This is a genomic window from Tardiphaga robiniae (genome assembly GCF_013359755.1).
GTDB lineage: Bacteria > Pseudomonadota > Alphaproteobacteria > Rhizobiales > Xanthobacteraceae > Tardiphaga > Tardiphaga robiniae.
The window spans coordinates 1-57,671 of the sequence record NZ_JABMCJ010000076.1; the positions used below are offsets into that span (position 1 = coordinate 1).

Sequence of the window (57,671 nt, forward strand, 5' to 3'; positions counted from 1 at the left end):
AGGGAGCCTCAAGCGAGTAAGCCGAACGCGTTTTGACTTGGTCGTCCGTCACACTGTCCAGGGGTCTGTCGATCCCAAGGCCGGCCGTCTCCTTGCCAGTGGCAGTGCTGGCGCAGATCCGTCCTGCCCGAAGACAGACGTTCCCCCATGAACCGCGTGACGCCGCATCTCCGGCGTCCACCGCATCCAGCCCCGCGAACGTGACGATCGCGATCGCCCCTCTCGGTGGGGCAGGACGAAGGGGAATATAAACCTGAATGGGGATGTCGTCAACGAGAGATAGGAAAAAATGTTTAGGGCCCGTCTTAGCGCCCCACACTGTCATTCCGGGGCGCGGGCGCGCCTTCGCGCACGCGAACCCGGAATCCCGACCTGCTTTGCGCTGAACACTCTGAGATTCCGGGTTCGCGTCCGGCAAGTGCCGGCCGCGCCCCGGAATGACAGCGGGGAAGTCAGCCCCCCCGGAATGACGAGCGTGAGACGGCGACCCAACCTACTGCGGCTGCGGCCCCAGGCTCGCGGCAAGCTCGGCCCAGACCGGCGCCTCTTCCTTGTAGAGCGCCTGGCTCGCTTCCAGTGTCATCGGGCCCTCGTCGATACCCTGGCTCTTGAGGAGTTCACGCACGCGATCGCTCTTGCCGGCGCCAACGAACAGCGCGGACAGTTTTGCGACCACCTCCGGCGGCGTCTTCGCCGGAGCCACACATCCCTGAAAGGTCAGCAGGCTGTGCGCGCGTGAGGTTGCGCCCTGTTCGAGGAATGTGCCGACGTCGGGAAGATCCTTGATGCGGCGGCGCGACACCGCGACAGCGCGGGCCTTGCCGGTTTGCAGCACCGGCAGCGCCGCAGCGTAGCTGCCGATGCCGGCATCGATGGAGCCGCCGGCGAGATCCTGCCACATCGGCGCCTCGCCGCGATAATGCACCGCTTCCATCTTCAGCCCATACTGCTTGTTGAGCTCGACGATGACCATATGCGCGAAGGAGCCGGACGCATATGTGCCGACATTCACCTTCTCGGTCTTGCGCGCATAGTCGATGAAGTCCTTCAGCGTTTTTGCGCCGACCTTCTCGCTCACCATCAGCGGCAGGCTGCCGCCCGGCATCACCGCGACCCAGGCGAAGTCCTGCGGGACACTGTACTTGATGTCCTTGATGAGGACGGGATTGAGCATATAGGCGGTGGTGTTGCAGATCATCAGCGTGTGGCCGTCGGGATCGGAGCGCTTCAGCTCCATCGCTGCGACAGCGCCGCCGGCACCGGCCTTGTTCTCGACCACCACGGTCTGCCCGAGTTCACGCGACAGATACTCGCCATAGACGCGCGAGAATTGATCGGTCTGACCACCGGCCGCAGAGCCCGCGAGAATCTTGATCGGCTTGGTTGGCCAGCTATTGGCGCGGACGAGTGACGGCGCACTCAACAATGCAGCAGCGCCTGCGCCCGCGGTGACGAATTGGCGTCGATTGAGCAGACGCAAGTTGTTTCGCACAATCATTCTCCCGATTTGATCTTATCTCTGCGGATAAGTGTATCGAGTATGACCGGCTTCGCCTGCGAAGGCAAAGCAGAGTGACACGCACAGGCGTTCGGAGAACACATGCGGTAACGCCGCCTCTGGCCTGCATGCCATCAGCCGGAATATTGCCCGGCCGTCAGCGGCGCGTCATGGCTTCGGCGGAAAATGCGTTCGCCAATGCTGCGCGACATCGATGCCGCGGCAGAACCATACGCCATCATGCGCGCTCATGTGTTCGAGCATCCTGATGAGCCCGCCAACACGGCCAGGACGGCCGATCAAACGGTCATGCAGACCGATGGACAGCAGTTTCGGCGCGCCGGCGACGCCTTCCGCGTAGAGCACGTCGAAGGCATCGCGCATGTATGTGAAGAACTGCTCGCCGGTCGAGAAACCGGAATTCTCGTTAAAGCGATTGTCGTTGGATTCATAAGAGTACGGCACGACGAGAAACGGGCCGTGCTCGGTCTTCACCCAGTAGGGCAACTCATCGGCGAGCGAGTCGCGGTCGTAGAGAAAGCCGCCCTCCTCCGCGAGCAGCCGCCGCGTGTTGGGACCGGGACGTCCGGTCATCCAGCCGAGCGGGCGGCTACCGGTCAGCTCGGTGAGTATCTCGATCGCCTTGACGATATGCGCACGCTCGATCGCTTCATCCACATCGCAATAATCAATCCAGCGATAGCCGTGGCTGACCATCTCATGACCGCGCGCAACGCAGGCTTTCGCCAGTTCCGGATTTTGCTCCATCGCCCGCGCGACGCCGAGAATACTGACAGGCACCTTGAAGCGGTCAAGCACGTCGAGGATACGCCAGGCGCCGCGGCGACTGCCATATTCGAACACGGACTCCACCAACGGAACGCGAACGCCCTCTTTGGTCGGCACGCCGATGTCATTCAGCATGCCTTCGGAGACTGCATCGCCATTCGCCAGCGTGGACTCGCCGCCACCTTCGATATTCAGGCTGATGCTGACCGCGATCTTCGCGCCGTTCGGCCAGCTCGGATCGGGTGACGTGGCGCCGTAACCGACAAGATCGCGCGCCTGCATCGGTTCAGGACGGATGTCGCCGGGCTTCATCGCTGCAAATTCGGACATAGGGCCTCCGGAATGGCTCGGTCGAGCGGCACGGTGCAGGCATCATAACCGAAGAACCAGTCGGTCTTCGTCGGGCCATGCATCCACGAATTGGCGATGGAAATCTGCTGGATGTCGGCGACGCGCGGGATGCGGATCATCGTGTAATGCGCGAAGGCCGTGGCGGGGTCGCCGAACTCGGCGATGCAGCGGCCGAGGATCGCGGCGTCCTCGATGGCCGCCGAGCCACCAGCCGCCATGAACGGACGCACCGCATGGCAGGCATCGCCCATCAGCACCACGCGACCCTTGTGCCAGGTGTCGTTGCGCGGCCGATCGAAGATCGGCCACACGGTGACATCTTCCGCCGCTTCCGCCGCGCGCCTGAGATCGGGATGCGCGCTGTCGAAGGCGGCAATGAATTCGTCGCGGTCGCCCTTCACCGGCGAACCGTCGCCGTCCCAGCGCGCCATCGGCAGCGCCGCCATGACATAGACCTCGTTGCGGTCGGGCGTCATGTAGTAAGCCAGCGTATGCCGGTCCGGCGCCCACCACTTGGTACAGTCGTCGATGGGGTCACCCGTGATGCGGCTCGCCGGAAACACCGCGCGCGGTGCAGAACGCCCGATGAAGCGTGGCTCTTCCGCGCCAAGGATGAGTTCGCGGGTGATGGAGCGAATGCCGTCAGCGCCGATGGCGATATCGGCTTCCGCGCTTGTGCCGTTCTCGAAGCGCAAGGTGAGCGCGTCGCCGCGCTCCTCGATGCCGGTGAGCTTGTGGCCGAAACGGATGGTGTCGGGCGCGAGCGGTCGCTGCAGCAACTGATGCAGATCGGCGCGGTGGATGTTGACAAAGGGGCCGCCGAAACGCGCTTCGCATTCCGCGTCGAAATCGAGCCTGTAGAGCTGCTCGCCCGTATCCCATGCACGGCTGAGAAACGCATCGGGGCGAATGCCGGTGGCGGCGAAGGCGTCTTCGAGATCGAGCCGTCGCAGCACCTTGGAAACGTTGGCGCCGAGAATGATGCCGGCGCCGATGCGCGAAAAACTCGGCGACTGCTCATAGACCGCGACCGGGAAGCCGGCGCGCTGCAGCAGCCCCGCCACCGTCAATCCGGCGAGACCCGCGCCGAGAACGGCGATCCGTGTTCCGCGATCCATCTCTCACCTCGTTCCAGCGGCGCCACAGCGTCCGGGCCGCAGATCATTCGATATCTAATGATTTCGCATAGAACGGGCCGATCACGGCTGTCAAGCAACGGCATAGGCCGCCTCAGAAACGAGCCATATGCGCGGATTTTACGCGGAATTTCGTTTATCTCGATGAGTTTTTGGGCAGCGTCTCCGTTGATCTTCATCAAAGCCGCCCTTAACATTTATTCGATTGCGAACGAATTTGGATGCGCCGCTTGCGCACCGAAAGCCGGCCTCCTCCTCACCCGTCACTGAAGGTCAGACCATGAAATTCCGCGCTCGCCTCACCGCCGCCCTGCTCGCGACCCTGGCTGCGGCCGGCGTCTCCAGCGCGCAGGCTGCCGAGATCAATTTCATCACCGATTTCGGCTTCAACGGCCGCCACGCTTATTTCTACGTTGCCCGCGAGAAGGGCTACTACAAGGCCGAGGGCTTCGACGTGAACTTCGTGCGTGGCCAGGGCTCGGCCGACGCCATCAAGAAGGTGGCTGCCGGCGTCGCCACCTTCGGCTTCGCCGATGCCGGCTCGCTGGTGCTGGCGCGCGGCAATGACGGCGTGCCGGTGAAGCTGGTCTCGGTGGTCTATGCGAAGCCGCCGCAGGCAATCTTCGCCATCAAGGGCAGCGGCATCAATTCGCCGAAGGATCTCGAAGGCAAGACCGTCGCCGACACCGCATCAAGCTCGGTGCGCCTGCTGTTCCCGGCTTTCGCCAAGGCCGCCGGCATCGACGCCAGCAAGGTGAAGTGGGTGGTCGCCGAAGGCTCGGCGCTGCCGTCGCTGCTCGCCAATGGCCGCGCGGATGCGATCTGCCAGTTCTCGGTCGGCGAGCCGCTGATTGCAGCAGCCGTAGCGCCGAAGGAAGTCACCCGCATCAACTACGCCGACTCCAACCTCGATTATTACGGCAACGGCCTGATCGCTTCCGAGGAGATGATCGCGAAGAGCCCGGATCAGGTGAAGGCCTTCGTCCGCGCCACCATCAAGGGCATGAAGGACGCCTTCGCCAATCCGGCGGAAGCCGCCACCATCATGGCGAAGTATCAGAAGGAATTGCAGCCGGCGGTGATCGAAGGTGAGACCAGGCTCGTGAAGGAACTCGCAGAGGTGAAGGGATCGCTCGGCCATATCGACCCGAAGAGCATCGCCAGCACCGTCGATGTGATGTCGGCCAACTTCACGCTGAAGAATCCCGTGAAACCGGAAGACCTGTTCGCGCCGGGCTTCATCGACTGATGACGGCGATCCCCGCACACAATGCTGCGCCGTCGCGGACTGCCGCGGCGGTGGTTCCTGCGATCGATCTCAAGGGCGTCACCAAGACCTATCCGGGCCGCGACGGCAAGGCCACGCATGCGCTGGGACCGGTCGATCTGCGCATCGATCCTGGCAGTTTCGTCTCGGTGGTCGGCCCGTCAGGCTGCGGCAAGTCCACGCTGCTGCGCCTCGTTGCCGGGCTGGAAATGCCCGACACCGGCACCATGCAGCGCTATGGCACGCCGCTCGACGGCCCATCGCATGAAGTGGGCATCGTGTTTCAGGAGCACGTGCTGTTTCCATGGACCAGCGTGCTCGACAACGTCTTGCTTCCCGCCGACGTGCTGGCGCTGCCGAAAGCCGCCGCGCGCGAGCGGGCGCTGAAGCTGCTCGAACTCACCGGCCTGAAGGACTTCGCCCATCAGCGTCCGCAGGCACTGTCCGGCGGCATGAAGCAGCGCGCCGCTTTCTGCCGCGCCATGATCTCCGATCCGCGCCTGCTCCTCCTCGACGAACCCTTTGGCGCGCTCGACGCGCTCACCCGCGAGGAATTGTCGCTCGAACTCTCGCGCCTCTGGCAGGAGCTGGGCCGCGCCGCGCTGCTCATCACCCATGACATCGAGGAGGCGATCCTGCTCGGTGACCGCGTGCTGATCATGTCCGAACGCCCCGGCACTATCCGTGCCGACATCACCATCGATCTGCCGCGTCCGCGCGATGCCGACACCGTGAAGCTGCCGCGCTTCCAGGAGATCAAGAACCAGATCCGCGACATCATCTTCAACCGGATGGGTGGCTGATCATGTCCTTCCCGCGCTTCATCGACCGCGCCGCCACGCCACTGATCTATCTGGCGCTATTGATCGGCTGGGAACTCATCTGCGACGCCCTGAAAATTCCGACATGGATCCTGCCGGCGCCCTTGGAGATCTATCATTCAGCCGTGAAGTGGGCGCCGGAGCTTGCCTCCAATACGCTAGTAACGCTCCGTGAAACGGTGCTCGGCTTCGTGCTGGCGATCGCGCTGTCGCTGCCGCTGGCGATCCTGATCAGCCTCAATCCACTGGCGCGCCGGATCATCTATCCGATCCTGCTCGGCCTGCAGTCGGTGCCGAAGGTCGCCGTGGCGCCGCTGATCATCCTGTGGTTCGGCCTCTCCGAATGGCCGAAGATCCTGGTCGTGGTGCTGGTCTGCTTCTTCCCGATCCTCGTCAACATGGTTGCCGGCTTCGAGGCCGCGCCAAAGACCATGCTCGACCTGATGCGCTCGCTCGGCGCCTCGCCGCATATGGTGTTCCGCCGGCTGCGCGTTCCCGTGGCGCTGCCGCACTTCTTCACCGGCTGCAAGGTGGCGGTAACCTTCGCCGTGATCGGCGCTGTGATCAGCGAATTCGTCGCCGCGCAGGACGGGCTCGGCTATCTGATCCTGACCTCCACCGCGCAGTCGCAGACGCCGCTCGCTTTCGCCGCCATCGCGCTGCTCACCGTGTTGAGTATTGCGCTGTTTCACGGCATCGAGTTTATCGAACGACGTGTGATCGACTGGACGCCGTGAGACCATGACTGACGAGACATCTGGATCGAAACCACCCTCGCGTCGCCCGACGCGCGCGCGCGCGGCAATGCGCGAACAGGTCGATGCCATTTTTACGCAGTGGCAGACGGAGCGGCCGGATATCGACCCAAGCCCGGTGCACATCTACGGCCTGATCGGCCGGATTCAAATGCAATGCACGGCCCTCATCGACGAGGCGCTCGCGCCCTTCGAACTGACGCGCGGCACCTATGACGTGCTGACCGCGCTGCGCCGCGCTGGCGCGCCCTACAGCCTGTCGCCGAAGCAGATCGCCCAATCGCTGCTGCTGTCAGGCGCCGGCCTGACCAGCCGGCTCAACAAGCTGGAAGCGCAGAACTACCTGGCGCGGCTGCCGGAGCCGAATGATCGCCGCACGCTGCGCGTCCAGCTTACGTCGGCGGGCGAAACCGTGATCAACGAAGCGATTCCGCGGGTGTTCGACGTGCAGCGGGAGTTGTTGGCACCGCTCGGCCCGGAGGGGCAGCAGCGGCTGATGCAGGAGCTGATGCGTTTTGCAGATGTGATCGACGGGCGGCAGAGCGAGATCAAGATAGACACGGTGCCGGTGGTGGAGTGATCCTTCCTTCTCCCCTTGTGGGAGAAGGTGGCACGGCCGAAGGCCGTGACGGATGAGGGGGCCGGCCGGGCTCGGAGCTTGTGGCTACCCCTCACCCGTCTCGCCGCTTCGCGGCGATCCACCCTCTCCCACAAGGGGAGAGGGAAGAGAGCCTGTGGCTTACGCCTTGCCGCCCGAGCCCTTGCGGGTGTCGTTGACCCAGCTCTTCGCGCCGGTGGCGAGAATGCCGCTGTCGTTGAGCAGCGTCACCAGCTTGAAGCCCATGCCAATGTTCTTGGCGGCGCCGGCCGGGCCGGAGCAGTGGATGCCCGGGTTGAGGCCGCGCTTGTCGCATTCCTTGATCAGTTTGTCGTAGATCTTGAGGATCTCCGGCTCCTCGCGGTCGAGCTTCGGCACCAGGCCGTAGGAAAAGCCGAGGTCGGACGGCCCGACATAGACACCATCGATGCCCTCGACATCGAGAATGGCTTCCATGTTGTCGACCGCGGTTTTGGTTTCCAGCATCGGCAGGCAGATGATGTCGGCGTTCGCCGTCTTCTGGTAGTCGCCGGCGCCGCCATACATGCCGGAGCGGATCGGACCGTTGCTGCGGGTGCCGCGCGGCGGATACTTGCAATACTGCACGAAGTTCTCGGCTTCTTCCTTGGTGTTGACCATCGGACAGATCACGCCATAGGCGCCGCCATCGAGCACCTTGCCGATGATGCCAGGTTCGTTCCATGGCACGCGGACCATCGGCGTCACCGGATGCGCACCCATCGCCTGGAAGCACTCCACCATCGACATGTAGTCCTGCACGCCGTGCTGGATATCGACGGTGACGCTGTCGAAGCCGCACTGCGCCATCACTTCGGCAGAGAAGCCCGACGGAATCGCGAGCCAGCCGTTGACGGCGACCTTGCCCGCCTTCCAGATTTCCTTGACCTTGTTTGCCATCGGTATTCCTCCGCTTTTCATGAGACGTCATGGCCGAGCTTGTCCCGGCCATCCACGCCTTTTCAGTGATTGATAGTAAAGACGTGGATGCCCGGGACATCAAGCGAAGTCCTCGCTTCGCGCTGGCCTGGCATGACGACGGTGAGTGTTGCGTGACGCATGACTACGACGTCGCCTTCTTCACGGCGTCTTCGCTGACGCCGACGTCGCGTGCGGTCTGCACGATGGCAGCCCAGGTCTCATCCGGCAATGGCACGCCATTGGCGGTGCGGTCGGCACGAGTCTTCGCCTCGTTGTCGCCGGGGATCAGAACCGCATCGACGCCGGCGGCCGGCTTGGCGCTCTTGAAGAAGTCGACATAACGCGCGACTTCGCCGTCGAAGAAGTTCGCGGGGTCGATCACCTTCGGATCGATATAGATCGAGAACATGCCATTGGCGAATGGCCGATCATACTTGGTGGCACCGTTGCCGGTGAGCGCACCGCCGAGCAATTCGCAGATCAATGCGAGGCCCGAGCCCTTGTGATCGCCGAAGGCGCGGATGGCGCCGGTGCCCTTGGAGTGATCGCGCGGACCTTGCATCTCATGCGGGCCGTAAAGCAGCGCCGGATCTTCGCTCAGCGACCCGTCAGGCGCAATCAGCGCACCCTTCGGCAGTTTCTTGCCGCCGCGCGAGGCGACCAGCACCTTGCCTTCGGCCACCACCGAGGTCGCGAAGTCGAGCACCACCGGCATCTGTCCGGGACGCGGAATGCCAACGCAATAAGGCGCGGTGGACAGACGACGCTCGACACCGCCATAGGGCGCGACCAGCACGGAGCCGGCGGCCGTGACAAAATGGATCGAGACCAAGCCTTCGGCCGCGGCCATCTCGGCCCAGTCGCCGATGCGGCCGATGTGACCGGAATTCTTGGTGGCGATGGCGGAGAGACCAGCCGCCTTGCACTTCTCGATGCCGAGCTTGACCGCCTGCGGGCCGACCGTCTGGCCATAGCCGAAGCGGCCATCGACCACGGCGAGCGACGGCGTATCGACGGGGATCTCGATGGTCTGGTTGGGGGTGATCATCCCGTTATTGCGCCAGCGGATATAGACCGGCACGCGGATCACGCCGTGGCTGTCATGGCCTGTGAGGTTCGCTGTCGTGAGATAGGTCGCGATGCGCTTCGCCTCTTCCGGGGAAGAGTCCGCATGGGCGAACACGTCGGCGACGAAATCGATGAGCTTATTGACTTGAACTGTAACCATGGCGGGACATTCGTCCTTGTTGATGGGCAGCGAGGCCGTCGGTGCAAGACCCTCAATGGGCCGCAAGACCCGCTGCAGGTTTGCCATGACCGCCGAGATAGGCGGCCGCGATGGCCTCGTTGGCCCAGAGATCCTCCGGCTTGCCGCCAAGCACGATACGGCCGGTTTCCAGCACGTAACCCTGATCGGCGACGGATAGTCCCATGCGCGCATTTTGCTCCACAAGCAAGACCGTGGTGGAGAGGCGGATTTCCGTGATGATGCGGAACACCGCCTGCACGATGACCGGCGCGAGGCCGAGCGACGGCTCGTCCAGGAGTAGCAACCGCGGCTTGGCCATCAACCCGCGCGCGACCGCCACCATTTGCAACTGGCCGCCCGAGAGCGTCCAGCCGAGCGCACCAGAGAATTTCCGTATGTCGGGAAACAGGTCGAACATCGCATCGGCTTCACCAGACAATTCGGCCTTGCTCGCTTTGCGATTGGAGCCCCCGAGCATGATGTTCTCTTTCACCGTCAGGCCGGGAAACACCCGCCTGCCCTCCGGCACATGGGAGATGCCCATCCGCACGATGGCTTCCGGCCCGAGACCTGCAATGGACTTGCCGTCGAACAGGATGTCGCCCGAGGCCGGCTTGGCGAGACCGGAGATCGCACGCAGCGTGGTCGACTTGCCGGCACCGTTGGCACCGAGCAGCGTGACCACCTGCCCTTCCTCGACATTGAACGACACACCGCGGAGCGCGACGATTTCGCCGTAGCGGACATTGAGATCGTTGATTTCAAGCAGCGGCATCAGTCTGTTCCGAGATAGGCCGAGACGACGTCGGGATGGCGGAGCACCGCCATCGACTCGCCGTCGGCAATACGCCGTCCGAAATTCAGCACGGTGATGTGCTGCGCTGCTTCCGACACCAGCGTCATGTCGTGATCGATGATCAGGATGGTCAGCCCCTGCGCCGCGATGCGCTTGAGCAGTTCGTGCAATTCGAGCTTCTCGGTCGAATTGAGGCCGGCAGCGGGCTCGTCGAGCAGCAGCAGCGTCGGGTTCGCCGCCAATGCGCGCGCGATCTCGATGAGGCGCTGATGGCCGTAGGAGAAGCTGGAGATCAGCTCCATGGCGCGCGGACCGAGGCCGACGAAAGTGAGTGCCGCCAGCGCCCGCTCGGTCAGCGCGGCTTCATCGCCCTTGCCGGTGAGCGTATTGCCCGGCCGCTCGGCGCCGATGATGACGTTTTCCAGCGCGGTCATCGAGCGGAACAGGCGGATGTTCTGGAAGGTGCGGCCGAGTCCCGCTGCCGCGCGCAGATGCGGCGGCATCGTGGTGACGTCGGTGCCGTCCAGCACCACCTTGCCTGAGGTCGCGTTGTAGAGACCCGACAGCACGTTGAGCGTCGTGGTCTTGCCGGAGCCGTTGGGGCCGATCAGCGCGTGCACGCCGCCGCGGCGCACGGATATGTCGACCTGATCGACAGCTTTCAAGCCGCCGAAATGTTTCGACAGGCCGGTGACTTCGAGCACCATGTCGCCGCCGGTCGCCGCCGGCTTGAGCTGCAGCGGCGCGCTGGTCACGGCCACCTTCTTGCTGCTGCGCATGCGATCATAGGCCGCGGTGACGAAGCCCCAGATGCCGTCGGGCATGAAGCGGATGATCAGGATCACCGACAGGCCGTAGATGGCGAGATAGAGGCCCGGCACGCTCTTGAGGAAACGCAACCATTCCGGAATGAGGATCAGAAGACCCGTGCCGATGGCGGAGCCGATCGGCGACGCCACGCCGCCGAGCAGCGACATCGTGAGAAACACGATGGATTCGGCGAAGGAGAACTGGTCCGGGCTGATATAAGCGAAGCCGCCCGCAAAGAGGCCGCCGCCGAGGCCGCCAAGCACGGCCGATATGGCGAAGGCATAGACCTTGGTGCGAAACACATCGATGCCGTTGACGCCGGCGGCGAGTTCATTGTCGCGCACGGCGCGCATGGCGCGGCCGAGCCGCGTCTCCGGCAGATGCCAGACGACGTAGCCGACCAGCGCCAGCATCGCGACGCAGAAAGCGAGATAGGACTGCGACGACAGGAACAGCGACGGGCGCCCGATCTTCGACACGCCGTCCGGTCCCTTGGTGAGCCAGATCGCGTTGATCATCACCAAAGTGACGATCTGCTGGAACGAGATCGTCACCATGGCCAGATAATGCCCGCCGAGCCGCAGCGTCGACAGGCCAAGGACCGCGCCGGCAATCAGCGCCATCACGCAGCCCGCCACCAGGCAGAGCCAGTAGCTGAGCTGATAGTCCGTGGTGCCGATGCCGACCGCATAGGCGCCGAAGCCGAAGAATGCCGCCTGCGCCAGATTGATCTGCCCGCACAGGCCGAGCACCACCGAGAGGCCGAACACGGCGATGGCGAAAGTAGTGGCCTGCATCAGGATGTTGAGGATGTAGCCGTCGAACTGCATCGACGACGCCAGAAAGACCACGATGGCGGCGCCGATGAAATACGGCGCGTGGCGCAGCAGCAGCGGCTTCGGACGCGTGATGACCACTGCCGGGATGTTGTCGCTGGAGGTGCTCATGCTTTCTCCGCGACACGTTCGCCGAAGATGCCCTGCGGACGAAACACCAGGAACAGCACCAGCACGAGGAAGGCGAAGCCGTCCTTGTAGGGCACGGAGATATAGGCCGCGCCAAACGTCTCGATGATGCCGAGCGCAAGGCCGCCGATGATGGCGCCGGTGACATCGCCGAAGCCGCCGATGATGGTGGCCGCAAACGCCTTGAGCGCGATGGTGGAGCCCATCTGGATCGACACGAACAGGATCGGCGCAACCAGAAGCCCGGCGAGACCGCCGAGTACGGCCGAATAGATGAAGGTGACCATGATCATGGTGGAGACGGAGATGCCGAGCAGCGACGCCATTTCCTTGTCCTGCGACGTGGCCTGCAGCTTCTTGCCGATCATGGTGTGTTCGAAGAACCAGTAATTGAAGATAACCAGCGCGATGGTGACCACGATGATCAGCAGATACTGGCTGTCGAGATAGACCGGACCGAGCTGGATGCCGGGCGTGTCGAACCAGCCCGGCAGCACCTGCGGCTGCGGGCCATACAGCGCCAGCACGCCATTGGCCATCAGGATCGAGGCGCCGATGGTGGCGATGATCACAGGCAGATAGGTGCGGTGGCGCAGCGGATAATAGACGCCGAGATTGAAGATGACGCCGATGACCGCCATGCCGGCGAGCGCAATGATGAAGGACAGCCAATAGGGCAGTTCCAGATCGACGGCGCAGACCACCATGAGATAGGCGGCGACCATCGAGAACTCGCCCTGCGCAAAATTGACGACATTGGTGGCGCGGAAGATCAGCACGAAGCCCAGCGCCACCAGCGCATAGACGGCTCCGATACCGATTCCCGTAAACAGTAACTGCAGTACCAGATCCATCAGGCGTGCTCGGTGGGAGGTGATTTTGCCAAGAACTCATCATTCCGGGATGCGCCCCCTTGGGCGCAGACCCGGAATCTCGACATGGTGAGCGCGGCAACAGGCGCTGAACATTTCGGGATTCCCCGCCACTCCAATTGGAGTGGCTGAGGTTCACACGCGAAGATGCGCGTGCCCCGGGATTACGGTGAAGGCCGTCGGTCGACGGCCCTCACCGTCAGTTATCGAATTCGATGTGCTTGTCGAAGACGATGTTGCCCTTCTCGTTCTTCACGATGTTGTAGCCGTGCAGACCGTCGCCGTTCTTGTCGAAGTTGTATTCGCCTTCGGCGCCCGGATATTTCTTGATGGCGACGATGGCCTCGCGGATCTTCTGCGGATCGGTCGAACCGGCATTCTTGATGGCCATGGCCAGCACGTTGATGGCATCATACGGCCACGAGCTCTGGTTATCCGGCGCGACCTTGTAGGCATCGCGATAGGCCTTGCCGAAGGCCTTCGACGCCTCGGAGGAATCTTCCGCGTAATCGGCGACGCCATAGGTGCCGTAGAGCGCGGGACCGGCGAGCTTCAGCGCTGTGACGTTGACGATCGAGGGCGAGCCGACCCACGGAATGTTGACACCGAGCTGGCGCAGCTGACGGGCAAAAATGCCGAGATCGTTTTCGAAGGTGAAGTATGAGCCGAGAATGTCGGCGCCCGACTGCTTGATCGCCAATACGACAGGCGTGAAGTCCTGGCTCTGATTGGCATAGCCCTGATCAAGCGCGACGGTGGCCCCCAGCGGCCCGAGCGCTTCGGTCAGTGCTTTGCCGCCTGCCGTGCCGAAGGCATCGGTCGAATGCAGCACGGCCCACTTCTTCTTGTCGAGATTCTTGACGCCATATTCGGCGATGACGCGGCCGGAATAGCTGTCATTCGGGCGGAAGCGGAACAGCCAGGGATTGCCGAGCTTGGTGAGGTTGGGATCGGTGCCGCCGAACATCACCGGCTTGCCGAGCTTGAGCACGTCAGGCGCCATCGCATGCACTTGAGTCGAACGGATCGAGCCGAGGAAACCGACGATTTCGGGATTGGCAGCAAGCTTGGAGAAGGCCAGCACGATGCCGGGATTGGTGGTCTGGTCGTCCTCGATGATGAGTTCAATTTGTTTGCCGAGGATGCCGCCTGCCTTGTTGATGGCCTCGACTGCGAGCTTGGCGCCGCCGGTGGCATATTTGCCCGCTTCGGCGGCCGGCCCCGTAATCGGCGCGCACATGCCGATCTTGATCGTTCCGCCGCCCTGGGCGCGCGCGCTGCCAATGATGTAGGGGGCGGTCAGACCAGCGGCCAATCCTGCCGTGAATCCACGTCTCGTGAGCGTCATCGTTCTCTCCCTAAGAGGCCGGACTTGAGCGCCAGCCTTCTTTTGATGGCGGGAGTTGAGCGAAAAATTCTCCTCCTGTCTACAGCCCAGCGAAATTCGTACGACGAATTAACGCTCGCGTGACGTGCTGCGGCCTTGCCGCAAAAATATGCAGATCAGCTATTCACCAGCGTCATCGTCTTCCGCCCCATCGGCAGCAGGCATGGCCAGCAGCGCAGCTTCCAGCTCATGCAACAGGGCCTGCAGGTCCGACAATTTGCGCGCGCCGAAGCGCTTCGTCATCTCGGCATAGATTGCCTCCGATGTGGGCGCGACGGCCTCGATCAATTTCAATCCCTTTGACGTGATCGAAACAATGCTGCGGCGCAAATCGGCCTTCAGCAAGCGCCGCTCGATCAGCTTGCGCCCTTCGAGATCACGCAGGATGCGCGACAGGCTCGGCCCCAGCAGGAAGGCGACCCGCGCGAGTTCCGTCACCTCGATCTCGCCCGACGCCGCGAGCGCGCGCAGGATGCGCCATTGCTGTTCGGTGAGATCATGCGCGCGAAGCGATGGTCGAAAATGTCGCATCACCGATTCCCGCGTTCGCAGCAGCGACATCGGCAGCGACTGCGAGAAGTCGCGCATGGGGATTTTCGCGGCGGCCCTGGCGGCGGTCCGTGGCTTTGATGCTGTCGTCATGGTCGCCTCTATAGGATGATTCTGGCGCACCGCAGTGTGCAACGCACAATCGAATTGTCACGTCCAGGGTTTGATCGCAACAACTTAACATGTTAATCGGTTTTCCGCGCGGCTTTTCTGCGCGGGATGACGACGCGATGGCACTCACCTCTTCAGACATATCAAGCGCGGCGCAGCGCCTGCATCACGCCGAGAAGACGCGGACGCAGATCCGGCAACTGTCGCTGGATCATCCCGGCATCACCATCGACGATTCCTACGCGATCCAGAAAGCCTGGATTGCAATCAAGACCGGCGAAGGCCGTATCGTGCGCGGCCACAAGATCGGCCTCACCTCCAAGGCGATGCAGAGCGCGCTGAATATCGACGAGCCGGATTCCGGCGTGCTGCTCGACGACATGTTCTTCGCCGACGGCGGCATCGTTCCCACCGACCGCTTCATCGCAACACGCGTCGAGGCCGAACTGGCTTTCGTGATGAAGACACGGCTCGCGGGCCCGGATTGCACGATGTTCGATGTGCTGAATGCCACCGACTTCGTGGTCCCGGCGCTGGAGATCCTCGACACGCGCGTCGAGCGCGTCGATGCGGCGACGAAAGCCACGCGAAAGATTTTCGACACCATCGCCGACAACGCCGCCAATGCCGGCATCGTGCTCGGCGGGCGGCCGATGCGTCCGCTGGACACCGATCTGCGCTGGGTCGGCGCCATGTGCCATCGCAACGGTCAGCTCGAGGAAACGGGCCTCGCCGCCGGTGTGCTGAATCATCCCGCCACCAGCGTCGCCTGGCTGACCAACAAGATCGCGCCGCATGGGCTAGCGCTGGAACCCGGTCAGGTCGTTCTCGCCGGCTCGTTCATTCGCCCCATCGAGACCCGCAAAGGCGACACGATCCAGGCGGACTATGGCCCGTGGGGCACCGTGAGCTGCTACTTCGGCTGAACAGGGATCACGCACCATGCCGCATTTCACCATCGAATATTCGGCCAATCTCGACGGCGCGATCGATATCAGCGCGCTCTGCGAGGTCATCCGCAACGCTGCGGTGCAGACCGGCATCTTCCCGCTCGGCGGCATTCGTGTGCGCGCGATCCGCTGCGAGCATTACGCCATCGCCGACGGCCGCGCCGGCCTCAGCTTTCTCGATATCCTGCTGCGGATCGGCGAAGGCCGGTCGGTCGAGGCTCGCCAGACGGCTGGTGCGCATATCTTCGATGTGGTCTCGACCCATCTCGACAACGTCTTTGCGTCCGGCAGATTCGCATTGTCCTTCGACATGCAGATCAATGACAGCGCGACGAGCTGGAAGCGCAATCCCATTCACGACCTGCTGAAAGCCGAGGCCAACAATGGCTAAGACCCCTGCCGATCCCGCCGCCGTCTTTGCTGCCAATCAGGAACGTGCCGCGCCGCTGCTGAAAAAGCTCACGGCCGACGGCATCGGCAATATCATCGACGGCCAGATCGTGCCGTCCTCGTCGGGTGAGGTGTTCGAGACGACGTCGCCGATCGATGGAAGCGTGCTTGCGCAGGTCGCGCGGGGCACGAAAGAAGATATCGACAAGGCCGCCAAGGCCGCACAGCGCGCCTTCAAGGAATGGCGCGACATGGCGCCGACCACGCGCAAGAAGCTGCTGCATCGGGTTGCGGATGCCATCGAGGACAATGCCGACGATATCGCGGTGCTGGAATGTATCGACACCGGCCAGGCGCATCGCTTCATGGCCAAGGCCGCGATCCGCGGCGCCGAGAATTTCCGCTTCTATGCCGACAAATGCCTGGAGGCGCGCGACGGCCTGAACATGCCGGCCGATGAGCACTGGAATGTCTCGACCCGCGTGCCGATCGGCCCGGTTGGCGTCATCACGCCGTGGAACACGCCGTTCATGCTGTCCACCTGGAAGATCGCACCGGCGCTGGCCGCCGGCTGCACGGTGGTGCACAAGCCGGCCGAATGGTCGCCGGTCACGGCTGACCTGCTGGCGAAGCTCGCCAAACAGGCCGGCCTGCCCGACGGTGTGCTCAACACCGTGCACGGCTTCGGCGAAGAATCCGGCAAGGCGTTGACCGAGCATCCCGCCATCAAGGCCATCGCCTTTGTCGGCGAAAGCGCCACCGGCTCCGCGATCATGGCGCAGGGTGCGCCGACGCTGAAGCGCGTGCATTTCGAACTCGGCGGCAAGAATCCGGTGATCGTGTTCGACGATGCGGATCTGGACCGCGCGCTCGATGCCGTGGTGTTCATGATCTACTCGCTGAATGGCGAGCGCTGTACCTCGTCCAGCCGGTTGCTGGTGCAGGCGAGCATTGCCGATACATTCATCGAGAAGCTCACGGCCCGCGTGCAGGCACTGAAGGTCGGGCATCCGCTCGATCCCAGAACCGAAGTCGGCCCGCTGATCCATGAGCGGCATCACGCCAAGGTCTGCAGCTATTTCGACATCGCACGGCAGGACGGCGCGACCATCGCCGTCGGCGGCAAGCCTTATGACGGCCCCGGCGGCGGACATTACGTGCAGCCGACGCTGGTGACTGGCGCGCACAAGGACATGCGCGTGGCACAAGAGGAAGTGTTCGGCCCGTTCCTCACGGTGATCCCGTTCGGCAACGAAGCCGAAGCCATCGAAATCGCCAATGCCGTGCAATACGGCCTCACCGGCTATGTCTGGACCAATGATGTGGGCCGCGCGCTGCGCGTGGCCGACGCGCTGGAGGCCGGCATGATCTGGCTCAATTCGGAAAATGTCCGCCACCTGCCGACGCCATTCGGCGGCATGAAAGCCTCCGGCATCGGCCGCGACGGCGGCGACTATTCGTTCGAGTTCTATATGGAGACAAAACATGTCTCGCTGGCGCGCGGGACGCATAAGATACAGCGCCTCGGTATCTAGACTGTCATTCCGGGGCGCGTGCGCCCTTACGCACGTGAACCCGGAATCTCGTGCGGTTCATCACCTCTGAACCGCACGGCATCGAGAAGTGATGAACATATCGGGATTCCGGGTTCACGTGCGCTAGTGCGCACGCGCCCCGGAATGACGAGATAAAAACACAGGAAACGCCATGCCCGTGCCGACCCACGTGTTCGATCCGCCCTTCAATATCCTGCGCTCCAGCCACGTCGTGCTGGACGTCACTGATCTCAAGGCCAGCCGCGCCTTCTATGAGAATGCGGTCGGCCTGCATGTCGAGGATGCCGACAGCGACACCGTCTATCTGCGCGCCGTCGAGGAGCACCAGCATCACTCGCTGGTGCTGCGCAAGGCGGCTACGGCCGCCTGTCATCGGCTCGGCTTCCGCGTCGCCAGCGAGAACGATCTCGACAAGGCCGCCGCCTGGTTCGCCGCCAACGGCGTCACCTATTCCTTCGTCGAGCGCTCGTTTCAGGGCCGCACGATGCATGTCACCGATCCGTTCGGCTTCCAGATCGAACTCTATGCGACCATGGAGAAGCGCCCGCATCTGCTGCGCCGCTTCGATCTTTACAAGGGTTGCCATCCACAGCGGCTCGATCACTTCAACGTCTTCGCCGCCGAGGTGCAGGACACCGTCGACTTCTATGCGCGGCTCGGCTTCCGGCTGACCGAATATGGCGAGGAGGACGGCGACAATGGCCGCATCGCCGCTGCCTGGATGCATCGCAAGGGCAATGTCCATGACTTCGCCATCACCAATGGCAAGGGGCCGCGGCTGCACCACTTCGCCTATTGGGTGCCGACCGCGATGAACATCCTGCATCTCTGCGACGTGATGGCGTCATCGGGCTATCTGAAGAACCTGGAGCGTGGCCCCGGCCGTCACGGCATCTCCAATGCGTTCTTCCTCTATGTGCGCGATCCCGACGGCCATCGCCTCGAACTCTACACGTCAGACTACCAGACCATGGACACCGACCACGAACCGCTGCGCTGGTCGCTGAAGGACCCGCGCCGCCAGACCCTGTGGGGCGCCCCTGCGCCAAGGTCATGGTTCGAACAGGGCTCGCCATTCAATGGGCAGGCAGTGCGCGAGCCGGCGTTTGTGGCTGATGTGACGATTGCGGATTGATGACAACAGAGTGTGAGGAACACGCGCGATGACCCATCCCCGCCTCGCCACCTTCACCGTCAACGGAGCCCTGAAATACGGCGCCGTCACCGACGATGGTCTCGTCGATCTGTCCGCGCGCTACGGCGGGGATTATCCGACGCTGCGCGAGGCCATCGCCCATGGGGCCTTGCACCGGCTCGCAGATGCCGCTGCCAACCAGCCTGCGGATTTCGCACTGGACGCCATCACCTGGCAGCCGCCGATCCCCGCCCCGGAAAAGATCATCTGCATCGGCGTCAACTATCCGGACCGCAACGCCGAATACAAGGACGGTCAGGACGCGCCGAAATATCCTTCGATGTTCATGCGCACGCCGCGCTCCTTCGTCGGGCATGAGGCGCCGCTGGTGCGGCCGCGCGTATCCAGGCAGCTCGACTATGAAGGCGAAGTGGTGCTGGTGATCGGCAAGGCCGGGCGACACATCGCCGAGGGCGATGCGCTGGACCACATCGCTGCGCTGACGCTCTGCAACGAAGGCACCATCCGCGACTGGGTGCGGCACGCCAAGTTCAACGTCACGCAAGGCAAGAATTTCGACTCCACCGGCAGTCTCGGGCCATGGATCGTGCCCTATACCGACGAAAGCCAGATCGCTGACATCCGCCTCACCACGCATGTCAACGGCGAGCTGCGGCAGGACGATCGCACCTCGCGGCTGATGTTCGGCTTCCGCTATCTCCTGAGCTATATCTCGACCTTCACGACCCTCGTGCCCGGCGACGTGATCGTGACCGGCACGCCGACCGGCGCCGGCGCACGCTTCGATCCGCCACGCTATCTTACCCCCGGCGATGTGATCGAGATCAAGGCGGACGGCATCGGCACGCTGCGCAATGGCGTCGTCGACGAACACTAACGGATTGGAATACGCATGACTGTTCTCACCGGTGGCGAAGCCATCGTCAGCGGGCTCAAGGCGCACGGCGTCGACACGATCTTCGGCCTGCCGGGCGCGCAGGTCTATGGTCTGTTCGACGCCTTTCATCAGGCGAAGCTGAACGTCATCGGCGCGCGCCACGAACAGGCCTGCGGCTATATGGCCTTCGGCTATGCCCGCGCCTCGGGTAAGCCCGGCGTGTTCAGCGTGGTGCCCGGCCCCGGCATTCTCAATGCCAGCGCGGCGATGCTCACCGCCTTCGGCTGCAACGAGCCGGTGATGTGCCTCACCGGTCAGGTGCCATCGGACTATCTCGGCAAGGGCCGCGGTCATCTGCATGAGATGCCGGACCAGCTCGCGACGCTCCGTAGCTTCGTCAAATGGGCCGAGCGCATCGACTATCCCGGGGACGCGCCGACCAAAATGGCGCGCGGGTTTCAGGAGATGATGTCCGGCCGCCGCGGTCCCGTGGCGCTGGAAATGCCGTGGGACGTGTTTACACAGCGCGCGGAAACCGCTGCAGCGACGACGCTTGAACCGTTCGCAGCGCCCTCGCCCGATCCTGATCGCATCAAGGCCGCCGCCGCGCTGATCAAGGGGAGCAAATCGCCGATGATCTTCGTCGGCGCGGGCGCGATGGACGCAGGCGACGATATCCTCGCACTCGCGGAGATGATCGACGCGCCCGTGGTCGCATTCCGCTCCGGCCGCGGCATTGTCAGCAATGCGCATGAACTCGGCCTCACCATGGCCGCCGCCTATAATCTGTGGCCGCAGACCGATCTCATGATCGGCATCGGCTCGCGGATGGAATTGCCGACCACGTTCCGCTGGCCGTTCCGGCCGGAGGGACTGAAGTCTATCCGTATCGATATCGATCCCGTCGAATTCCGACGGCTTACAGTGGATGCGCCGATCGTTGCCGATGCGGCAGAAGGAACGCGCGCGCTGGTCGCCGCCGTAAGCAAGGCCGGATATACGAAGACGGCCGGGCGTCGCGAGACGATCCGCGCAGCCTCGGCGAAAGCGCAGAAGGACATCCAGGCGATCCAGCCGCAGATGGCCTATCTCGACATCCTGCGCGACGTGCTGCCCGACAATGCCATCGTCACCGACGAACTGTCGCAGGTCGGCTTCACCTCATGGTTCGGCTTCCCGGTCTATCAGCCGCGCACCTTCATCACCTCGGGCTATCAGGGCACGCTCGGCTCCGGCTTCCCGACCGCGCTCGGCGCCAAGGTGGCGCATCCGGACCGGCCGGTGGTAGCGATCACCGGCGATGGCGGCTTCATGTTCGCGGTGCAGGAACTGGCGACGGCCGTGCAGTTCAAGATCGGCGTGGTGACGCTGGTGTTCAACAACAATGCCTATGGCAATGTGCGGCGCGACCAGTTGCAGGTGTTCGACGGCCGCGTGGTCGCCGCCGATCTGGTCAATCCGGATTTCGTCAGGCTGGCGGAATCGTTCGGCGTCGGTGCTATCAGAGTAACGTCACCGGCGGAGTTTCGTCCGGCGCTGGAGAAGGCGCTTGCCGATGGCGGGCCGTATCTGATTGCGATCGACGTGGTCAGGGACTCGGAAGTCAGTCCGTGGGCGTTCATTCATCCGAAGAAGCCAGCTTAACCTCTCCCCGCTCTACGCGGGGAGAGGTCGACCGGCGTAGCGCAGCGAAGCCGGTCGGGTGAGGGGCGAGGCAAGAAAGAGGACACATGTTCAACCTCTCGGATCGAAGATGTGCGATCCGATAGGAATAGTTCGCAGCAACTGCAGTGGATGCCCCTCACCCGCCGCGCCCCTCGATGCTGCGCATCGAAAGGCGCGTCGACCTCTCCCCGCAAATGCGGGGAGAGGTTAGCGCGTTACTGCTTCACCGGCGGATCCAGCAGCGTGCATCCGCCATCCGCAATCGGCCGCATGATGTCTTCCGCCTTCACCTTGCCCTTGATGCTGAGCAGGTCCCACTCGCCTTTGACCTCCGACGGCTTCTTCACTTCTGCCAGCAGCATGTCGTTCATCAGCCGGCCGTCCTCGCGCACGCGGGCGCCCGGCGCGAAGAAGTCGTCGACCGGCATCGCCTTCATCTGACGCATCACCTTCAGACCGTCATTCTCGTTGGCGGCTTCCGCAGCGCGCAGATAATGTTTCACGGCGCTATAGACGCCGGCCTGAGCATGGGTCGGCATCTTGCCGTGCTTGGCCATGAAGCGTTTGCCGAATTCGCGGCTCTTGTCGTCATTGTCCCAGTAATAACCCTCGAGATACTGCACGCCCTGCGTAGCTTCCGAGCCCAGCGCCTTCACGGATGTGAGATAGAAGATCAGCACGGCCAATTTTTGTTTGCCTTCGCCGATCTGGAATTCGCGCGCCTGCTTGATATTGGTGACGGTGTCGCCCGAGGCATTGGCGAGCGCGATCACCTTGGCGCCGGAGGATTGCGCCTGCAGCAGGAAGGACGAGAAATCCATCGTGCCGACCGGGTGCTTCACCGCGCCGAGCACCTTGCCGCCGGCAGCTTCCACCACTTTCGAGACTTCCGCCTGCATGGCGATACCGAACGCGTAATCCGCCGTGATGAAATACCAGGTGTCGCCGCCCTGCTTGACCACGGCCTTGGCGATGCCCTGCGCCAGCGAATAGGTGTCGTAGAGCCACATCGCGGCTGTCGGCGCGCATTGCTTGCCGAACACGTCGGCGGTGGCCGAGCCGACATGCACCAGCACCTTGCCGCGCTCGCGCGCCATGTTCTGCACTGCCAGCGAGATCGCCGAATTGCCGATGTCGAAGATCGCATCGACGCCCTGCTGATCGTAGAGATCGCGCGCCAGCGACACGCCGATATCGGTCTTGTTCTGATGATCGGGTCCGAGCAGCTTCACCGGCTGGCCACGCACCTTGCCGCCGACATCGTCGATCGCAAGCTGCGCCGCAACCACGCTGCCGGTGCCGCCGGCATCGGAGAACACCGAACTCTTGTCGTTCAGCACCGCGATGGTGAGAGGTTTGGTGATGGGGTCGGCAAGCGCCGAACCGTTCAGGCAAGCAACAGCGATGGCAGCCAATATGCCCATTCGGGTCATTGTCGTTTCCTCGTTCTGGTTTTTATTGAGGAAAGCGTAATGGCGGCCGAATGCCTTGGCCAGCGAAATTTAATCGATCGATTAAATCGAATTCCGACGCGCGGAAAGCATCAGACAACCGGTATCGATGCGCTCCGCCGCTGCCACCGAACCGCAGCGAGCGCCAGTAGTCCAGCACCGGCGACCGCCCAGCATGCGACGGGCGCCCAGTGCAGCAACGGCGCATAGTCCGGCAGCTTCTGCAATCCGCCGGCGACGGCGGCCATGCGTGCGAAGGTCGCGAGTGCGAGCGCCGAGAAGACGAGACCGATGACCTTGCCCTCGGCGCCGGTCTCGCCGATCGCCATCGCCGCCGACACCGCGCTCATCATCATGCAGCCCCATGCGGCGCCGGCGATGAACTGCGCCGCGATCAGCATGTTGAGATTCACTGCGAACTCCGCGCCGATCACCGCAAGCGCGCCGAGCAACCCGGCTACCCCGATGACGAGGATTCCGCCCTGGCGCTTGACCACCGCGCTAGCCGGAAACATCGCAATGTTGAAGCCGATCCAGAATATCGGCATCAGCCATTCCAGATCGGCCGGCTTGGCGAAGCGCAGGAACATCGGCGCGCTGTTGATGCTGAAATGCAATTGGAAACCAAGCGCGAGAATGACCATGGCAGCGATGAACAGCATGGGCATGCGGCCGAGCGCCTTGCCTTGCGCCGGCGAAGCCTTTGCCTCACGGGCGCTGACCTGCACGAGGCCCCGCTCGACGCGCGACAGCGCCAGCGTCACGATCAGCAAAACCACGCCGGCAACAACGAAAGGCAGCCGCGGATCGACGCCGCGCAATGTCGCGCCGAGATAGGGCGCCAGCGCACCGGCGACGCCATAGCCGAGCATGGCCAGCGCAGCGAGAAACGGCCGCGACGGGCGCGCGGCATATTTGCCGAGCAATGTCAGCGGCGGCGCGCGCAAGGCGGAGGATGTCGCCGACCAGATCACGATCAATACAATGAGCGCGACTTGCGCCTTCGGTCCCTGCCCGGCGACGAAAGGCAGCGCGACGAAGGCCGCGCAGGACACCGCGGTCAGGATGCCGACAATGAGACCGAGCCGCCCGACCACGCGCGCGATCCTGTCAGCGACCAGACCCATCGCCGTATCGGTCACAGTGAAAATCGCCTGATCGAGCATCAGGATGACAATCACGACGGTCGGCGCAATGCCGACATCGGCGACAAGCTTCGGCAGATAGATCACATAGGTGACCCAGCCCAGCGTGAAGACCAGTTGCAGAACGGCGAGATAGACGCCCGCGCCATTGCTGGTGGCGGCCTGTGTGCCGGTTCGTTCCTGCTCGCTCATGGTCCCCTCGCCCCACCCGACCATAGAATGGTCGCGGCAGCCAAGGAAAGCGTTCAACACGCAGCGCTCAACAGGTCTCGTTCAGCAGGTCTTGCGGAAGGTCAGGTTGATGCGCTGGCCGCCCATGACCGGATGTTCGCCGTCCGGCAGCGGCGCGACGCCGTGATAGGCCAGCCGCGCCGGGCCGCCCCAGACCACGACGTCGCCATGGGTCAGACGATAGCGCTTCTGAGGCGCGCTGCGGGTGAAACCACCGAACAGGAATGTCGCCGGCAGGCCGAGCGAGACCGAGACGATGGGGGCGCGCAGATCCAGCTCGTCCTTGTCCTGGTGCAGCGAGAGTTTGGCACCGGGCTTGTAGCGATTGATGAGACAGGCATCCGGCACGAAGGCCTCGAAGCCGGCCTGAACCGCCGCGCGCGCGGCGAGATCGCGAAACGGCACCGGCATCTCGGGCCATCGCTTACCGCTGTCGGGATCGACGGGGTCGTAGCGATAGCCCCGGGGATCCGACACCCACCCGACACGGCCGCAATTGGTCATCGCGACCGACATGGTGTGACCGCCCGGCGTGACCAGATGGCGGAACGGCGCCGCCTTCACGATCATACGCAGCGCGGCGATTACATCCGGCTGTTCGGCGGCGAAGAAGTTGCGCAGCAGAACGGCTCCCTCGGCGAGCTCTTCGCACGCAGGCTGGTCATCCCTGATATCGGCGAACAGGTCGGTCATCGCGGTTGTTCAGTCGTCCCGTCACTTCGCATCGTGAAAGATCACCCCGAGCGTATGGCGCCGGCCCGACTTCACGCGGCTGACGCCATGGCGCAGATTGACGCGGTAGCTGCCGCGCGTGCCGGCAACCGGTCGGTGATGCACGGCGAACACCACGGCATCGCCCTGCCGCAAGTCTACCACTTCGGCGCGCGACTGCATGCGCGGACGCTGCTCCGTCAACACGAATTCGCCGCCGGTGAAATCCTCACGTGGCGCCGACAGCAGGATCGCGACCTGTAGCGGAAACACGTGTTCGCCATAGAGATCCTGATGCAGGCAGTTGTAGTCCCCGGCTTCATATTGCAGCAGCAGCGGCGTCGGTCGGGTCTGTCCGGCGTCGTGGCAGCGCTTGAGAAACGCGGCGTGATCGGCGGGAAAGCGCACGTCGATCCCCATCGCCTCGTTCCAGCGATTGGCGATTGTGCTCAATGGTCCGTAGAGCGCCGGACGCAGGCCGGCGATCGGATCGGGCAGCGGATAGTTGAAATATTTGTATTCGCCGCGGCCGAAGCCGTGGCGGCCCATGACGATGCGGCTGCGGAAACGGGAATCGTCGGGATAGAGCGATGCGAGGTGACGACACTCATCGGGCGTGAGCAGTTTCTCGAACACGGCGCAGCCCTGGACGTCGAGTTCGGCGCCGATGCGCTGCCAGTCGATGGCGGCAACGCGCGCCTGCGGCGCGGCGTCATTGTTTTCTGGACGCTTCTTCGCGAGTGAAACCATGTCATCGCCTCCGTCATCCGGCCGCGATCATGTTGTCATGGCCTGTTGGCCATTTTAGGGAGATGGGCGGGTGAAACCACCCGATTTCTGGGCCCCTAACCTCTCCCCGCCTTTTGCGGGGAGAGGTCGGACGGCGAAGCCGGCCGGGTGAGGGGCGAGGCACGGCAGACGTAAAAAACACCCGACCATCGGATCGAAAAACGAGAGACCCGAGAGCGAGTGACTGGGGCCGCCAGCGGTGACCGCCCCTCACCCGCTCCGGCTGCGCTGCGCTTCGCCGGATCGACCTCTCCCCGCAATGCGGGGAGAGGTTAGGAACTTCAGCCCACCACCGGCAATGTCTTCACATCATAGCCATGGCTGATCTTGCGCTTCAGCACGGGGTCTTCGATCTCGTAGTCGAAACGATCGGCCGGACGGATGCCGCCCTTGGCGGCGAAGGTGCCGCCGAACATGGCGGTGCCGTCTGGCAGCTTGTCGCTGTCGAAACCTTTCTTGATCAGTTCGGCCACCGGCAGCATGCCGCTCAGCAGGCCCTCCTGATACAGCACCTTCTCGCCCTTGATGGTGGCCCAGGAGCGCAGAATGATCTGGTCCCAGTGCGGAAGCAGTTCGGAGAGCTCCCACACGACAGGTGCGATCGGCTTGTCGCACATCTGCTTCGACACGGTGATGTTGTAGGTCTCGACCTTGCGGTCGGTATGGTCGGAGCCGACGCCGACATAGGTCTTGCCGCCTGACGCGATCAGGCAGAATTCGACTTCGCCCGAGGAATTCTCGTCGGTGCATTCGATCATGCCGTCAGTGGTGAAGCGGCGCGCCGAGCAGCGGTAGTAGATCGGCGTCGAGGCCGGCGGCGCGATGCCGAGCGCCTCGAGTTCCTTGATGTGATGATCGCGTGCGACGGGATCGCGGCCGGTCCAGCCGGCGATGACGCCCTGCGTGATCTTGAGCGTCAACGGCGTCTTACTGCCTTTTGCGTCCAGCGTGAACGCGATCTCGGTGGTCATATGGTTCTTCCTTGCTTGCAATTGAAAGTGAGCTCCGGCGTCGCGCTCCCTCTCCCCGCCTGCGGGGAGAGGTTAGAAAACATCAGCCACGAACGAGCGTCTCCATCCCCGCAGCGAGTTCGAAGATGCGACGGTCCGCGCCGCCGGCGGCTGCCAGCATCAGGCCGACGGGCGCTTCGTCCTTTGCGTGGATCGGCAGCGAGATGGCGCAGCCGTCGATCATGTTGATTAGCGTGCAGTTGCGCAGCGCCATCAGGTTCTGCTTCGAGAACACCTTGTCGTCAGCCATGTCGGCAATCGACGGCGGCGTGATCGCGCAGGTCGGCAGCACCAGCGCATCGTAAGGAGCGATGCGCTTTTCGGTGCGCGCGATCAACGAACGGCGCATCGGCAGGAGATCGAGATAGTCGGCGGCGTTCTGGGTCTCGCCGCGCTGGATGCGCAGCGAGACTCTGGGATCATAGACGTCACCCTTGCTGGCCAGGAGATAGCGATGCCAGGCGTAGCTCTCAGCCGCCGTAAAGCCGCCCTTGGTGCTCATCGGCGCGATGTCGTTGAACTCAGGCACTTCGATGCGCTCGATGATCGCGCCCTTCGCGGCGAGCTTCTTCAGCGCACGCTCGAACGCTGCTGCGACAACAGGATCGAGATCGTCCATCGCCATGGTGGTCGGTACAGCGAGGCGCATGCCCTTGATCGGGCGCGGCGTGAGCTCAAATTCCGGTTCGCCGGCCAGCACAGCATCCATCGCCGCGCAACAGGCGACCGAGCGCGCGAGCGGACCGATGCTGTCGAGCGTAAAGGACAGCGGCACCGCGCCATCGAGCGGCACGCGGCGCTGCGTCGGCTTGTAGCCGACGATGCCGTTGAAGGCCGCGGGAATGCGGCAGGAACCGCCGGTGTCGGTACCCAATGCCGCATGCGCCATGGCATCGAGCACGGAAACGGCGGCGCCGGAGGACGAGCCGCCGGGCACATGGCCAACCTCGCGCTTCCACGCGCCTTTGGGCGTGCCGTAATGCGGATTGGTGCCGATGCCCGAATAGGCGAATTCGACCATGTTGGTGCGGCCGATCACCACGAAGCCGGCGCGGCGCAGACGCGCGACGGTGGGCGCGTCGGCATCGGCCGGCGCGGAATCGTCCAGCGCGCGCGAACCGGCGCGGGTCACCTGCCCCTTGATGTCGAACAGATCCTTGATGGAGATCGGAATGCCGGCAAAGCGCGACGGCGCGGCATTGGCCTTGCGCAGCGCATCCATGGCATCGGCGGCGGCCAGTGCCGCATCCTTGTCGACATGGATGAAAGTACGCTCGCCCTCGCCGTTCGGATCGGCGATTTTGGCCAGACAGGCTTCGACCAGTTTGCGGGACGTGGTGCGGCCGGCAGCGAGATCGGCGGCCAGGCTGGCGAGGGTCGGTGCGGTCTGGTGGAAGTCGTTGCTCATGGTCGCGGCATCCTGTGTGTCATGCCGGACCCGCAGGTGGTCACGGCGCCCGGTCGGTATCGCCGAAAGTGTCCTCGATTTCCAGATCGAGCAGCGCGGAGCTGAGCGATTTGCCATGCGCATCGAGCGCCAGCGATCGCGTCACCCCGCCGCCAAGCGCCTGATCCATCACGAAGTTCAACGCTGCGAGATTGGGCAGCTCGTAGCGGACCACCTCGCCCGCGACGATGCCCGCAAACAGGGCCTTCACGCGCGCGGCGGTCACCTGGGATACTATCAACGGATATAGCTTTGCGTCAAAGGCAATTACCGAGATGTTGGAAATGTTGCCTTTGTCACCTGTGCGGGAATGGGCGATCTCGCGCAGCTTCACGTCATGCTCCCTGAACCATCCGTACCAACCTACCCTGCCTGGTTGCAGCGGGACAAGCCTCGCACGTATTTCAACCGGAATTCCACGTCGTCCCGCAGTGAGCAGATACGGCCATGCAGCACGCGCGCTGGACCGCCCCCGGTGGAATGTGGAATGTCCATCCAGAGGACAACGAACGGGGCCAAATCCCCGTCCAAGGGAGAGAACACGACACATGGCTGAACCAGCCCGCGCGCGGCCGAAACCGACACCGGAAACCCAGCATTATTGGGACGGCGCAAAAGCCGGCGAACTCCGCCTGCAGCGCTGCGACGATTGCAGCAATGTGTATTTTCCGCCGCGGCCGTTTTGTCCCGGCTGCGCCTCGCGCAAGGTGTCGGTGTTCAAGGCCTCGGGCAAGGGTTTCCTCTACAGCTACGTCATCAATCACCGGCCCGCCGCGCCGGGCTTCACGCCGCCTTACGCGATTGCCGTGGTCGAGCTTGAGGAAGGTCCGCGGCTGATGAGCAACATCATCGATTGCCCGCAGACGCCCGAAGCGCTCGAACTCGACATGAAGCTCGAGGTCGCCTTCGAGAAGCTCGACGACGCCATCACCCTCCCCGTATTCCGTCCGGCGAAGGGCTGAGATCATGCGCAGAAACGCAGTCGCCGTTGTCGGCGCAGCCGAGACCACCGAGCTCGGCGTCATCCCGAACATGTCGCAGCTCCAGCTTCACGCGGATGCGGCGCTCAACGCCATCAAGGATGCCGGGCTGAAACTGTCCGACATCGACGGCATCGCTACCGCGGTCGAAACGCCGCAGCAGATCGCGCATTATCTCGGCATCACCCCGACCTGGGTCGACGGCACATCGGTGGGCGGTTGTTCCTTCATGCTGCATGTTCGCCACGCGGCCGCGGCGATCGAGGCCGGCCTGTGCAAGACGGTTCTGATCACCCATGCCGAAAGCGGCAAGTCGATGATCGGCAAATTGCCGCGCTCGATTCCGGCGGACAGCCTGCAAGGCCAGTTCGAGGCGCCTTATGGCGTCTACGGTCCGCCGAGCATGTTCCCGATTCCGGTGCTGCGCTACATGAAGACCCATGGCATCACCCATGAGCAGATCGCCTCGGTCGCCGTATTCCAGCGCGAATGGGCGGCGAAGAATCCGCGCGCGATGATGAAGGCGCCGATCACGGTCGAGGACGTGCTGAACTCGAAGATGATCGCCTATCCGTTCCGCATCCTGCAATGCTGCCTCGTCACCGATGGCGGCGGCGCGCTGATCCTGACCTCGGCGGATCGCGCCAAGGATTTCCCGAACAAGCCGGTCTATATTCTCGGCACCGGCGAGAGCGTAGAAACGCCGATGGTCAGCCAGATGAGGACCTTCGATTCATCGCGCGCCTTCACCGTGGCCGGGCCGACTGCGTTCCGCGAGGCAGGGATCACGCACAAGGACGTCGATCACCTGATGATCTACGATGCCTTCGCGCATCTGCCGCTGTATGGTCTCGGCGATCTCGGCTTCATGCCGCATGAGGAGACCGGCAAGTTCATTGCCGACGGCAACACCCGCCCCGGCGGCAAGCTGCCGATGAACACCAATGGCGGCGGCCTCAGCTATATGCATTCCGGCATGTACGGCATGTATGCGCTGCAGGAGAGCGTGCGACAAATGCGCGGCATCGCACCGGCGCAGGTGCCGGGCGCGAAGATTTCCGTCTGTCACGGCGTCGGCGGCATGTTCGCCGCGTCGGGCACGGTGATTTTTACGAACGAGAAGTAACTCACCCTCGGTGTCATTGCCGGGCTTGACCCGGCAATCCATCTTCTTCGGAAAAGGCATCTTGCGAAGACAGATGGATACGCGGGTCAAGCCCGCGTATGACGACTGAGAATATTTCGCCAGAATTCACCACCAAAGGAAAACCCACATGGCATCTACCAAATCACTCGACGGCAAGGTCATCGTCGTCACCGGCGCGGGTCGCGGCATCGGCCGTGGCATTGCGCTGCTCTGCGCGGCTGAAGGCGCCAAGGTCGTCGTCAACGATCCCGGCGTCGGCACCGACGGTTCGGGCGGCGATGGCGCGGCTCCGGCCGAGCAGGTCGTCGAGGAAATCAAAGCAGCCGGTGGCACCGCCGTTGCCAATTTCGAGTCCGTCGCCGAAGCGATCCCGGCCAGCAAGATCATCAAGCAGGCCGTGGATACCTACGGCAAGATCGACGGTGTGGTGAACAATGCCGGCATCCTGCGCGACGCGATCTTCCACAAGATGTCGATCGATGCGTTCGAGATGGTGATCAAGGTCCATCTGATGGGCTCGTTCTACACCTCGCACGCCGCCGCGCGTTACTTCCGCGAGCAGAACTCCGGCTCGTTCGTGCACTTCACCTCGACCTCGGGCCTGATCGGCAATTTCGGCCAGGCCAACTATTCGGCCGCCAAGCTCGGCATCGTCGGCCTGTCGAAGTCGATCGCGCTCGACATGGGCCGCTTTGGCGTCAATTCGAACTGCGTCTCGCCCTTCGCCTGGAGCCGCATGATCGGCAGCATCCCGACCGAGACCGAAGCCCAGAAGGCCCGCGTCGAACGCATGCAGCGCATGGGTCCGGAAAAGATCGCACCGCTGGTGGCGCATCTGCTCTCCGACGACGCCAAGGAAATCTCCGGACAGATCTTTGCCGCGCGCATGAACGAGATCTTCCTGATGGGCCAGTCGCGCCCGCTACGCTCCATCCACCGCGCCGAAGGCTGGACCCCGCAGAGCCTCGCCGAACACGGCATGCCGGCGCTAAAGTCGTCGTTCTACAAGCTCGACCGTTCGGCTGACATTTTCAGCTGGGATCCGGTCTAAGCGTCTAATCGGCTCGCGGGAGCATCAGTCCCGCGAGCCGATTTCTACAACCCAGAATTTAAAACGAAACAATATTACTCAAATAGCTATGCATAGCGGTCTTATCTGACCCGAGATCGAGCTAATTTCGTCATAAAGAATTCAAACGCCGGCCAAGACCGGCTATGTCACCAGCAATACGGGTTTGACGTCACGCATGTGCGGACGAAACCGCATTTGCTGGACGAACATCATGACAGATCACGCGGGCGCGATGCCCTCCGCGGCCATGCCGCATTCCAAGCCGCTGAATTCCCCCGCCCGCGTTTTGCTGGCGAGCCTGATCGGCACCACGATCGAATTCTTCGACTTCTACGTCTACGCCACCGCCGCGGTGCTGGTGTTTCCAAAACTGTTCTTCCCGGCTGGCAACGACACCGCCGCGCTGCTCGCGTCCTTCGCGGTGTTCTCGATCGCGTTCTTTGCGCGTCCGTTCGGCGCCGTCGTGTTCGGCCATTTCGGCGATCGCGTCGGCCGCAAGACCACGCTGGTCGCAGCATTGCTCACCATGGGCATCTCGACCGTGCTGATCGGCCTGCTGCCGACGCATGCGCAGATCGGCCTTGCCGCGCCACTGCTGCTGGTGCTGTGCCGTTTTGGCCAGGGCTTTGGACTCGGCGGTGAATGGGGCGGCGCAGTGCTGCTCGCCACCGAGAACGCACCGGAAGGCAAGCGCAACTGGTACGCCATGTTCCCGCAGCTCGGTGCGCCGCTCGGCCTGTTCCTGTCGTCCGGCACGTTCTTCATCCTGCTGCATTTCGTCTCGCCGGAAACGTTTCTGAGCTGGGCGTGGCGCGTGCCGTTCCTCGCCTCCATCGTGCTGATCGCCATCGGATTGTGGGTGCGCCTGTCGATCACCGAGACGCCGGAATTCCAGAAGGCCATCGAGAAGGCCGAGCGCGTTGCCGTCCCCAGCATGGAGCTGCTGCGCAAGCACAAGCGCAGCCTCGTGCTCGGCACACTGGTCGGTCTGATGACCTTCGTATTCTTCTATGTCTGCACGGCCTATCTGCTGTCCTACAATGTCGGTATCGCGAAGATGTCGCTGCTCGATGCGCTCAAGGTGCAGATCGCCGGCGCCGTCGCCTTCGGCACCACCAACATCCTGGCCGGCCTGCTCGCCGACAAGATCGGTCGCCGCACGCTGCTGATCGCCAATTGCCTGATGGTGATCGTGTTCTCGTTCTTCCTGGCGCCGCTGCTGTCAGGCGGCGTGGCGGGCATCTATGCCTTCGCGCTGATCGGTCTGGCGATCTTCGGCATCAATTACGGCCTGATCGGCGCCGCACTCGCGGCACCGTTCCCGACCACCGTGCGCTATACCGGCGCGTCGATGACGTTCAATCTGGCGAGCATCTTCGGTGCCTCGCTGGCGCCTTATATCGCCACCTGGCTGCAGGCGAATTATGGGCTCGCTTACATCGGCTATTACGTGCTCGCCGCCGCGGTGATCACGCTCATCGCGATCTTCGTGTCAGACAAGCACGAGGTTTGAGCGCGCTCGCATGACGATCTCAAAGGGGCAGCGCTGGCGCTGCCCCTTTTTTGTTTGTCAGTTCGACGCCTGCTGCCGCTTGAGCTCGTTCCGCGCAGCGTCACGCTCGAATTCGCCATCGCCCCGGCACACCTCAGCTGCCTTTTTCAGATAGGGCAACGCTTCCTGCGGCTTGTGCTTCACCATCAGATACTGACCGAGATAGAACGACACGCCGCAAGGGCCGAAGTCGTCCTCCAGCCGCATGTCCTTCATTATGGCGAGCATCTCCTCGCGACTCATCTGGCCGAGATAGACCGCGACCATCGGCCATGGCCAGCCCTTGCGATCGAGCGTATCGGTATTGCGTTTCAGCTCGCCCACGTCGTAGTCGCCGCTGCGTGCCCGCGCGATGTAGCGCAGCAGCTTGCCCAGTTCGTATTGCGGCGTCTTCTCGACCACATCGCCGAAGTCGGCGGCAGCCTCGGCGAAATGTCCCTCGATGAAGTTCATATGCGATCGCCGGTTACGGGTGTCGGGATCGTCCGGCCTCAGCTTTAGCGCCGCGTCCAGGTCCGGGATCGCGCCGGCAAAATCGCCCTTGCGCGCAAAGGCGATGCCGCGGTCAACATGGGCGCCGACGTCGTTCGGATCGCCGGCCAGAACGACGTCGAAATCCGCGATCGCGCCGTCATTGTCGCCCCGTCGAATCCTGACGTCAGCGCGACCACGGTGGGCATAGGTGTCGCCGGGCTTGATCTGCAGCGCAGCGTCGTAATCGGCCAGCGCCTTGCTAAAGTCTTTCTTGGCGGCACGGCTGTTACCGCGCAATGCGAACGCCGCATAGTCTTTCGGATCGACGCGGATGGCTTCCGAGAAATCTGCGATCGCGCCATCGATGTCGGCCAATCTCTTGCGCAACATTCCGCGTCCGCGATGGTAGGACGAATTGCCCGGCTGCAGGCGAATCGCCTTGTCATAATCGGCGCGCGCCCGCACGAAATCGCCCTTGGATTCATAGGCGCTCGCCCGCGAGCCGAAGCCCGAGGCGTAAGTGGGATCGAGGGCGATCGCCTTGTTAGCATCCGCGATAGCCAGATCGAATTCGTCGAGGCGGTTGTGGACCATGGCGCGCGCGCCATAGCCTTTCGCAAAATCAGGATTGAGTGCGATGAACGCAGTAAAATCCGCGCGCGCCGCCTCCATATGGCCGAGTTCGAAGTTCCCGATGGCGCGAAGGCGAAGCGCTTCGGAGCGCTCGGCATCCGTTGCGCCGGGACGATCGATGATATCGCTACAGCCTGCGATCATCCGCTGATCCATCGGCGGGCGACATCCATTATCCGCGTGCGCTGACAATGATGTGGCGAACAGCAATGCTGCAGAAGCGACTGCAACACATATGTGACAGCGAAACGACGACATGGGGAACCGCGCATCAAATGAGAGCTTTGGTGTTGGTCGCATGGAACTATCAAAACGTTCACTGCGCTGCGATGCGCGCTTGTGCACCGCCATGACCGCGCGGCAGCATCGAATTGTGTAGCATCGCCGTCGCAACGGTATTTAGACTGCTGGCAACGGCTGGAGAAAACCAGAAAAGCCGGGAGGACGACGATGCCAACTCAGCTCACGCAAGACTCTGCTCACCCCGCCGCACCATCCCACTCACTCAGTCGCAGAAATATCCTAGGCAGCGCCGCTGCATTGGCAGCGACGACGCTGATCGCACCTGATGCACTCGCGCGCAACTTCGGTCGCGGTGCGGAGCCGCAGCGCTATCCCGATCCTGATATTGTCGTCATCGACGCCAATCGCTTCAAGGCGAGAGTCGGCAACACCGTCATCAAGCGGCTCTATACGGGCTGCCTGTGGGCGGAGGGACCGGCGTGGAATGCACAGGGTCAGTATCTGATCTGGAGCGATATCCCTGCCAATCGCCAGTTGCGTTATCTCGACGATGACGGCCACATCTCCGAGCGCTTCCGCTATCCATCCGAGGAGAGCAACGGGAATTCGTTCGACACCGAGGGCCGCCAGCTTTCCGCGCAGCGCACGCGTCTGGTCCGCTTCGAGCATAATGGCAGCGTCACGACGCTGGCTGAACAGGCAAACGGCAAGCCGCTGAACGGACCGAACGATATGGTGGTCAATCCGATCGACAAGGCGATCTGGTTCACCGATCCCGGCTACGGCGCCATCAATCTCTATGAAGGACAACGCGCGGCGGCGGGCGTCACGCAACCGTACCAGAAGGAAGCGGTGTATCGCATCGATCCAGCGAGCGGCCAGGTGAACAAGGTCGCGGACGATCCGTTCAAGCCGAACGGGCTCGCCTTCAGTCCGGATTACAAGAAACTCTATGTCTGCGACACCGGCATCACGCATTATCCCAATGCCAAGAATGTCGTCTGGCAGTACGACGTCGACGGCGGCAAGCTCAGCAATGCGAAGCCGCTGATCGACATGACGCTGGATGGCAAGTCCGGCTTCCCTGACGGGCTGCGCGTCGACACCGAAGGCAATATCTGGGTCGGCGCCGGCTGGGTCGGCGAGGGCTATGACGGCGTGCAGATCTTTGCGCCGGACGGCCAGCGCATCGGCCAGATCAAGCTGCCGGAGACCTGCGCGAACGTGTGTTTCGGCGGCAAGAAGCGCAACCGGCTGTTCATGACGGCGAGCCAGTCACTCTATGCGGTCTATGTGGAAACGCAGGGCGCGCATTTCTGTTGAGGGACCCACGTCGCAGCCAGCCGCTTCGCGCGACTCTCTCCACGTCATGCCCGGGCTTGACCCGGGCATCCAGCTTTGCGGCAAGCAACGGAGAAGATGGATGGCCGGGTCAAGCCCGGCCATGACGTAGGGATAGGACGTAGCGTCTCCACGACTACCCGCTATTCCGCAGCCCCGCCGAGATGCCATTGATCGTCAGCTGAATCCCGCGCAGCACCTGCTCGTCCGGATTATTCGCACGGTGCTCTTTCAGCAGCTCGACTTGCACGTGGTTGAGCGGATCGAGATACGGGAAACGGTTGCGGATCGAGCGATCGAGCAGCGGGTTGTTTTGCAGCAAGCGCTCCTGCTCCATGATATCCAGCAGCGTCTCGATGCACAGATGCCATTCGCCGCGAATGCGGCCAAAGATGGTCTCGCGCAGCTTTTGGTCGGCGACGAGCTCAGCATAGCGCGAGGCGATGGCGATGGAGCTCTTGGCCAGCACCATGTCCATGTTGGACAACAGCGTGCGGAAGAACGGCCATTCGCGGTGCATCTCCTGCAGGAACGCCATGCCCTTGTCGGGATGATTGGCGAGCCACGCCTCGATGGCACTGCCGAAACCATACCAGCCGGGCAGCATCAAGCGGCACTGCGCCCATGAGAACACCCAGGGAATGGCGCGCAGGTCCTCGATGGCGCGGGTCTTCTTGCGCGAGGCCGGACGGCTGCCGATGTTCAGCGTCGAGATCTCGTTGATGACGGTGGATTCCCAGAAGTAATCGACAAAGCCCTCGGTCTCATAGACCAGCCCGCGATAGGCCTTGAAGGCCAGTTCGGAAATCTCCTCCATGGCTTCGAGATATTCGCGGCGCGGCGCGCTGTGCTTCGGCGCCAGCAGGCTCGCTTCCAGCGTCGCGGCGGCCAGGATCTCCAGATTGTTGCGGCCGACCTCGGCGTTGGAATATTTGCTGGAGATGATCTCGCCCTGTTCGGTGATGCGGATCTGCCCGTCCACCGCGCCGCCGGGCTGCGCCAGGATCGCATCGTGGCTCGGGCCGCCGCCGCGGCCCACAGAGCCGCCGCGGCCATGAAACAGCCGCAGCCGGATGTGATGCCGCTCGAACACTTCGATGAGCTCGATCTCGGCCTTGTACAGTTCCCAGCCGGACGTAACGAAGCCACCATCCTTGTTGCTGTCGGAATAGCCGAGCATGACTTCCTGCACCGCGCCGCGGCTGTCGACCAGCTTGCGATAGTCGTGCAGCGAGAACATGCGGTCCATGATGGCTGCAGAAGCCTGCAGATCCTCGATGGTTTCGAACAACGGCACGATATTGATGGCGCTGCGGCCGGAGCAATCGACGAGCCCGACTTCCTTCAGCAGCACCGCGACTTCGAGCATGTCGGAGACGCCCTTGCACATGGAGATGATGCATTGGGGGATTGCCGCCGCGCCGAATTTCGCATGAACCTGCGCCGCCATACGGAACAGTGCGAGTTCGCCCAGCGTCTCATCGCTGTATTTGACGAACAGCGAGCCGAGCGGCCGCGCATTCTTCAATTCATTCGTCAGCAGCGCGATGCGCGCTTCCTCGCCGAGCGCGAGATAGGACGTGCCGGGCATCGCCGCGTCGATCAGTTCGGCGACGGTGCGCTCATGCACAGCGGAATTCTGCCGGATGTCGAGACTGGCGAGATAGAATCCAAAGCAATCCACCGCGCGGCGCAGTTGCCGCAGCCGGCCGCGGGCGATGACTGCGGAATTATCAGCGATCAGCGAACGATCGAGCACATCGAGATCGGCCTTGAACTCCTGCGCCGATGCGTAAGCCGGGGCATCGCCCACGGCCGCGCGGCGGTTCGGCAATTCGAGCGCATGGGCCGTCGCCGCCATGCGGGCATAGACGCCGGAGATCGCCAGACGATAGGGCTCGCCAGCGCGGTGCGGCGATGGATCAGGGGAGCGTTCGGCCAATGCGCGGAGTTCATCGGAGACATCCGCGAGATGCGCCGCCATGGACAGTTCCGCGCCCAGCGCGTGGAGTTCGTCGAGATAGAAGCTGAAGGCGCGCCTGCTCTGCAGCATCATGGTGCCGCGCATCACATCTGCCGTGACGAACGGATTGCCGTCGCGGTCGCCGCCTATCCAGCTGCCCATGCGCAGGAACGAGCCGAGTTCGGCAGCGCCGCCCTGCGCGCGCAGGCTGTCTTCCAGCACACAATGCAGCCGCGGCACTTCGCGCAGGAACGTGTAGTCGTAGAACGACAATCCGTTGGCGACCTCGTCGAGCACCGTCAGCTTGCTCCGGCGCAGCAGATTGGTCTGCCACAGCGTCACGACGGCGCGGCGCAACTGTTCCTCGGACGCCTCAATCTCCTCGGCGGTGAGCTGCATACGCTCGCGCCGGTCCAGCAATGCCGCGATTTCCATTTCGCGGTCGATGGTGCTCTTGCGGCGCACTTCCGTGGGATGCGCGGTCAGCACCGGACTGATCAGCGCCTGGCCGAAGAACTTGCTGAGCAGCGCCGCATCGATGCCGGCTTCGCGCGCGCGCTTCACCGCATGGGCCAGCGTGCCCGATGCGTTGGCCGCATTCGCGCGCTGCGCTCGCATCCGGCGGATGTTGTTCTGGTCCTCCGCGATATTGGCGAGATGGGAGAAATAGCTGTAGGCGCGAACGATGCGCACGGTCTCGGCGATCGACATGCCGTCGAGAATGGCTTCGAGTTCACGCCGCGCCAGCTTGTCCTCGTCGCGGTGAAAACGGACCGAGGTCTGACGGATGTTTTCGACGAGGGCGAATACCGCCTCGCCTTCCTGATCGCGCACGGTGTCGCCAAGGATGCGGCCGAGCAGCCGGATGTCCTCGCGCAGCCGGGCATCGGCCTCCTGGTGAGCAGGATCGTCACCGCGCTGGGATGCGGGTTCTTCGGTGGACAGGGTCAGGGACACAAGGACGCTCCAGGAAGTTGCCGGCGCCCCATTTGGTCGCAAGTCATGCTGCGACGCAAGACGAAGTTGCAGCGCCCAGCAGTGTCCCGAAACTCAGCTTCGTGGCTTTACCTTACCTAAGATCCGATCCGCCTCGGTGCGCCAGTCGGCGCTGCGCGCGAAACCCGCCTCGCCCTTGGTGCCGAACAGCCCGTCGTCGGCGAGATCCGCGATCCAGCCCTGGCGCTCGGCCGTCCCCTCCGCCGACCACGGCGTCAGGCCGATCTCGCGCACGGTCTCGGCAACCTCGCGCACTTCCTCGCTGCGGCGGCGGCCGTGTTCGATGACACGCTGGAAGAAATAGGCACCCTGCTTCTCCCAGTCGATGGATGGAAACGTCTCGACCAGCGACGCGATCACCGCGTCCTCGACGCCATAGGCGCGCGCGGTGGTAAAGCTCTCGATCACCATGGCCTCGAGGCCCTTGATCATGATGCTGCGGCACATTTTGGTCGCCGAGGCGACGCCAAGCTTGTCGCTGGCGACTTTCGCATCGAAGCCGATGGCGTTGAGCAGTGGCGCGAGATCGCGCGCGCCGGTACCGCCGAGCAACAGCGGCACCTTGATGCGGTATGGCGGGATCGAGGTCATGACCGCGCCCTCGACATAGCGCCCGCCGGCACCGTCGATCAGCGCCGCGGCGCGCTGCTTGGCACCCGGCGATGCGGAGTTGAAGTCGAGAAACCACGCCTGCGGCTTCAGACCCGGCACGCAAGCCTGCGCGGCCGGCACGGTCTGGCTCGCGGTGACAGCGCAGACGATGAAGTCGGCGCGTGACGCCAAATTGGCATGCGAGGATGCGAGCGTGACGCCATGGGTCTCGGCATGGTCGCGCAGCGCCCCGGCATCTGCGCCGTCGAGCTTGAGATCATAGGCGCTGACTGACATATCCTGCTTGCGCAGGTCTTCAGCGAGAATGCGCCCGACTTCGCCATAGCCGATCAGGCCGACGTGCCACTGGTTCGAACGTTCAGTCATATTGCTTACTGGACCTTGATGTTTGCCGCCTTCAGCACCGGCCCCCATTTGTCCGCTTCGGCATGCATGAACTTGTCGAACTCGGCCGGCGAGGAACCGACCGGCGTGGCATCGATCTTCTTCAGCGCCGCCAGCACCACCGGATCCTTCAGCGCCGTCACCAGATCCGCATGGATCTTCGCCACGACATCGGCCGGCATACCGGCAGGTCCGAGGAAGCCCCACCACACCGCCGTATCATAACCGGCGACGCCGGATTCGGCGACCGTCGGCACATTGGGCAGCGCCGCCGAGCGCGTCGCCGTCGTCACCGCCACGGCACGCACCGCGCCGCCTTCGAGCTGCCCGACGATCTCGGGCAGCGGATTGATGCTCATGGGAATGTCGCCGGCGATCACTGCCGTGAGCGCCGGTGCGCCGCCCTTATAGGGGATCGAGACGATCTTGGTGCCGGCCATGTGGTTCAACAATTCGCCGGCGAGATGCGCCGAGGTGCCATTGCCCGACATGCCATAGGACAGCGAGTCTGGCTTGGCTTTTGCCTGCGCCAGCAACTCTTGCAGGTTCTTGGCGGGATTGTCCTTGGACACGACAATGGCCAGCGGCGAATAGGCGACTTCGCTGATCGCGGTGAAATCCTTGAACGTGTCGTAGGGCAGCTTCGGATAGAAGAACTGATTGAGCGGATGGCCCGACGCGACAAGGATCAGCGTGTAGCCATCGGGCGGCGACTTCGCGAGGGCCTGCGAGGCGATGATGCCGCCGGCGCCCGGACGGTTGTCCACCACCGGCTGCTGGCCCCAAGTCTTCGACAGCGATTGGGCGAGGGTCCGCGCCAGCACGTCAACCGCACCGCCGGCCGCATAGGGCACCAGGATCGTCACCTGCTTGCTGGGGAACGTCTGGGCGTGCAGCGACGGGCTGGTGAAAGACAGCAGCGCAGCCGCCGTGGCGATGGCCAGTTTCATGGGCTCAAGCAAGGAAACAGGCAAAGACACGGGCATGGATGGTCGTCCCTCTTGTAATATCGCGCAACAATCTCGTGTCGTTGCTACTTGATATGGCTACTTGGCTGTGGTCGCAGCGCGCAGTCCGGACCGTACGATGGCCGCATCGACCAGTCCCCGCGCCTTCACATCCTCGGTGAATTTGCGGACAAATGCCATCCCCGCATCGCGCCCCTTGGGGATCGCGATGGCATGTCGCTCGACACCCCAGCGGCCATCCAGCACCCTCGCGCCCGGCGCCTGCTCTGCGAGTTCGAACAGTGTCGCCTTGTTGGTGGCGAACACATCGATGCTGCCGGCCATCAGCAAGCCGGGCGCAAGCCTGATGGCCGGCACGCGAACGACTTCGGCATTCTTCAAATCGCGTGACAGAACCGCGTCGGATGAACTTCCGGCGGTGACGCCGACATGGACGCCCTTGACGTCGACATCATCGGGCCCCGCAACCCTGGACTCTTTCGCGACGAGATAGCCAAGATCGCTTTCCAGATAAGACGGGCCGAAATCCATGTCGTTCGCACGCGCAGCCGACGCATTGGTGAAAGCGGCATCGACGGCGCCTGTCTTCACCGCTTCGAGAACCTCGGCATTCCTGGAGAACACCACCGGCTCATAGGGCACGCCCAATTGCCGCGCGAGCTCCTTGCCGAGATCGTAGCCGACACCACGCGGGCCTTCGGTTTGCGATACGAGAATAGACGTCGGTGTTCCCGGATAGAGCCCGACACGCAGCTTCCCGCTTGGGGCGAGTATCTGCTTCGGCTCGAGGTCGACGGCAACTGCAGGACCGGCAAACGCTGCCACCAGGAGCGTGATTGCCGCGATCTGCGCGGCAAGTTTGTTTCCAACCGTTGCCACGCGCATCATCACCCTCCTAGATCGTCCGGCCAGCCTTGGCCCAATAAGGATCGCGCAGCCGGCGCTTGAATATCTTGCCGGAGTCTTCGCGCGGCAGATTGCTCTGGATCTCCATCTGCTTCGGCACCTTGTAGTCGGCCAGCGCTTTCTTGAGGTCCGCGCGCACCGTCGCCAGGTCAAGCACCACGCCGGGCTGCGGCTCGATCACCGCCATCAGGGACTCGCCGAACTCCTCATCGGGAATACCGAACACGGCGCAGTCATGCACACCGGGTAGCGCATGCAGCGCGGACTCGATTTCGGCGGGATAGATATTGACGCCGCCGGAGATCACCATGTCGCGCTTGCGATCGCAGATGAAGACATAGCCGTCGGCATCGAGATAGCCGACATCGCCCGAGGTGATGAAACCGTCGCGGTCGATCTCGGCGCGCTTTTCCGGTTTGTTGTGATAGGTGAAATCCGGATTGCCTGATATGCGCGAATAGATTTCGCCGATCTCGCCCTGCGGCAGGATCTGGCCGTCGTCGCCGAGGAAGCGCAATTCCGCGCCGGGCGCGATCTTGCCGACAGTACCCGGCTTCTTCAACGCGTCTTCGGAATTCGCGAAGGTCACCGCGCCGGATTCGGTGGAGCCGTAGAATTCGTAGATCACCGGGCCCCACCAGTCGATCATCGCGGTCTTGACGTCGGCCGGGCACGGCGCGGCGGCATGGATGATGTGGCGCAGCGACGACATGTCGTATTTCTTGCGGACGTCTTCCGGCAGCTTCATCAGCCGGATGAACATGGTCGGCACCATGAAGATGGTGTCGATCTTCTCGTCCTGCACCACGCGCAGGAATTCTTCGGGATCGAAGCGCGGCATCATCACCAGCACGCCACCGAGGCGCCCGGCGCGCAGCGCGAAGGCATTGGGGGCCGAGTGATAGAGCGGTCCGGGCAGCAATGCGCGCGCGCCGGGCTTGAGGCCATAGACGCGTGCACGCATCTGGTCGGCGGACGCCGCCTGCTCCGGTGTCGGCGCAAAACGGCGCACACCCTTTGGATGGCCGGTGGTGCCCGACGTGTAGATCATGTTGTGCGGCTGCGGCAGCGCGGGGCCGTCATAGGGCGCCTGTTCGGTCAGCCAGCTCTCCAGATCGATGGCGCCATCCGGGGTGCCGAGCCGTGCCGGATCGACCTTGTAGTTGGCAATGATCTCCGGCGGCGTCGGCACGCTCAGCGACACGATGCCCTGCGGGATCGCCTCGCGCAGCTGATGCAGCATGTCGGCATGGGCGATCAGGATATTGCTGCCGGAGTCCTTGATCACATAAGTGATCTCTTCCGGCTTAAAATGCCAATTCACCGGCACGCCGTAAGCGCCGAGCTGCGCCACCGCATAGGCCGCTTCGAGAAACGCGATGTCGTTGCGCATCAGGATGCTGACGCTGTCACCTTGCTTGACGCCAAGCCGCGACAGCCCGCCGGCGATGCGGCTCGCACGTTCGGTCAGTTCGGCAAAGCCGCGGCGGCGATCGCCTGAGATGACGCCTTGAAACAGGGAATTTGTCGACATGGATACGTTTCCGGATTTTTGTTTTTGATTTTTGATGAACTCTTCGCCGTCATTGCGAGGAGCCCTTGCGACGAAGCAATCCAGTCTTCGTTTGTGACTTTCTGGATTGCTTCGCCCAAAGAAAGTTGGAAGTCCAACTTTCTCAGGGCTCGCAATGACGGCTGAGAACGTCGCGGGCTAATCCACAAATTTCGGCGCACGCTTCTCGATATTCGCGCGCACGGCTTCGGTCTGGTTCGGTCCACCCATCAGTTTCATCTGCTCGGCGGATTCGGCGAGCAGCGCCGGACCGGGATCGACCGCAAGATTGTTGAGCATGCGCTTGGCGGCGCGGATCGCATCGGGGCTCTTGCCGGCGATCTCGCGCGCCGTCTCGAGCGCCGCGGCGCGCGGGTCGTCACAGATGCGCGTGGCGAGACCGTAGCTCAGCGCTTCCTGCGCCGAGAAGATGCGGCCGGTGTAAGTGAGGTCGCGCAGGATATCGTCGCGCACGAGGCTGGCGAGGATCGGCGTGCCGGCCATGTCAGGCACCAGGCCCCATTTGATTTCCATCACCGACATGCGCGTGTCCGGCGCGAGAAAGCGCATGTCGGCGCCGAGCGCGACCTGGAAGCCGCCGCCAAAGGCGACGCCATGCACAGCGGCAATCACCGGCACCGGCAATTGGCGCCAGCCCCACACCGCCTGCTGGGAATGATTGCAAAGACCGTGGGTGCGCAGCGCGAGGTCGCGCTTCTGCGCACCGCCGATACCGTCGCCGCCATTGTCGTTCATCGCGGCGAATCGTCCCATGTCGAGGCCGGCGCAGAACGCCCGGCCCTCGCCGGACAGCACGACCGCGCGCAGCCCCTTCTCCCGGCTCAGGCGCTCGGCGGTATCGACCAATGCCGCAAACATCGCCGCATCCAGCGCATTCATCTTGTCCGCGCGGACCAGCCGAACATCGGCAACGCCATCCGTCATGGACACAGAGATGCGGTCTTCCATGGGTGGTTTCCTTCCTAGACTTGTTTTTCTTCCCGCTTTACACGCAAGCGGTATCGGGTTTAGTCAATCAACTAATTAACCCGTCCGCATCCTCTTAAAGCAGGACCCTCCCATGTTCAATCAGCAGCTCCTCGCAGGCCGAAAAATCCTCGTCACCGGCGGTGGCACCGGTCTCGGCAAATCGATGGCGGCGAAATTCCTCGAACTCGGCGCCGAAGTGCATATCTGCGGTCGCCGCAAGGCTGTATGCGACGAGACCGCAACCGAGCTGATGGCGGAATTTGGCGGCAAGGTCTCCAGCCACGGCGTCGACATCCGCGACGCCGCGGCGGTCGATGCGATGATCGAAGGCATCTGGGCCGATGGCCCCCTCACCGACCTGATCAACAACGCCGCCGGAAATTTCATCTCGCGGACGCAGGACCTGTCGGCGCGCGGCTTCGACGCGGTCGCCAACACGGTGATGCACGGCACATTCTACATGACCCATGCAGTCGGCCGGCGCTGGATCGCCGACAAGGTGCCGGGCAACGTGGTCTCGATCACCGTGACCTGGGTACGCAATGGCAGCCCCTATGTGGTGCCCTCCGCCATGAGCAAATCGGCGATCCATGCCATGACCATGTCGCTGGCGACCGAATGGGGCCGCTACGGCATCCGCCTCAACACCATCGCGCCCGGCGAAATCCCCACTGAAGGCATGAGCAAGCGCATCAAGCCCGGCGACGAGGCCGGTGCACGCACCCGCGCGCAGAACCCGATGGGCCGCGTCGGCAAGATGGAAGAACTGCAGAACCTTGCGGTGTTTCTGATCTCCGGCGGCTGCGACTGGATCAGTGGCGAGACCATCGCCATGGACGGCGCACAAGCGCTCGCCATGGGTGGCAACTTCTATCAGCTGCGCGACTGGTCCGATGCCGAATGGATCCAGGCACGCGACAGCATCAAAGCGCAGAACGAAAAGGACAAGGCGCAGCGGGGGTAAGGGCCGCCAAAATAATTCGACCGGCAGCGAGGCTCTCCCATGCGGGAAGCCTCGCTTTGTTTTTTGATCAACGCGCAACCTGCAACCGCTCGTGCGCAACCCTCATGGCCTCGTCCTCGGACGCAACGACCGCGGAACTGATGCCGAACGCCTTCGTCGCAAGTGCCGACTGGGCCTCCACGAGAACGCGTGTGACGGCATTCGGCTCGACGGCAATGATGGCACGGCAAAGCAGCGCGAGCGTCGCTTTGTTGCGCTTGAGCCAAAGCCCCCTCGCTTTGCGATCTTCATGCGCCTCATCATGATGATGACTGGCCATGATCATGACGAAAGGCTGCTTGCGGCCGATGAGATCGTCCATCTCGACCTCCCACTGCGCCGCACTTCCCGGCTGAAGCTCATCATGCCGGACCCACACGATCGGGAACGCCGCAACATCGTGAATGAGAAAGGCACCGTTATCGAGGCTCATCGTCGTCTCCTGACTGTTCGTTGATCTGCATGCGGAGATAGACCCGGTCGCTCAAACCCGTTAACGACATTCGGACGCAAAATAATGAGAATCGGCCAGGCTGGAGCGGTTCTGAAAAGGCATGGTGTCATGACCTCGCTCACCGAGCGCCTCGACGGACCATCCGCAATCGCCATCTGGGGCAGCGATGAGCCCGGCGATGCATTTCGGCTCGGCACCCGCGAACTCGACTGGCATCATCACCGCCGCGGCCAGTTGTTCTGTATCGAAAGCGGATTGATCCGCCTGCACACGAAACAGGGCTCGTGGCTACTGCCGCCGCAGCGCATCGGCTGGCTGCCGCCCGGGCTCCATCACAAGGTAACCCTGAGCGGTGTACTGAGCGGATGGGGCGTACTCCTGACGCCGGCCGCGAGCCGGACATTGCCGTCGCAGCCCTGCGTCATGGGTGTCAGCGATCTGCTGCGCGCGCTCGTCAGACGCGCTGCGGGTTGGACGAATGCGGATCGGCTCACGCCGGCGCAGACGCGCGTCGTGGCCGTGCTGCTCGACGAAATCCGCGGTGCGCCGCAGGAGCCGCTGCATCTGCCGATGCCGACGGATATCCGCGCCTTGCGTATCGCCAATGCGCTGATCCGGCGGCCGCATGACGCGCGCACGCTGCATGAGCTTGGCGAATGGGCTGGCCTGTCGGAACGAACGGCACGTCGCATCTTCATGACGGAGACCGGCATGGGCTTCACGCAGTGGCGGCAGCAGGCGCGTCTCACGCTGGCGTTGGAACGGCTGGCCGCCAATGAACCCGTCGCGGATGTCGCCGAAGCGCTCGGCTATGCCACGTCCAGCAACTTCATCGCGATGTTTCGACGGGCGTTTGGCGAGCCGCCTGCACGCTATTTTGCAAAACAGCGTAGGACGCGCAACGTCGGCTAAACGACCTCCCGGCACCTGTCTCACCGCACCGCAGCACCTTTCCCATCTTGTCAGCACAACCGGACGCCCGCACACTCGCCGCAACTAATAAACTGCGGGAGGGAGACACATGTCCGTTGCGGAAGCGGCCACGCTGGCCGATGTCATTCGCGTGCAAGCACAGACGCGCGGCGATTCAATTGCGCTGGTGTTCGAGGGCCGCGAGACCAGCTACAGATCACTCGATCGCAATGCCAACCGCGTCGCCAACGGGCTGATGGCGCTCGGCGTCAAGCCGAACGAACGCATCGCCTATCTCGGCAAGAACAGCGACCTCTTCATCGAGCTTCTTGCCGGCGCCGTGAAGGCCAAGGTGGTGACGGCGCCGGTGAACTGGCGGCTCGCCGGACCGGAGATCGCCTTCATTGTCGACGACGCCAAGGCAAGCGTCCTGTTCGTCGGACCGGAATTCGTCGATCTCGTTCGCAGCCTCAAGCCACAAATGCCGGGCGTGCGCATCGTCATGACCATGGAAGGCGGCGCAACCGAGTGGCAGGACTTTACGGCCTGGCGTGACGCGCAGAGCGAGCGCGATCCTAACCTCACAATGACTAAGGACAATGTCGCGATCCAGCTCTACACGTCGGGCACGACAGGCAAGCCGAAAGGCGCGATGCTGTCGCATCAGAATTTCCTGTCACTGCTGCGCATCGGCGGCACCGACGAGAACCCCGACTGGAACGTCTGGACCGCCGACGACGTCTCGCTGGTGGCGATGCCGGTATTTCATATCGGCGGAGTCGGCTGGGCGGTGTTCGGCCTCTATCACGGCGCCAAGAGCGTGATCGCGCGGGAGTTCGATCCCAACAAGATACTGGATTTCTTTCGGGACTACGGTATCAGCAAACTGTTCCTGGTGCCGGCGGCGATGCAGTTCATCGTGCGGCAGCCGCGTGCGCGCGAGATGGATTTCAGCAAGCTGCGCTACATCATGTATGGCGCATCGCCGATTCCCGCCGCCCTGCTCAAGGAATGCATCAGCGTATTCGGCTGCGGCTTCGTGCAGATGTACGGGATGACCGAGACCACCGGTACCATCGTGGTGCTCGCCCCGGAAGATCACGTCGAGGGCCGCGACTGCATGCGTTCCGCCGGCAAGGCGCTACCGGGAATCGAAATCGCCATCCTCGATGTCGACGGCAAACAGCTGCCTATGGGCGAGGTCGGCGAGATCGCGACGCGCTCGGCGTCCAACATGGTCGGCTACTGGAATCTGCCGGACGCCACCGCGCGCACGCTCGGCCGCGACAACTGGCTGCGCACCGGCGACGCCGGCTATCTCGACAAAGACGGCTTCCTCTACATCCACGACCGTATCAAGGACATGATCATCTCCGGCGGCGAAAACATTTATCCCGCCGAAGTCGAGAGCGCGATCTGCGATCATCCGGATGTCGCCGAAGTTGCCGTCATCGGTATTCCCGACGATACATGGGGCGAAGCGGTGAAGGCCGTGGTGGTGCTGAAGCCCGGCAAGGAGCTCGGCGCAACCGACCTGATGAAGTTCACGCGCGAGCGCATCGCGGGATTCAAGGCGCCGAAGACGATCGACTTCATCGCAGCATTGCCACGCAATGCGTCGGGCAAGATCCTGCGACGGCAGTTGCGCGATCCTTATTGGGTCGGGAAAGAGCGGCAGGTGAACTGAGAACTTGTATAGCTACCGCCTTATTCTATCGGCGCCGGGTATATCGATACAGCGAATGCGAGGAACGTCGTCATCTCGCTACCGCGCGGCTCCTCCGGGATCAGCCAATTTGCGTTTTCAGCTAATTGTCTGACGGAGACGTTGAGCGTAGCGTCATGACGGTCGACCGAACGGCTAGTGAACCTCGTGTGTCCGTTGTAGAGGCGCGAAGTCATGCGCGGCGAGATTCGTGACATCAGTTCAGGCAGGGGCAAGGACCCCGCCACCCCACGCGTCGGAACGCCGCGTCGCCTTGCGGCGATCGTTGTGGGGGACATCTGCGGATATAGCCGCCTCATGGAACTCGACGAGGAAGAAACGCATGCGCGCGTCAAACGCATCGAGCGTGACCTCATCGAGCCGAGCATTACCGAGCACGACGGCAAACTCGTCAAAAGGACTGGCGATGGGTTCATTGCGATATTCGATAGTCCGGTCGAAGCCGTTCGATGCGGTATCGTCATCCAGCAAAGCATGATCGGGCGCAACGCCGCGCTGCCAAAGAGCTCCTGGATCGAATATCGCATTGGCGTCAATCTGGGAGACGTGATCATCGAGCCCAATGATGTCTTCGGCGATGGCGTCAATATCGCTGCGCGCCTCGAGGGGATCGCCGACCCCGGCCAAGTGTACATCTCGGGTGGCATCTACGAGCAGATCAAGCACAAGCTCGTCTGCGGCTACGAGTCGCTTGGAGACCGCAAGATCAAGAACATTACCGATCCGGTGCGCGTTTACCGGGTGCTTCCTGATCCCGCGGCATTCAACAAGGCGCGGAAGCGGCGTGAACATGTTCTGATCGTTTCGTTTTGCGCCATCCTGCTGGCTCTCGCAGGCGCCGGCGTCTGGTACATGAAGACTTATCCGCGCAGTGAAATCGGCAATCAGGCGTCAGCTCCCGTAACGCCTCCGCAAGAGACAGGGAATGCAAGCACCCGATCAGCGCCCGCGCCCGCCGCCAAGCAAGCCCGGCCTGAACCTGCTCCGGTGGTAACGCCTGCCCCGCCTCCGCCGCCAGCACCACCAAAGCCGGTCATAGAGCCCGTCATGGTCCCGCTCCCTGGCGGGACCTTCGCGATGGGCAGCAATGACGACATATCGGAAAAGCCGGTCCACCAGGTCACGATCAAGCCCTTCGCTATCAGCAAGTATCCGGTCTCGGTTCGGGAATGGAACGCGTGCGCTGCTGCGAATGCATGCGCGTTTCTGGTGACAGGGCGGGACGACATTCCGGTCACGGATGTGAGCTGGACCGATGCCAAGCAGTTTGTCGCATGGCTCGCGAAGGAAACGCAAAAAGCCTTCCGGCTCCCGAGCGAAGCTGAATGGGAGTATGCCGCGCGTGGCGGCACGCAAACGAAATACTGGTGGGGCGATCAGCTCCAGCCCGGCATGGCCAATTGCAAGAACTGCACGGACGCCGCCGCCGAACAGCCGCTCAAGCTCGGCAGTCTGAAGCCAAATCCGTTCGGGCTCTACGATATGGGTGGCGGCGTCAATCAATGGACAGAGGATTGCTGGCACAAGAACTATCAGGCTGCCCCGCAGAACGGCGCGCCATGGGTCGAGAACGACTGCGTCTCGCACGTCATTCGATCGGGCTCCTGGAAAAACGATGCGCGTTACGTCCGACCCGCAAGCCGCGATGGCTACGACACCAATGTGCGATATCCGACCCACGGCTTCCGGATTGCCATTTCGTCCTGAGACCGCCCCCGAAGGAAAGGCTGCGTCATGAGGATCACCGGGCTCATCGTGTTGTCCGCCATGCTGTCAACGGCGCCCCTTGCAGTCCATGCGCAAGGAAAGTCCGCACCGAAGGATGCGGTCCTCTATTTCGTGTGGCCACAGGACAAAGCGGTGATCAAGGGCGGGTTCTGGTGTCGTTTCGGTTTGCGCAACATGGGCGTCACTCATGCAGGCGATAATTTCCAGAACAGCGGCCATCATCATTTGCTGATCGATGTGAATGACCCGCTCGATCCGAAGGAGCCGATCCCACAGGACAAGTCGCATCTCCATTTCGGAGCCGGCCAGACCGAAGCACGCATCGAATTGCCCCCCGGCAAACATACGCTCCAGCTCGTGCTGGGAGACGGCGCTCATTATCCCTTCAACCCGCCCATCGTCTCGAACAAGATCACCGTGACAATCAAGTGAGCGTGCTTCCGACGCCGGGACGTGCGGCCTGCTCTGCCAGAACAACAAAAAAGGCCCGCTTGCGCGGGCCTTTCGAATTCATGTCGCTTGATCGCGTGTGGATCAGGCGGTCTTGGCGAACGACGTCGCCTTCGAGAAGTTGTCCTGCGCGCTCTTGGCGCCTTCCGACACCAGCTTGCCGAGATATTCGGTCGACGCCTTGGCGCGCGAGCTCAGCACTTCGCCATGGGCGCGCACGAGATCGGTCTGCACCTGGAAGGCTTCGGTCAGCGATTTCGCCGAAGCGAGCTTGTCGATGCCAGCGAAGAACGACTGGACGTCGGCATAGAACGCGTCCTGAACGTTGCGGCTGATCTTGGTCGCCTCAGAGACCGAGTTCGACACAGCGGTTTCGATGGCGGAGGTCACCTTCTCGGAATTGGCCTGGAAGTCGGCGGCCTTGTCCTTGGCAGTGCCGGCAGCGCGCTTGACGAAGTCACGGGTCGCTTCGGGCACTTCCATGTTCTGCAGCTTGGTGAACGCCTCGGTGACGGGCGCGAAAGCCTGCTTGACGTTGTTCAGCACGGAATTGGTTTCGGTTTCGATCGTCATGTTCGTCTCCATCCTCGGGTTGGGCCGCCTCTGCAAAGCTCATGCTTGCACTCAGGCTCGGCTCACCCCGTCCCGCCGTTGTGGGCCCGGGGTGCAACTTCTATGACATAGTAAATAATGCACTGCAACATCTATGGTGCATCGCAACATCACAAACCCGTGATCTGCCCGGTAATCAGGCGGCGCCTGATGCATTAACGGGCTACCGCCAGAGCCCAGAAGAGAAAGATCAACCGACGTGTTGATTTAGCTTTATAATTTAGCCTTTCGAGCCGCGGATTCTCCGGATATCCAACTGGGCAAGGCAAATGGCACCTGCCCTTTAAGTCGGCAAACCGACTTCCCAACGCCTCGGCGACCCCAGCCTTAAGTCGTGGGCCGGGCCGGTCTCCCGCCTCGCCTTTGCCATTGCATATTCGCCCCGCGCGCAGGCACACTCATCGGTAGAGCGCCGCAAAGGCGTCGGTGACCATGCGAGGGAGGGACGTATCATGGCGGAAGCCAGCAGGAAGCTGTCCTCAATGGACGCGTCGTTTCTGTATCTGGAAACGCCGGAGATGCCGATGCATGTCGGCAGCATGGCGATCTTTCGCCTGCCCGAGGATTACAAGGGCGACTTCTTCGAGGACTTCAAGGCGATGATCGCCTCGCGCCTCCATGTGGCGCCGATCCTCAAGGCCCGGCTGGAAAAGGCCCCGCTGGATATCGACCATCCCTCCTGGGTCGAGGACGACCAGTTCGACATCGATCGTCACATCTTCCGCGGCAGCCTGCCCGCGCCCCATGACCGTCCCACGCTGGAGCGCATCGTCGGCTGGATGCATGCCAAGCTGCTGAACCGCGCCCGGCCGCTGTGGGAGTTCTATGTTTTCGAGGGCATGAAGGACAACGAGATCGGCCTGTATTCGAAGATGCACCATGCCTGCATCGATGGCGGCGCCGGCGCGGCCCTCACCAGCATGATCTATGACGTGACGCCGATCCCGCGCGAGATCGAAAAGCCGGAAGTGCGCGCGAAGCAGCGTCAGGAGCCGCGCGATATCGCAGCGAGCTTCATCGACTCCTACCAGCAGCTCTGGCGTCAACCGCTCGAGAATTCCGGAAAAGGCATCGAACTACCGCGCTCGGGCAAGAGCGATATCGGCTCGATCCTGTTCGACAACGCCATGTTCCAGATCGAGAGCGCGGTGAAATTCGCCGGCTCGATCCCGACCATGGTGAAGAGCGCCTCCGACGTGATGGCCAAAATCGCCGATCCGAAATCGCGCGACAGTCTCACCAGTATGCTGTCGCCGCCGACGCTGCTCAACAAAACCATCTCCTCGGAGCGCAGCTTTGCCGGCGTGTCGGTGCCGCTGTCGGCGGCCAAGGCCGTAGCCAAGCAGGCGGGCGGCAAACTCAATGACGTGGTGCTGGCGCTCTCATCAGGCGTTGTCCGGCGCTACCTCAAGGAAAAAGGCGCCCTGCCCGCCAAGTCCCTGACTGCCGCGGTGCCGATCTCGCTGCGCGAGGAAGGCAACACCGATTCCAACAATCAGGTGTTCGGCATGATCTGCTCGATCGCCACTAATATCGAGGACCCAAAGGAGCGGCTGGAAGCGATCATCGCGCAATCGACCAAGTCCAAGGAGATGTCGCATCCGCTACGCGCATTGATGCCGCAGGTCTCCAACATCTCCATGCTGGGCGCACCGATCATGGTGCAGATCCTGGCGCTGCTCTACAGCCGCACCAATCTCTCCGACGTGTTGCCGCCGGCGGCCAACATCACGGTGTCCAACGTGCCCGGTCCGCGGCAGACACTCTATGCGGCCGGCGCCGAGCTGCTGCATATCTTCCCGGTCTCCATCGCCACCCATGGGCTGGCGCTGAACATCACCGTGCAGAGTTATCGCGACCAGCTCGATTTCGGCTTCATTGCCGGCGCCAACATCATCCCGCATGTGCAGGTGCTCGCCGACATGATGCCGGACGAATTCGCGCTGCTGCAGGCGGCGTTTGCGCCGCCCGACGTTCTCAAGACCGCTAGCTAGGGAATAACCATGATTGAAATGCCCCCGTTGCAGTTCGCCAAGCTGAATGGCATTCGCATGGGATATTACGATGCCGGCCCCATGAGCGACACGCCGCCTGTGGTGCTGTGCCATGGTTGGCCGGAAATGGCGTTCTCCTGGCGCCATCAGATCAAGGCACTGGCTGCCGCCGGCATCCGCGTGATCGCGCCGGACCAGCGCGGCTATGGCGCGACGTCGCGGCCTGACGCGGTCGAGGACTACAGCATCGAACATCTCACCGGCGATCTCGTCGCATTGCTCGATCATCTCAAGATCGACAAGGCGATCTTCGTCGGCCACGACTGGGGCGGCTTCATCGTCTGGCAGATGCCGCTGCGGCATCGCGATCGCGTCGCCGGCGTGGTCGGCGTGAATACGCCGCATACCGATCGCGCACCGGTGGATCCCTTGCTGATCTACAAGAAGCGCTTCGGCGAGACGATGTATATCGTCCAGTTTCAGGATCCCGCGCACGAGCCGGATCGCATCTTCGGCGAGAATGTCGACAAGGCCTTCGACTTCTTCATGCGCAAGCCGATGCCGCGCAAGCACGCCAATGTTGGCGAAGCGCCGGTCGGCGGCATCGGCGCGTCGTCAAAGACCAATCTGGCGTTTCCGCAGATGGTCGCTGCTTACGATCCCGGGAAGGACCCGCGCCAGAAGATTCTCTCCGACGAGGAAAAGAAGATCTTCGTCGACGCGTTCAAGGAATCCGGCTTCACCGGCGGCATCAACTGGTATCGCAACATGAGCGCCAACTGGGCGCGCGCCGAAGGGCTCGATCACACCGTGCGCGTGCCCTCGCTGATGATCATGGCGGAGAACGACGCCGTGCTGCCGCCCTCCTCCGCAGATGGCATGGAAAACATCATTCCCGATCTGGAGAAATATCTGGTGAAAGACAGCGGTCACTGGACCCAGCAGGAAAAGCCCGACGAGGTCAGCCAGGTGCTGATCGACTGGCGGCGAAGACGGTTTGGGTAAGAATGAAACTTTTCAACGTCATTGCGAGCGCAGCGAAGCAATCCAGAAAGCAACAAAGAAAGACTGGATTGCTTCGTCGCCAAGAGGCTCCTCGCAATGACGAAAGAAACGAAGCGACAGCGGGGAGAAGACGACCACATGCCATCCACCAACAAACTCGCCCCGATCCCGCATCCGCCGAAGAAACCGGTGGTGGGCAACATGCTGTCGCTGGACGCCAATGCGCCAGTGCAGGATCTGGCGCGGCTAGCTAAGGAGCTCGGGCCGATCTTCTGGCTGGACATGATGGGATCGCCCATCGTCATCGTCGGCGGCCACGATCTGGTGGACGAGCTCAGCGACGAGAAGCGCTTTGACAAGGCTGTGCGCGGTGCGCTGCGCCGGGTCCGCGCGGTCGGCGGCGACGGACTGTTCACGGCGGATACGAAAGAGCCGAACTGGACCAAGGCCCACAACATCCTGCTGCAGCCGTTCGGCAACCGCGCGATGCAGTCCTATCACCCGAGCATGGTGGATATCGCCGAGCAGCTGGTGAAGAAATGGGAACGCCTCAATACCGACGAGGAAATCGACGTCGTCCATGACATGACGGCGCTGACGCTGGACACCATCGGCCTCTGCGGTTTCGACTATCGCTTCAACTCGTTCTACCGGAGCGACTACCACCCCTTCGTGGAATCGCTGGTGCGCTCGCTCGAGACCATCATGATGACCCGCGGCCTGCCGCTGGAAAGTCTGTGGATGCAGAAGCGCCGCCGCGATCTCGCCGGCGACGTCGCTTTCATGAACTCCATGGTCGACGAGATCATCGCCGAGCGCCGCAAGAATGCCGAGGCGACCGAGGCCAAGAAGGACATGCTCGGCGCCATGATGACCGGCGTCGACCGCGCGACCGGCGAACAGCTCGACGATGTCAACATTCGCTACCAGATCAACACCTTCCTGATCGCCGGCCACGAGACCACGTCGGGTCTGCTGTCATGCGCGATCTACGCGATGCTGAAACATCCGGAGGTGCTGAAGAAGGCCTATGAGGAAGTCGACCGTGTCTTCGGCCCCGATGTGAATGCCAAGCCGACCTATCAGCAGGTCACGCAGCTGCATTACATCACGCAGATCCTGAAGGAGTCGCTGCGGCTGTGGCCGCCGGCGCCGGCCTATGGCATCGCGCCGGTGCAGGACGAAACCATCGGCGGCGGCAAGTACAAGCTGCGCAAGGGCACTTTCGTTACCATCCTGGTGCTGGCGCTGCATCGCGATCCCTCGGTCTGGGGACCCAATCCCGACGCCTTCGATCCCGAAAATTTCTCGAAGGAAGCCGAGGCCGCACGGCCGATCAACGCCTGGAAGCCGTTCGGCAATGGCCAGCGCGCCTGTATCGGCCGCGGCTTCGCCATGCATGAAGCGGCGCTAGCGCTCGGCATGATCCTGCAGCGCTTCAAGATGACCGACCACAAACGCTACCAGATGGTGCTGAAGGAAACGCTGACCATCAAGCCCGACGGTTTCAAGATCAAAGTGCGCCCGCGCCACGATCACGAGCGCGGCGCCTATGCCGGACGCACGAGCGCAGCCGCTGCGGCCGCGCCGCTCGCGCCTGTCGCCACCGGCCGTGCGCGGCCGAGCCACAACACGCCGCTGCTGGTGCTCTATGGCTCCAATCTTGGCACCGCCGAGGAACTGGCGACACGCGTCGCCGATCTCGCCGAGGTCAACGGCTTCACCACCAAGCTGGCGCCGCTCGACGATTTCGTCGGCAAGCTGCCGACCGAGGGCGGCGTGCTGATCTTCTGCGCGTCCTACAACGGCGCGGCACCGGACAATGCCACGCAATTCGTCAACTGGCTGGGTACCGACCTGCCGAAGGACGCCTTTGCCAAGGTGCGCTATGCTGTGTTCGGCTGCGGCAACAGCGACTGGCTGGCGACCTATCAATCAATCCCTAGATATATCGACGACAAGCTGCGCGAACATGGCGCGACCAACGCCTATGTCCGCGGCGAAGGCGATGCGCGCGACGATCTCGACGGCCAGTTCGAGGACTGGTTTGCGAAACTGCGTCCGCTCGCGGTGAAGGAATTCGGCCTCGACACCGGCTTCGAGCGGAGCGCCGACGATGCACCGCTCTATCAGATCGAACCTGTCGCGCCGAGCGCGGTGAACACCGTCGTCGCCCTCGGCGGCGTGGTCCCGATGAAGGTGCTGGGCAACAGGGAATTACAGAACGGCGCGTCGGATCGCTCGACACGTCATATCGAGATCGAATTGCCCGCGGGAACGAGCTACCGGGTCGGCGACCACCTCAGCGTGGTGCCGCGCAACGATCCCGCTTTGGTCGACGCCGTCGCGCGCCGTTTCGGCTTCCTGCCGGACGACCAGATCCGGCTGCAGGTCGCGACGGGCCGTCGCGCGCAACTGCCGGTCGGCGACGTGGTCTCTGTCGGCCGATTGCTGACTGAGTTCGTCGAGCTGCAACAGGTCGCCACCCGCAAGCAGATCCAGATCATGGCAGAGAACACCCGATGCCCGATGACCAAGCCGAAACTGCTCGGCTATGTCGGCGACGATCCCGCTGCGAGCGAGCGCTATCGCAGTGACATCCTTGCCAAACGCAAATCGGTGTTCGACCTCCTCGAAGAACATCCGGCCTGCGAATTGCCGTTCCACACTTATCTGGAAATGCTGTCGCTGCTGGCGCCACGCTATTACTCGATCTCGTCGTCACCGCAAGGCGAGACATCGCGCTGCAGCGTCACCACCGCCGTGGTGCAAGGCCCGGCGCATTCCGGCCGCGGCATCTATCGAGGCGTCTGCTCCAACTATCTCAGCGGCCGCCGCGCCGGCGATACCGTGCATGCGATCGTACGCGAGACCAAGGCCGGCTTCCGCCTGCCCCACGATCCCCTTGTGCCGCTCATCATGATCGGACCCGGCACTGGCCTCGCGCCGTTCCGCGGCTTCCTGCAGGAGCGCGCGGCATTGAAAGCGCAAGACGCCGTGCTCGGCCCCGCGCTGCTGTTCTTCGGCTGCCGCCATCCCGATCAGGACTTTCTCTATGCCGAGGAGCTGAAGGGTTTCGCCGCCGATGGTATCTGTGAACTACACACCGCCTTCTCGCGCGGCGATGCGCCGAAGACCTATGTGCAGCATCTCATCACCCAGCAGAAGGATCGCGTCTGGGATCTGATCCAGCAGGGCGCCATTACTTATGTCTGCGGCGACGGCGGCAAGATGGAGCCGGATGTGAAAGCGGCGTTGATGGCGATCCAGCGCGAGCGCAGCGGCGGCGATGATGCTGCAGCGCTGACCTGGATCGACGACCTCGGCACCCGCAATCGCTATGTGCTCGACGTCTGGGCCGGGAGTTAGCGAGAGGCTGATACCAGTTCCATTGTCACAATCGCTGTCACAAAAGCCCGCCCGCACTGTCATAATTGCCTTACGCGCAATCTCTCATTAATCGCTGCGACGATTTGTTTGGCGCATGACGCGCTTGTCACTTTTTCGCAGGGACTTTCCGTGTCATATGTTTGACATGAGCCCACGTTCCGCCCGATCCCCCGAACCGATTGATGTCCCGTACGAGCCGCCACAGCTGGCGCGCGCGAACGGGATCGATATCTGTTACGACATCTTCGGCTATTCGGACGCGGAACCGATGGTGATGATCATGGGTCTCGGCGCCCAGATGATCCACTGGGAC

General features: G+C 62.9%; 50 protein-coding genes (1 of these 50 running past the window's edge). 24 read left to right on the forward strand and 26 right to left on the reverse strand.

What is annotated here, in order from left to right; translation table 11 throughout:
• Positions 1-493: 493 nt before the first annotated feature.
• The 3 genes from HP556_RS07460 to HP556_RS07470 all read right to left on the reverse strand — a co-directional run bounded on the left by HP556_RS07460 (position 494) and on the right by HP556_RS07470 (position 3,756).
• A complete protein-coding gene (locus HP556_RS07460) occupies positions 494-1,492 on the reverse strand; it encodes a Bug family tripartite tricarboxylate transporter substrate binding protein (RefSeq protein ID WP_244499825.1) in 999 nt (332 codons plus the stop codon).
• 174 nt (positions 1,493-1,666) lie between these two features.
• Complete coding sequence (locus HP556_RS07465) at positions 1,667-2,617, reverse strand: polysaccharide deacetylase family protein (protein WP_246297488.1); 951 nt, start codon at positions 2,615-2,617, stop codon at positions 1,667-1,669.
• Positions 2,596-3,756, reverse strand: coding sequence for an FAD-dependent oxidoreductase (locus HP556_RS07470; RefSeq protein WP_175366485.1), 1,161 nt, complete (start codon positions 3,754-3,756; stop codon positions 2,596-2,598). The genes HP556_RS07465 and HP556_RS07470 overlap by 22 nt, the downstream gene beginning before the upstream one ends.
• Before the next feature lie 298 nt (positions 3,757-4,054).
• On the opposite strand from HP556_RS07470, the gene HP556_RS07475 reads away from it, so the two are divergent.
• The 4 genes from HP556_RS07475 (at position 4,055) to HP556_RS07490 (ending at position 7,197) form a co-directional block, all read left to right on the forward strand.
• Positions 4,055-5,023, forward strand: a complete 969-nt coding sequence (locus HP556_RS07475) for an ABC transporter substrate-binding protein (protein WP_175366486.1) — start codon at positions 4,055-4,057, stop codon at positions 5,021-5,023.
• A complete protein-coding gene (locus HP556_RS07480; RefSeq protein WP_175366487.1) occupies positions 5,023-5,844 on the forward strand; it encodes an ABC transporter ATP-binding protein in 822 nt (273 codons plus the stop codon). Before HP556_RS07475 ends, HP556_RS07480 begins: the two co-directional genes overlap by 1 nt.
• Before the next feature lie 2 nt (positions 5,845-5,846).
• Positions 5,847-6,599 (forward strand): ABC transporter permease, encoded by a 753-nt coding sequence (locus HP556_RS07485; RefSeq protein ID WP_175366488.1) that lies wholly within the window; start codon positions 5,847-5,849, stop codon positions 6,597-6,599.
• Positions 6,600-6,666: 67 nt separating this feature from the next.
• Positions 6,667-7,197 carry a MarR family winged helix-turn-helix transcriptional regulator gene (locus tag HP556_RS07490; protein ID WP_175366489.1) on the forward strand — a complete coding sequence of 177 codons (531 nt, stop codon included), beginning with the start codon at positions 6,667-6,669 and terminating at the stop codon, positions 7,195-7,197.
• A gap of 159 nt (positions 7,198-7,356) precedes the next feature.
• On the opposite strand, the gene HP556_RS07495 is transcribed toward HP556_RS07490, so the two are convergent.
• From HP556_RS07495 to hpaR, 7 genes are all read right to left on the reverse strand, one after another.
• Complete coding sequence (locus HP556_RS07495; RefSeq protein WP_092146581.1) at positions 7,357-8,133, reverse strand: HpcH/HpaI aldolase family protein; 777 nt, start codon at positions 8,131-8,133, stop codon at positions 7,357-7,359.
• A 163-nt stretch (positions 8,134-8,296) separates the two neighbouring features.
• Entirely contained in the window at positions 8,297-9,382 is a 1,086-nt protein-coding gene (locus tag HP556_RS07500) for a malate/lactate/ureidoglycolate dehydrogenase (RefSeq protein ID WP_175366490.1), read from the reverse strand.
• Between the two features lie 52 nt (positions 9,383-9,434).
• A complete protein-coding gene (locus HP556_RS07505; RefSeq protein ID WP_068735820.1) occupies positions 9,435-10,178 on the reverse strand; it encodes an ABC transporter ATP-binding protein in 744 nt (247 codons plus the stop codon).
• A complete protein-coding gene (locus HP556_RS07510) occupies positions 10,178-11,956 on the reverse strand; it encodes a branched-chain amino acid ABC transporter ATP-binding protein/permease (RefSeq protein WP_175366491.1) in 1,779 nt (592 codons plus the stop codon). The genes HP556_RS07505 and HP556_RS07510 overlap by 1 nt, the downstream gene beginning before the upstream one ends.
• On the reverse strand, positions 11,953-12,828 hold the full coding sequence (locus HP556_RS07515) for a branched-chain amino acid ABC transporter permease (protein ID WP_089265092.1): 876 nt from the start codon (positions 12,826-12,828) through the stop codon (positions 11,953-11,955). Before HP556_RS07515 ends, HP556_RS07510 begins: the two co-directional genes overlap by 4 nt.
• 217 nt (positions 12,829-13,045) lie before the next feature.
• Positions 13,046-14,194 (reverse strand): ABC transporter substrate-binding protein, encoded by a 1,149-nt coding sequence (locus HP556_RS07520; protein WP_175366492.1) that lies wholly within the window; start codon positions 14,192-14,194, stop codon positions 13,046-13,048.
• 159 nt (positions 14,195-14,353) lie between these two features.
• On the reverse strand, positions 14,354-14,875 hold the full coding sequence (gene hpaR / locus HP556_RS07525) for a homoprotocatechuate degradation operon regulator HpaR (RefSeq protein WP_175366493.1): 522 nt from the start codon (positions 14,873-14,875) through the stop codon (positions 14,354-14,356).
• 137 nt (positions 14,876-15,012) lie between these two features.
• Here hpaR and hpaH point away from each other — a divergent pair, with 137 nt between their 5' ends.
• The 6 genes from hpaH to HP556_RS07555 all read left to right on the forward strand — a co-directional run bounded on the left by hpaH (position 15,013) and on the right by HP556_RS07555 (position 21,466).
• Positions 15,013-15,819: a 2-oxo-hept-4-ene-1,7-dioate hydratase gene (gene hpaH / locus HP556_RS07530; RefSeq protein ID WP_175366494.1), complete on the forward strand. Its 807-nt coding sequence runs from the start codon at positions 15,013-15,015 to the stop codon at positions 15,817-15,819.
• A gap of 16 nt (positions 15,820-15,835) precedes the next feature.
• Positions 15,836-16,234, forward strand: coding sequence for a 5-carboxymethyl-2-hydroxymuconate Delta-isomerase (locus HP556_RS07535; protein WP_175366495.1), 399 nt, complete (start codon positions 15,836-15,838; stop codon positions 16,232-16,234).
• Complete coding sequence (hpaE, locus tag HP556_RS07540; protein ID WP_175366496.1) at positions 16,227-17,768, forward strand: 5-carboxymethyl-2-hydroxymuconate semialdehyde dehydrogenase; 1,542 nt, start codon at positions 16,227-16,229, stop codon at positions 17,766-17,768. The genes HP556_RS07535 and hpaE overlap by 8 nt, the downstream gene beginning before the upstream one ends.
• A 172-nt stretch (positions 17,769-17,940) precedes the next feature.
• Complete coding sequence (gene hpaD / locus HP556_RS07545; RefSeq protein ID WP_175366497.1) at positions 17,941-18,924, forward strand: 3,4-dihydroxyphenylacetate 2,3-dioxygenase; 984 nt, start codon at positions 17,941-17,943, stop codon at positions 18,922-18,924.
• Between the two features lie 28 nt (positions 18,925-18,952).
• A complete protein-coding gene (locus tag HP556_RS07550) occupies positions 18,953-19,822 on the forward strand; it encodes a fumarylacetoacetate hydrolase family protein (protein WP_175366498.1) in 870 nt (289 codons plus the stop codon).
• A 15-nt stretch (positions 19,823-19,837) separates the two neighbouring features.
• Entirely contained in the window at positions 19,838-21,466 is a 1,629-nt protein-coding gene (locus HP556_RS07555; protein ID WP_175366499.1) for a thiamine pyrophosphate-dependent enzyme, read from the forward strand.
• A 236-nt stretch (positions 21,467-21,702) separates the two neighbouring features.
• Here the strand turns inward: HP556_RS07555 and HP556_RS07560 are convergent, their stop codons facing one another.
• From HP556_RS07560 to HP556_RS07590, 7 genes are all read right to left on the reverse strand, one after another.
• Complete coding sequence (locus HP556_RS07560) at positions 21,703-22,920, reverse strand: ABC transporter substrate-binding protein (protein ID WP_089265100.1); 1,218 nt, start codon at positions 22,918-22,920, stop codon at positions 21,703-21,705.
• 110 nt (positions 22,921-23,030) lie between these two features.
• Positions 23,031-24,275: an MFS transporter gene (locus HP556_RS07565; RefSeq protein WP_175366500.1), complete on the reverse strand. Its 1,245-nt coding sequence runs from the start codon at positions 24,273-24,275 to the stop codon at positions 23,031-23,033.
• 81 nt (positions 24,276-24,356) lie between these two features.
• On the reverse strand, positions 24,357-25,007 hold the full coding sequence (alkB, locus tag HP556_RS07570) for a DNA oxidative demethylase AlkB (RefSeq protein ID WP_175366501.1): 651 nt from the start codon (positions 25,005-25,007) through the stop codon (positions 24,357-24,359).
• Positions 25,008-25,028: 21 nt separating this feature from the next.
• Complete coding sequence (locus tag HP556_RS07575) at positions 25,029-25,775, reverse strand: 2OG-Fe(II) oxygenase (protein WP_175366502.1); 747 nt, start codon at positions 25,773-25,775, stop codon at positions 25,029-25,031.
• 320 nt (positions 25,776-26,095) lie between these two features.
• Entirely contained in the window at positions 26,096-26,785 is a 690-nt protein-coding gene (locus HP556_RS07580; protein WP_175366503.1) for a DUF2848 domain-containing protein, read from the reverse strand.
• Positions 26,786-26,867: 82 nt separating this feature from the next.
• On the reverse strand, positions 26,868-28,232 hold the full coding sequence (locus HP556_RS07585; RefSeq protein ID WP_175366504.1) for an amidase: 1,365 nt from the start codon (positions 28,230-28,232) through the stop codon (positions 26,868-26,870).
• A 40-nt stretch (positions 28,233-28,272) separates the two neighbouring features.
• Positions 28,273-28,605 (reverse strand): AtuA-related protein, encoded by a 333-nt coding sequence (locus HP556_RS07590; RefSeq protein WP_068735784.1) that lies wholly within the window; start codon positions 28,603-28,605, stop codon positions 28,273-28,275.
• 214 nt (positions 28,606-28,819) lie between these two features.
• Between HP556_RS07590 and HP556_RS07595 the strand changes: the two genes are divergently transcribed.
• From HP556_RS07595 to HP556_RS07610, 4 genes are all read left to right on the forward strand, one after another.
• Positions 28,820-29,233: a Zn-ribbon domain-containing OB-fold protein gene (locus HP556_RS07595; RefSeq protein ID WP_120291263.1), complete on the forward strand. Its 414-nt coding sequence runs from the start codon at positions 28,820-28,822 to the stop codon at positions 29,231-29,233.
• Between the two features lie 4 nt (positions 29,234-29,237).
• Positions 29,238-30,377: a thiolase C-terminal domain-containing protein gene (locus HP556_RS07600; RefSeq protein ID WP_175366505.1), complete on the forward strand. Its 1,140-nt coding sequence runs from the start codon at positions 29,238-29,240 to the stop codon at positions 30,375-30,377.
• A 148-nt stretch (positions 30,378-30,525) separates the two neighbouring features.
• On the forward strand, positions 30,526-31,449 hold the full coding sequence (locus tag HP556_RS07605) for an SDR family NAD(P)-dependent oxidoreductase (protein ID WP_175366506.1): 924 nt from the start codon (positions 30,526-30,528) through the stop codon (positions 31,447-31,449).
• Between the two features lie 232 nt (positions 31,450-31,681).
• A complete protein-coding gene (locus HP556_RS07610) occupies positions 31,682-32,983 on the forward strand; it encodes an MFS transporter (RefSeq protein ID WP_175366507.1) in 1,302 nt (433 codons plus the stop codon).
• Positions 32,984-33,040: 57 nt separating this feature from the next.
• On the opposite strand, the gene HP556_RS07615 is transcribed toward HP556_RS07610, so the two are convergent.
• Positions 33,041-34,273, reverse strand: coding sequence for a tetratricopeptide repeat protein (locus HP556_RS07615; RefSeq protein WP_175366508.1), 1,233 nt, complete (start codon positions 34,271-34,273; stop codon positions 33,041-33,043).
• Between the two features lie 306 nt (positions 34,274-34,579).
• Here HP556_RS07615 and HP556_RS07620 point away from each other — a divergent pair, with 306 nt between their 5' ends.
• Entirely contained in the window at positions 34,580-35,695 is a 1,116-nt protein-coding gene (locus HP556_RS07620; protein WP_175366509.1) for an SMP-30/gluconolactonase/LRE family protein, read from the forward strand.
• A gap of 154 nt (positions 35,696-35,849) precedes the next feature.
• Here the strand turns inward: HP556_RS07620 and ppc are convergent, their stop codons facing one another.
• The 6 genes from ppc to HP556_RS07650 form a co-directional block, all read right to left on the reverse strand.
• Complete coding sequence (gene ppc, locus HP556_RS07625) at positions 35,850-38,627, reverse strand: phosphoenolpyruvate carboxylase (RefSeq protein ID WP_210269123.1); 2,778 nt, start codon at positions 38,625-38,627, stop codon at positions 35,850-35,852.
• Positions 38,628-38,726: 99 nt separating this feature from the next.
• Positions 38,727-39,650 (reverse strand): NAD(P)-dependent oxidoreductase, encoded by a 924-nt coding sequence (locus tag HP556_RS07630; protein WP_175366511.1) that lies wholly within the window; start codon positions 39,648-39,650, stop codon positions 38,727-38,729.
• 5 nt (positions 39,651-39,655) lie between these two features.
• Positions 39,656-40,654, reverse strand: a complete 999-nt coding sequence (locus HP556_RS07635) for a tripartite tricarboxylate transporter substrate binding protein (RefSeq protein ID WP_246297491.1) — start codon at positions 40,652-40,654, stop codon at positions 39,656-39,658.
• A gap of 60 nt (positions 40,655-40,714) precedes the next feature.
• Positions 40,715-41,521 (reverse strand): transporter substrate-binding domain-containing protein, encoded by an 807-nt coding sequence (locus HP556_RS07640; protein ID WP_175366512.1) that lies wholly within the window; start codon positions 41,519-41,521, stop codon positions 40,715-40,717.
• A gap of 10 nt (positions 41,522-41,531) precedes the next feature.
• Positions 41,532-43,076, reverse strand: a complete 1,545-nt coding sequence (locus tag HP556_RS07645; protein WP_175366513.1) for an acyl-CoA synthetase — start codon at positions 43,074-43,076, stop codon at positions 41,532-41,534.
• 177 nt (positions 43,077-43,253) lie between these two features.
• Positions 43,254-44,063 (reverse strand): crotonase/enoyl-CoA hydratase family protein, encoded by an 810-nt coding sequence (locus HP556_RS07650; RefSeq protein WP_175366514.1) that lies wholly within the window; start codon positions 44,061-44,063, stop codon positions 43,254-43,256.
• Positions 44,064-44,175: 112 nt separating this feature from the next.
• Here HP556_RS07650 and HP556_RS07655 point away from each other — a divergent pair, with 112 nt between their 5' ends.
• Complete coding sequence (locus HP556_RS07655; protein ID WP_089265117.1) at positions 44,176-45,048, forward strand: SDR family oxidoreductase; 873 nt, start codon at positions 44,176-44,178, stop codon at positions 45,046-45,048.
• 67 nt (positions 45,049-45,115) lie between these two features.
• On the opposite strand, the gene HP556_RS07660 is transcribed toward HP556_RS07655, so the two are convergent.
• Positions 45,116-45,409: a hypothetical protein gene (locus HP556_RS07660; RefSeq protein WP_139285773.1), complete on the reverse strand. Its 294-nt coding sequence runs from the start codon at positions 45,407-45,409 to the stop codon at positions 45,116-45,118.
• Positions 45,410-45,649: 240 nt separating this feature from the next.
• Between HP556_RS07660 and HP556_RS07665 the strand changes: the two genes are divergently transcribed.
• From HP556_RS07665 to HP556_RS07680, 4 genes are all read left to right on the forward strand, one after another.
• A complete protein-coding gene (locus HP556_RS07665; protein WP_089265119.1) occupies positions 45,650-46,453 on the forward strand; it encodes an AraC family transcriptional regulator in 804 nt (267 codons plus the stop codon).
• A 109-nt stretch (positions 46,454-46,562) separates the two neighbouring features.
• Positions 46,563-48,140, forward strand: coding sequence for a fatty acid--CoA ligase (locus HP556_RS07670; RefSeq protein WP_175366516.1), 1,578 nt, complete (start codon positions 46,563-46,565; stop codon positions 48,138-48,140).
• A gap of 213 nt (positions 48,141-48,353) precedes the next feature.
• Positions 48,354-49,886 carry an SUMF1/EgtB/PvdO family nonheme iron enzyme gene (locus HP556_RS07675; protein WP_175366517.1) on the forward strand — a complete coding sequence of 511 codons (1,533 nt, stop codon included), beginning with the start codon at positions 48,354-48,356 and terminating at the stop codon, positions 49,884-49,886.
• Positions 49,887-49,913: 27 nt separating this feature from the next.
• Positions 49,914-50,339 (forward strand): DUF4399 domain-containing protein, encoded by a 426-nt coding sequence (locus HP556_RS07680; RefSeq protein WP_089265122.1) that lies wholly within the window; start codon positions 49,914-49,916, stop codon positions 50,337-50,339.
• A gap of 102 nt (positions 50,340-50,441) precedes the next feature.
• Here HP556_RS07680 and HP556_RS07685 read toward each other — a convergent pair whose 3' ends face one another.
• Complete coding sequence (locus HP556_RS07685; RefSeq protein WP_244527903.1) at positions 50,442-50,930, reverse strand: phasin family protein; 489 nt, start codon at positions 50,928-50,930, stop codon at positions 50,442-50,444.
• A gap of 491 nt (positions 50,931-51,421) precedes the next feature.
• Between HP556_RS07685 and HP556_RS07690 the strand changes: the two genes are divergently transcribed.
• The 4 genes from HP556_RS07690 to HP556_RS07705 form a co-directional block, all read left to right on the forward strand.
• On the forward strand, positions 51,422-52,963 hold the full coding sequence (locus HP556_RS07690) for a WS/DGAT/MGAT family O-acyltransferase (RefSeq protein WP_175366518.1): 1,542 nt from the start codon (positions 51,422-51,424) through the stop codon (positions 52,961-52,963).
• Between the two features lie 9 nt (positions 52,964-52,972).
• Positions 52,973-53,968, forward strand: coding sequence for an alpha/beta fold hydrolase (locus HP556_RS07695; protein ID WP_175366519.1), 996 nt, complete (start codon positions 52,973-52,975; stop codon positions 53,966-53,968).
• A 138-nt stretch (positions 53,969-54,106) separates the two neighbouring features.
• Positions 54,107-57,337 carry a bifunctional cytochrome P450/NADPH--P450 reductase gene (locus tag HP556_RS07700; RefSeq protein ID WP_175366520.1) on the forward strand — a complete coding sequence of 1,077 codons (3,231 nt, stop codon included), beginning with the start codon at positions 54,107-54,109 and terminating at the stop codon, positions 57,335-57,337.
• 166 nt (positions 57,338-57,503) lie between these two features.
• Positions 57,504-57,671 carry the start of an alpha/beta hydrolase gene (locus tag HP556_RS07705; RefSeq protein ID WP_175366521.1) on the forward strand. It continues 810 nt past the right edge of the window, so 168 of the gene's 978 nt are visible here — the first part of the coding sequence; it begins with the start codon at positions 57,504-57,506; its stop codon lies off the right edge, out of view.

Excerpts from the sequence above, each read along its gene's own strand:
- HP556_RS07555 (WP_175366499.1), top strand. The coding sequence starts at position 19,838 with ATGACTGTTCTCACCGGTGGCGAAGCCATCGTCAGCGGGCTCAAGGCG.
- HP556_RS07655 (WP_089265117.1), top strand. The coding sequence starts at position 44,176 with ATGTTCAATCAGCAGCTCCTCGCAGGCCGAAAAATCCTCGTCACCGGC.
- HP556_RS07670 (WP_175366516.1), top strand. The coding sequence starts at position 46,563 with ATGTCCGTTGCGGAAGCGGCCACGCTGGCCGATGTCATTCGCGTGCAA.
- HP556_RS07500 (WP_175366490.1), bottom strand. The coding sequence starts at position 9,382 with ATGGTTACAGTTCAAGTCAATAAGCTCATCGATTTCGTCGCCGACGTG.
- HP556_RS07615 (WP_175366508.1), bottom strand. The coding sequence starts at position 34,273 with ATGATCGCAGGCTGTAGCGATATCATCGATCGTCCCGGCGCAACGGAT.
- HP556_RS07595 (WP_120291263.1), top strand. The coding sequence starts at position 28,820 with ATGGCTGAACCAGCCCGCGCGCGGCCGAAACCGACACCGGAAACCCAG.
- HP556_RS07510 (WP_175366491.1), bottom strand. The coding sequence starts at position 11,956 with ATGAGCACCTCCAGCGACAACATCCCGGCAGTGGTCATCACGCGTCCG.
- HP556_RS07650 (WP_175366514.1), bottom strand. The coding sequence starts at position 44,063 with ATGGAAGACCGCATCTCTGTGTCCATGACGGATGGCGTTGCCGATGTT.
- HP556_RS07485 (WP_175366488.1), top strand. The coding sequence starts at position 5,847 with ATGTCCTTCCCGCGCTTCATCGACCGCGCCGCCACGCCACTGATCTAT.
- HP556_RS07465 (WP_246297488.1), bottom strand. The coding sequence starts at position 2,617 with ATGTCCGAATTTGCAGCGATGAAGCCCGGCGACATCCGTCCTGAACCG.
- HP556_RS07685 (WP_244527903.1), bottom strand. The coding sequence starts at position 50,930 with ATGACGATCGAAACCGAAACCAATTCCGTGCTGAACAACGTCAAGCAG.
- HP556_RS07660 (WP_139285773.1), bottom strand. The coding sequence starts at position 45,409 with ATGGACGATCTCATCGGCCGCAAGCAGCCTTTCGTCATGATCATGGCC.
- HP556_RS07515 (WP_089265092.1), bottom strand. The coding sequence starts at position 12,828 with ATGGATCTGGTACTGCAGTTACTGTTTACGGGAATCGGTATCGGAGCC.
- HP556_RS07630 (WP_175366511.1), bottom strand. The coding sequence starts at position 39,650 with ATGACTGAACGTTCGAACCAGTGGCACGTCGGCCTGATCGGCTATGGC.
- HP556_RS07560 (WP_089265100.1), bottom strand. The coding sequence starts at position 22,920 with ATGACCCGAATGGGCATATTGGCTGCCATCGCTGTTGCTTGCCTGAAC.
- HP556_RS07505 (WP_068735820.1), bottom strand. The coding sequence starts at position 10,178 with ATGCCGCTGCTTGAAATCAACGATCTCAATGTCCGCTACGGCGAAATC.
- HP556_RS07490 (WP_175366489.1), top strand. The coding sequence starts at position 6,667 with ATGCGCGAACAGGTCGATGCCATTTTTACGCAGTGGCAGACGGAGCGG.
- HP556_RS07550 (WP_175366498.1), top strand. The coding sequence starts at position 18,953 with ATGACCCATCCCCGCCTCGCCACCTTCACCGTCAACGGAGCCCTGAAA.
- HP556_RS07585 (WP_175366504.1), bottom strand. The coding sequence starts at position 28,232 with ATGAGCAACGACTTCCACCAGACCGCACCGACCCTCGCCAGCCTGGCC.
- HP556_RS07495 (WP_092146581.1), bottom strand. The coding sequence starts at position 8,133 with ATGGCAAACAAGGTCAAGGAAATCTGGAAGGCGGGCAAGGTCGCCGTC.
- HP556_RS07470 (WP_175366485.1), bottom strand. The coding sequence starts at position 3,756 with ATGGATCGCGGAACACGGATCGCCGTTCTCGGCGCGGGTCTCGCCGGA.
- HP556_RS07580 (WP_175366503.1), bottom strand. The coding sequence starts at position 26,785 with ATGACCACCGAGATCGCGTTCACGCTGGACGCAAAAGGCAGTAAGACG.
- HP556_RS07645 (WP_175366513.1), bottom strand. The coding sequence starts at position 43,076 with ATGTCGACAAATTCCCTGTTTCAAGGCGTCATCTCAGGCGATCGCCGC.
- HP556_RS07620 (WP_175366509.1), top strand. The coding sequence starts at position 34,580 with ATGCCAACTCAGCTCACGCAAGACTCTGCTCACCCCGCCGCACCATCC.
- HP556_RS07565 (WP_175366500.1), bottom strand. The coding sequence starts at position 24,275 with ATGAGCGAGCAGGAACGAACCGGCACACAGGCCGCCACCAGCAATGGC.
- hpaD (WP_175366497.1), top strand. The coding sequence starts at position 17,941 with ATGCCCGTGCCGACCCACGTGTTCGATCCGCCCTTCAATATCCTGCGC.
- HP556_RS07695 (WP_175366519.1), top strand. The coding sequence starts at position 52,973 with ATGATTGAAATGCCCCCGTTGCAGTTCGCCAAGCTGAATGGCATTCGC.
- HP556_RS07675 (WP_175366517.1), top strand. The coding sequence starts at position 48,354 with ATGCGCGGCGAGATTCGTGACATCAGTTCAGGCAGGGGCAAGGACCCC.
- HP556_RS07520 (WP_175366492.1), bottom strand. The coding sequence starts at position 14,194 with ATGACGCTCACGAGACGTGGATTCACGGCAGGATTGGCCGCTGGTCTG.
- HP556_RS07700 (WP_175366520.1), top strand. The coding sequence starts at position 54,107 with ATGCCATCCACCAACAAACTCGCCCCGATCCCGCATCCGCCGAAGAAA.
- HP556_RS07605 (WP_175366506.1), top strand. The coding sequence starts at position 30,526 with ATGGCATCTACCAAATCACTCGACGGCAAGGTCATCGTCGTCACCGGC.
- HP556_RS07610 (WP_175366507.1), top strand. The coding sequence starts at position 31,682 with ATGACAGATCACGCGGGCGCGATGCCCTCCGCGGCCATGCCGCATTCC.
- HP556_RS07535 (WP_175366495.1), top strand. The coding sequence starts at position 15,836 with ATGCCGCATTTCACCATCGAATATTCGGCCAATCTCGACGGCGCGATC.
- HP556_RS07665 (WP_089265119.1), top strand. The coding sequence starts at position 45,650 with ATGACCTCGCTCACCGAGCGCCTCGACGGACCATCCGCAATCGCCATC.
- HP556_RS07635 (WP_246297491.1), bottom strand. The coding sequence starts at position 40,654 with ATGCCCGTGTCTTTGCCTGTTTCCTTGCTTGAGCCCATGAAACTGGCC.
- HP556_RS07600 (WP_175366505.1), top strand. The coding sequence starts at position 29,238 with ATGCGCAGAAACGCAGTCGCCGTTGTCGGCGCAGCCGAGACCACCGAG.
- HP556_RS07680 (WP_089265122.1), top strand. The coding sequence starts at position 49,914 with ATGAGGATCACCGGGCTCATCGTGTTGTCCGCCATGCTGTCAACGGCG.
- HP556_RS07475 (WP_175366486.1), top strand. The coding sequence starts at position 4,055 with ATGAAATTCCGCGCTCGCCTCACCGCCGCCCTGCTCGCGACCCTGGCT.
- HP556_RS07575 (WP_175366502.1), bottom strand. The coding sequence starts at position 25,775 with ATGGTTTCACTCGCGAAGAAGCGTCCAGAAAACAATGACGCCGCGCCG.
- HP556_RS07480 (WP_175366487.1), top strand. The coding sequence starts at position 5,023 with ATGACGGCGATCCCCGCACACAATGCTGCGCCGTCGCGGACTGCCGCG.
- hpaE (WP_175366496.1), top strand. The coding sequence starts at position 16,227 with ATGGCTAAGACCCCTGCCGATCCCGCCGCCGTCTTTGCTGCCAATCAG.
- alkB (WP_175366501.1), bottom strand. The coding sequence starts at position 25,007 with ATGACCGACCTGTTCGCCGATATCAGGGATGACCAGCCTGCGTGCGAA.
- hpaH (WP_175366494.1), top strand. The coding sequence starts at position 15,013 with ATGGCACTCACCTCTTCAGACATATCAAGCGCGGCGCAGCGCCTGCAT.
- HP556_RS07690 (WP_175366518.1), top strand. The coding sequence starts at position 51,422 with ATGGCGGAAGCCAGCAGGAAGCTGTCCTCAATGGACGCGTCGTTTCTG.
- HP556_RS07640 (WP_175366512.1), bottom strand. The coding sequence starts at position 41,521 with ATGCGCGTGGCAACGGTTGGAAACAAACTTGCCGCGCAGATCGCGGCA.
- hpaR (WP_175366493.1), bottom strand. The coding sequence starts at position 14,875 with ATGACGACAGCATCAAAGCCACGGACCGCCGCCAGGGCCGCCGCGAAA.